General features: G+C 64.5%; 63 protein-coding genes. 26 read left to right on the forward strand and 37 right to left on the reverse strand.

Translation table 11 applies throughout. From position 1 onward, the window contains the following. Positions 1–65 precede the first annotated feature (65 nt). The 11 genes from AC1Q5P_RS17840 to AC1Q5P_RS17890 form a co-directional block, all read right to left on the reverse strand. On the reverse strand, positions 66–425 hold the full coding sequence (locus tag AC1Q5P_RS17840) for a hypothetical protein (protein ID WP_492519651.1): 360 nt from the start codon (positions 423–425) through the stop codon (positions 66–68). Positions 426–469: 44 nt separating this feature from the next. Continuing rightward, positions 470–1,384, reverse strand: a complete 915-nt coding sequence (locus AC1Q5P_RS17845; RefSeq protein ID WP_052241949.1) for a class II glutamine amidotransferase — start codon at positions 1,382–1,384, stop codon at positions 470–472. Continuing rightward, complete coding sequence (locus AC1Q5P_RS17850) at positions 1,384–2,346, reverse strand: cyclic nucleotide-binding domain-containing protein (protein ID WP_492519652.1); 963 nt, start codon at positions 2,344–2,346, stop codon at positions 1,384–1,386. Before AC1Q5P_RS17850 ends, AC1Q5P_RS17845 begins: the two co-directional genes overlap by 1 nt. Positions 2,347–2,377: 31 nt before the next feature. Further along, complete coding sequence (locus AC1Q5P_RS17855) at positions 2,378–2,818, reverse strand: SRPBCC family protein (RefSeq protein ID WP_492519653.1); 441 nt, start codon at positions 2,816–2,818, stop codon at positions 2,378–2,380. 17 nt (positions 2,819–2,835) lie between these two features. After that, on the reverse strand, positions 2,836–3,492 hold the full coding sequence (locus tag AC1Q5P_RS17860) for a glutathione S-transferase family protein (RefSeq protein ID WP_492519654.1): 657 nt from the start codon (positions 3,490–3,492) through the stop codon (positions 2,836–2,838). Further along, positions 3,492–3,980 (reverse strand): VOC family protein, encoded by a 489-nt coding sequence (locus AC1Q5P_RS17865; RefSeq protein WP_492519655.1) that lies wholly within the window; start codon positions 3,978–3,980, stop codon positions 3,492–3,494. The genes AC1Q5P_RS17860 and AC1Q5P_RS17865 overlap by 1 nt, the downstream gene beginning before the upstream one ends. Next, a complete protein-coding gene (locus AC1Q5P_RS17870; protein ID WP_193827182.1) occupies positions 3,977–4,606 on the reverse strand; it encodes a glutathione S-transferase family protein in 630 nt (209 codons plus the stop codon). Before AC1Q5P_RS17870 ends, AC1Q5P_RS17865 begins: the two co-directional genes overlap by 4 nt. A 2-nt stretch (positions 4,607–4,608) precedes the next feature. Beyond that, on the reverse strand, positions 4,609–5,397 hold the full coding sequence (locus AC1Q5P_RS17875) for a VOC family protein (RefSeq protein WP_492519656.1): 789 nt from the start codon (positions 5,395–5,397) through the stop codon (positions 4,609–4,611). Next, a complete protein-coding gene (locus AC1Q5P_RS17880) occupies positions 5,394–5,759 on the reverse strand; it encodes a DUF1428 domain-containing protein (RefSeq protein ID WP_039331600.1) in 366 nt (121 codons plus the stop codon). The genes AC1Q5P_RS17875 and AC1Q5P_RS17880 overlap by 4 nt, the downstream gene beginning before the upstream one ends. Before the next feature lie 6 nt (positions 5,760–5,765). Then, complete coding sequence (locus AC1Q5P_RS17885) at positions 5,766–6,371, reverse strand: TetR/AcrR family transcriptional regulator (RefSeq protein ID WP_039331599.1); 606 nt, start codon at positions 6,369–6,371, stop codon at positions 5,766–5,768. A gap of 126 nt (positions 6,372–6,497) precedes the next feature. Next, positions 6,498–7,145 (reverse strand): glutathione S-transferase family protein, encoded by a 648-nt coding sequence (locus AC1Q5P_RS17890; RefSeq protein ID WP_492519657.1) that lies wholly within the window; start codon positions 7,143–7,145, stop codon positions 6,498–6,500. 79 nt (positions 7,146–7,224) lie between these two features. On the opposite strand from AC1Q5P_RS17890, the gene AC1Q5P_RS17895 reads away from it, so the two are divergent. After that, entirely contained in the window at positions 7,225–8,205 is a 981-nt protein-coding gene (locus tag AC1Q5P_RS17895; protein WP_039331597.1) for an AAA family ATPase, read from the forward strand. A 23-nt stretch (positions 8,206–8,228) separates the two neighbouring features. On the opposite strand, the gene AC1Q5P_RS17900 is transcribed toward AC1Q5P_RS17895, so the two are convergent. The 4 genes from AC1Q5P_RS17900 to fmt all read right to left on the reverse strand — a co-directional run bounded on the left by AC1Q5P_RS17900 (position 8,229) and on the right by fmt (position 13,485). After that, positions 8,229–10,601: a putative bifunctional diguanylate cyclase/phosphodiesterase gene (locus AC1Q5P_RS17900; protein WP_492519658.1), complete on the reverse strand. Its 2,373-nt coding sequence runs from the start codon at positions 10,599–10,601 to the stop codon at positions 8,229–8,231. 116 nt (positions 10,602–10,717) lie between these two features. Further along, positions 10,718–11,827, reverse strand: coding sequence for a zinc-binding dehydrogenase (locus AC1Q5P_RS17905; protein ID WP_492519659.1), 1,110 nt, complete (start codon positions 11,825–11,827; stop codon positions 10,718–10,720). 3 nt (positions 11,828–11,830) lie between these two features. Continuing rightward, positions 11,831–12,583 (reverse strand): tRNA pseudouridine(38-40) synthase TruA, encoded by a 753-nt coding sequence (truA, locus tag AC1Q5P_RS17910; protein ID WP_062346585.1) that lies wholly within the window; start codon positions 12,581–12,583, stop codon positions 11,831–11,833. Then, positions 12,580–13,485, reverse strand: coding sequence for a methionyl-tRNA formyltransferase (gene fmt / locus AC1Q5P_RS17915; RefSeq protein ID WP_062346584.1), 906 nt, complete (start codon positions 13,483–13,485; stop codon positions 12,580–12,582). The genes truA and fmt overlap by 4 nt, the downstream gene beginning before the upstream one ends. Before the next feature lie 52 nt (positions 13,486–13,537). Between fmt and recR the strand changes: the two genes are divergently transcribed. Next, the gene (recR, locus tag AC1Q5P_RS17920; RefSeq protein WP_062346581.1) at positions 13,538–14,134 is read left to right on the forward strand and encodes a recombination mediator RecR; all 597 of its coding nucleotides are present in this window, start codon (positions 13,538–13,540) and stop codon (positions 14,132–14,134) included. Positions 14,135–14,199: 65 nt separating this feature from the next. Beyond that, positions 14,200–14,766, forward strand: coding sequence for a peptide deformylase (gene def / locus AC1Q5P_RS17925; protein ID WP_062346579.1), 567 nt, complete (start codon positions 14,200–14,202; stop codon positions 14,764–14,766). Positions 14,767–14,781: 15 nt separating this feature from the next. On the opposite strand, the gene AC1Q5P_RS17930 is transcribed toward def, so the two are convergent. Beyond that, complete coding sequence (locus tag AC1Q5P_RS17930; protein ID WP_039331588.1) at positions 14,782–15,192, reverse strand: four-helix bundle copper-binding protein; 411 nt, start codon at positions 15,190–15,192, stop codon at positions 14,782–14,784. A 148-nt stretch (positions 15,193–15,340) separates the two neighbouring features. Between AC1Q5P_RS17930 and AC1Q5P_RS17935 the strand changes: the two genes are divergently transcribed. Beyond that, a complete protein-coding gene (locus AC1Q5P_RS17935) occupies positions 15,341–16,855 on the forward strand; it encodes a DNA recombination protein RmuC (protein ID WP_492519660.1) in 1,515 nt (504 codons plus the stop codon). Further along, the gene (locus tag AC1Q5P_RS17940) at positions 16,852–17,625 is read left to right on the forward strand and encodes a hypothetical protein (RefSeq protein ID WP_156135698.1); all 774 of its coding nucleotides are present in this window, start codon (positions 16,852–16,854) and stop codon (positions 17,623–17,625) included. Before AC1Q5P_RS17935 ends, AC1Q5P_RS17940 begins: the two co-directional genes overlap by 4 nt. On the opposite strand, the gene AC1Q5P_RS17945 is transcribed toward AC1Q5P_RS17940, so the two are convergent. The 8 genes from AC1Q5P_RS17945 to AC1Q5P_RS17980 all read right to left on the reverse strand — a co-directional run bounded on the left by AC1Q5P_RS17945 (position 17,626) and on the right by AC1Q5P_RS17980 (position 23,531). Further along, a complete protein-coding gene (locus tag AC1Q5P_RS17945; protein WP_062346571.1) occupies positions 17,626–18,030 on the reverse strand; it encodes an META domain-containing protein in 405 nt (134 codons plus the stop codon). Positions 18,031–18,085: 55 nt separating this feature from the next. Beyond that, positions 18,086–18,889 carry a TrmH family RNA methyltransferase gene (locus AC1Q5P_RS17950; RefSeq protein ID WP_492519661.1) on the reverse strand — a complete coding sequence of 268 codons (804 nt, stop codon included), beginning with the start codon at positions 18,887–18,889 and terminating at the stop codon, positions 18,086–18,088. 38 nt (positions 18,890–18,927) lie between these two features. Further along, positions 18,928–19,224 (reverse strand): HPr family phosphocarrier protein, encoded by a 297-nt coding sequence (locus AC1Q5P_RS17955; protein WP_039331581.1) that lies wholly within the window; start codon positions 19,222–19,224, stop codon positions 18,928–18,930. 1 nt (position 19,225) lies between these two features. Then, positions 19,226–19,630, reverse strand: a complete 405-nt coding sequence (locus AC1Q5P_RS17960) for a PTS sugar transporter subunit IIA (RefSeq protein ID WP_039331580.1) — start codon at positions 19,628–19,630, stop codon at positions 19,226–19,228. A 151-nt stretch (positions 19,631–19,781) separates the two neighbouring features. Then, on the reverse strand, positions 19,782–20,714 hold the full coding sequence (gene rapZ / locus AC1Q5P_RS17965; RefSeq protein ID WP_492519662.1) for an RNase adapter RapZ: 933 nt from the start codon (positions 20,712–20,714) through the stop codon (positions 19,782–19,784). Positions 20,715–20,777: 63 nt separating this feature from the next. Then, on the reverse strand, positions 20,778–21,203 hold the full coding sequence (locus tag AC1Q5P_RS17970) for an HPr kinase/phosphorylase (protein ID WP_492519663.1): 426 nt from the start codon (positions 21,201–21,203) through the stop codon (positions 20,778–20,780). Continuing rightward, a complete protein-coding gene (locus AC1Q5P_RS17975) occupies positions 21,200–22,789 on the reverse strand; it encodes a stimulus-sensing domain-containing protein (protein ID WP_492476922.1) in 1,590 nt (529 codons plus the stop codon). Before AC1Q5P_RS17975 ends, AC1Q5P_RS17970 begins: the two co-directional genes overlap by 4 nt. Beyond that, positions 22,776–23,531, reverse strand: a complete 756-nt coding sequence (locus AC1Q5P_RS17980) for a response regulator transcription factor (RefSeq protein ID WP_193827198.1) — start codon at positions 23,529–23,531, stop codon at positions 22,776–22,778. Before AC1Q5P_RS17980 ends, AC1Q5P_RS17975 begins: the two co-directional genes overlap by 14 nt. Before the next feature lie 242 nt (positions 23,532–23,773). On the opposite strand from AC1Q5P_RS17980, the gene AC1Q5P_RS17985 reads away from it, so the two are divergent. Next, positions 23,774–25,378 (forward strand): phosphoenolpyruvate carboxykinase, encoded by a 1,605-nt coding sequence (locus tag AC1Q5P_RS17985; protein WP_492519664.1) that lies wholly within the window; start codon positions 23,774–23,776, stop codon positions 25,376–25,378. An 81-nt stretch (positions 25,379–25,459) separates the two neighbouring features. On the opposite strand, the gene AC1Q5P_RS17990 is transcribed toward AC1Q5P_RS17985, so the two are convergent. Together AC1Q5P_RS17990 and AC1Q5P_RS17995 are read right to left on the reverse strand one after the other, a co-directional pair. Further along, positions 25,460–26,302 carry an N-acetylmuramoyl-L-alanine amidase gene (locus AC1Q5P_RS17990; RefSeq protein ID WP_492519665.1) on the reverse strand — a complete coding sequence of 281 codons (843 nt, stop codon included), beginning with the start codon at positions 26,300–26,302 and terminating at the stop codon, positions 25,460–25,462. Between the two features lie 110 nt (positions 26,303–26,412). Then, positions 26,413–27,003, reverse strand: a complete 591-nt coding sequence (locus AC1Q5P_RS17995; protein WP_062343718.1) for a J domain-containing protein — start codon at positions 27,001–27,003, stop codon at positions 26,413–26,415. Between the two features lie 40 nt (positions 27,004–27,043). Here AC1Q5P_RS17995 and AC1Q5P_RS18000 point away from each other — a divergent pair, with 40 nt between their 5' ends. From AC1Q5P_RS18000 to AC1Q5P_RS18010, 3 genes are read left to right on the forward strand one after another with little or no spacing between them, the layout of a single operon-like run. Further along, positions 27,044–27,316, forward strand: a complete 273-nt coding sequence (locus tag AC1Q5P_RS18000; protein WP_156135697.1) for a BolA family protein — start codon at positions 27,044–27,046, stop codon at positions 27,314–27,316. Beyond that, the gene (locus AC1Q5P_RS18005; RefSeq protein WP_039331567.1) at positions 27,309–27,761 is read left to right on the forward strand and encodes an NUDIX hydrolase; all 453 of its coding nucleotides are present in this window, start codon (positions 27,309–27,311) and stop codon (positions 27,759–27,761) included. Before AC1Q5P_RS18000 ends, AC1Q5P_RS18005 begins: the two co-directional genes overlap by 8 nt. After that, complete coding sequence (locus tag AC1Q5P_RS18010; RefSeq protein ID WP_492519666.1) at positions 27,758–28,648, forward strand: pirin family protein; 891 nt, start codon at positions 27,758–27,760, stop codon at positions 28,646–28,648. Before AC1Q5P_RS18005 ends, AC1Q5P_RS18010 begins: the two co-directional genes overlap by 4 nt. A gap of 3 nt (positions 28,649–28,651) precedes the next feature. On the opposite strand, the gene AC1Q5P_RS18015 is transcribed toward AC1Q5P_RS18010, so the two are convergent. Next, on the reverse strand, positions 28,652–29,479 hold the full coding sequence (locus AC1Q5P_RS18015; protein ID WP_492519667.1) for a 23S rRNA (adenine(2030)-N(6))-methyltransferase RlmJ: 828 nt from the start codon (positions 29,477–29,479) through the stop codon (positions 28,652–28,654). Between the two features lie 241 nt (positions 29,480–29,720). Between AC1Q5P_RS18015 and AC1Q5P_RS18020 the strand changes: the two genes are divergently transcribed. From AC1Q5P_RS18020 to AC1Q5P_RS18035, 4 genes are all read left to right on the forward strand, one after another. Further along, the gene (locus AC1Q5P_RS18020; RefSeq protein ID WP_193827203.1) at positions 29,721–30,041 is read left to right on the forward strand and encodes a hypothetical protein; all 321 of its coding nucleotides are present in this window, start codon (positions 29,721–29,723) and stop codon (positions 30,039–30,041) included. Positions 30,042–30,047: 6 nt separating this feature from the next. After that, positions 30,048–31,586, forward strand: a complete 1,539-nt coding sequence (locus AC1Q5P_RS18025) for a methyl-accepting chemotaxis protein (protein WP_193827204.1) — start codon at positions 30,048–30,050, stop codon at positions 31,584–31,586. Between the two features lie 105 nt (positions 31,587–31,691). Further along, positions 31,692–32,510, forward strand: coding sequence for an SDR family NAD(P)-dependent oxidoreductase (locus AC1Q5P_RS18030; RefSeq protein WP_492519668.1), 819 nt, complete (start codon positions 31,692–31,694; stop codon positions 32,508–32,510). Beyond that, positions 32,507–33,412, forward strand: a complete 906-nt coding sequence (locus tag AC1Q5P_RS18035; protein ID WP_492519669.1) for an alpha/beta fold hydrolase — start codon at positions 32,507–32,509, stop codon at positions 33,410–33,412. The genes AC1Q5P_RS18030 and AC1Q5P_RS18035 overlap by 4 nt, the downstream gene beginning before the upstream one ends. A 3-nt stretch (positions 33,413–33,415) precedes the next feature. Here the strand turns inward: AC1Q5P_RS18035 and AC1Q5P_RS18040 are convergent, their stop codons facing one another. Further along, the gene (locus AC1Q5P_RS18040; RefSeq protein WP_492519670.1) at positions 33,416–34,135 is read right to left on the reverse strand and encodes an extensin-like domain-containing protein; all 720 of its coding nucleotides are present in this window, start codon (positions 34,133–34,135) and stop codon (positions 33,416–33,418) included. 45 nt (positions 34,136–34,180) lie between these two features. Then, entirely contained in the window at positions 34,181–35,236 is a 1,056-nt protein-coding gene (locus tag AC1Q5P_RS18045; RefSeq protein WP_492519671.1) for a DUF2332 domain-containing protein, read from the reverse strand. Positions 35,237–35,278: 42 nt separating this feature from the next. On the opposite strand from AC1Q5P_RS18045, the gene hisG reads away from it, so the two are divergent. The 3 genes from hisG to nusB are packed head-to-tail and all read left to right on the forward strand — an operon-like array spanning position 35,279 to position 37,682. After that, on the forward strand, positions 35,279–35,950 hold the full coding sequence (hisG, locus tag AC1Q5P_RS18050; protein ID WP_039331545.1) for an ATP phosphoribosyltransferase: 672 nt from the start codon (positions 35,279–35,281) through the stop codon (positions 35,948–35,950). Beyond that, positions 35,950–37,239, forward strand: a complete 1,290-nt coding sequence (hisD, locus tag AC1Q5P_RS18055) for a histidinol dehydrogenase (RefSeq protein ID WP_492476931.1) — start codon at positions 35,950–35,952, stop codon at positions 37,237–37,239. Before hisG ends, hisD begins: the two co-directional genes overlap by 1 nt. Then, positions 37,236–37,682 carry a transcription antitermination factor NusB gene (nusB, locus tag AC1Q5P_RS18060; protein ID WP_039331541.1) on the forward strand — a complete coding sequence of 149 codons (447 nt, stop codon included), beginning with the start codon at positions 37,236–37,238 and terminating at the stop codon, positions 37,680–37,682. The genes hisD and nusB overlap by 4 nt, the downstream gene beginning before the upstream one ends. A 52-nt stretch (positions 37,683–37,734) precedes the next feature. On the opposite strand, the gene fghA is transcribed toward nusB, so the two are convergent. The 4 genes from fghA to copC form a co-directional block, all read right to left on the reverse strand. After that, positions 37,735–38,580 (reverse strand): S-formylglutathione hydrolase, encoded by an 846-nt coding sequence (gene fghA / locus AC1Q5P_RS18065; protein WP_039331539.1) that lies wholly within the window; start codon positions 38,578–38,580, stop codon positions 37,735–37,737. Continuing rightward, the gene (locus tag AC1Q5P_RS18070; protein WP_118073045.1) at positions 38,580–38,951 is read right to left on the reverse strand and encodes a VOC family protein; all 372 of its coding nucleotides are present in this window, start codon (positions 38,949–38,951) and stop codon (positions 38,580–38,582) included. The genes fghA and AC1Q5P_RS18070 overlap by 1 nt, the downstream gene beginning before the upstream one ends. Before the next feature lie 98 nt (positions 38,952–39,049). Next, complete coding sequence (copD, locus tag AC1Q5P_RS18075; RefSeq protein WP_492519672.1) at positions 39,050–39,895, reverse strand: copper homeostasis membrane protein CopD; 846 nt, start codon at positions 39,893–39,895, stop codon at positions 39,050–39,052. A gap of 14 nt (positions 39,896–39,909) precedes the next feature. Further along, on the reverse strand, positions 39,910–40,287 hold the full coding sequence (gene copC / locus AC1Q5P_RS18080; protein WP_062343729.1) for a copper homeostasis periplasmic binding protein CopC: 378 nt from the start codon (positions 40,285–40,287) through the stop codon (positions 39,910–39,912). A 143-nt stretch (positions 40,288–40,430) separates the two neighbouring features. Here copC and AC1Q5P_RS18085 point away from each other — a divergent pair, with 143 nt between their 5' ends. The 6 genes from AC1Q5P_RS18085 to AC1Q5P_RS18110 all read left to right on the forward strand — a co-directional run bounded on the left by AC1Q5P_RS18085 (position 40,431) and on the right by AC1Q5P_RS18110 (position 45,081). After that, a complete protein-coding gene (locus tag AC1Q5P_RS18085; RefSeq protein WP_492519673.1) occupies positions 40,431–40,688 on the forward strand; it encodes a hypothetical protein in 258 nt (85 codons plus the stop codon). Beyond that, entirely contained in the window at positions 40,688–41,140 is a 453-nt protein-coding gene (locus tag AC1Q5P_RS18090; protein WP_052241936.1) for a Spy/CpxP family protein refolding chaperone, read from the forward strand. Before AC1Q5P_RS18085 ends, AC1Q5P_RS18090 begins: the two co-directional genes overlap by 1 nt. Positions 41,141–41,144: 4 nt before the next feature. After that, positions 41,145–41,711: an RNA polymerase sigma factor gene (locus tag AC1Q5P_RS18095; protein ID WP_052241933.1), complete on the forward strand. Its 567-nt coding sequence runs from the start codon at positions 41,145–41,147 to the stop codon at positions 41,709–41,711. Positions 41,712–41,737: 26 nt separating this feature from the next. Further along, positions 41,738–43,507: a copper resistance system multicopper oxidase gene (locus tag AC1Q5P_RS18100; RefSeq protein ID WP_492519674.1), complete on the forward strand. Its 1,770-nt coding sequence runs from the start codon at positions 41,738–41,740 to the stop codon at positions 43,505–43,507. Next, the gene (locus AC1Q5P_RS18105; RefSeq protein ID WP_492519675.1) at positions 43,504–44,526 is read left to right on the forward strand and encodes a copper resistance protein B; all 1,023 of its coding nucleotides are present in this window, start codon (positions 43,504–43,506) and stop codon (positions 44,524–44,526) included. The genes AC1Q5P_RS18100 and AC1Q5P_RS18105 overlap by 4 nt, the downstream gene beginning before the upstream one ends. An 81-nt stretch (positions 44,527–44,607) precedes the next feature. Further along, on the forward strand, positions 44,608–45,081 hold the full coding sequence (locus AC1Q5P_RS18110) for a DUF2721 domain-containing protein (RefSeq protein ID WP_197423594.1): 474 nt from the start codon (positions 44,608–44,610) through the stop codon (positions 45,079–45,081). Between the two features lie 264 nt (positions 45,082–45,345). On the opposite strand, the gene AC1Q5P_RS18115 is transcribed toward AC1Q5P_RS18110, so the two are convergent. From AC1Q5P_RS18115 to secB, 4 genes are all read right to left on the reverse strand, one after another. Further along, positions 45,346–46,077 (reverse strand): DUF4136 domain-containing protein, encoded by a 732-nt coding sequence (locus AC1Q5P_RS18115; protein WP_052241932.1) that lies wholly within the window; start codon positions 46,075–46,077, stop codon positions 45,346–45,348. A 155-nt stretch (positions 46,078–46,232) separates the two neighbouring features. After that, positions 46,233–47,252: a tryptophan--tRNA ligase gene (gene trpS / locus AC1Q5P_RS18120; RefSeq protein ID WP_492519676.1), complete on the reverse strand. Its 1,020-nt coding sequence runs from the start codon at positions 47,250–47,252 to the stop codon at positions 46,233–46,235. Positions 47,253–47,262: 10 nt separating this feature from the next. After that, positions 47,263–48,834 (reverse strand): murein biosynthesis integral membrane protein MurJ, encoded by a 1,572-nt coding sequence (murJ, locus tag AC1Q5P_RS18125; protein ID WP_492519677.1) that lies wholly within the window; start codon positions 48,832–48,834, stop codon positions 47,263–47,265. A 50-nt stretch (positions 48,835–48,884) separates the two neighbouring features. Then, a complete protein-coding gene (gene secB, locus AC1Q5P_RS18130) occupies positions 48,885–49,403 on the reverse strand; it encodes a protein-export chaperone SecB (protein ID WP_062347274.1) in 519 nt (172 codons plus the stop codon). Between the two features lie 247 nt (positions 49,404–49,650). Between secB and AC1Q5P_RS18135 the strand changes: the two genes are divergently transcribed. The 4 genes from AC1Q5P_RS18135 to AC1Q5P_RS18150 all read left to right on the forward strand — a co-directional run bounded on the left by AC1Q5P_RS18135 (position 49,651) and on the right by AC1Q5P_RS18150 (position 53,001). Further along, positions 49,651–50,328: a Tim44/TimA family putative adaptor protein gene (locus AC1Q5P_RS18135; RefSeq protein ID WP_156452174.1), complete on the forward strand. Its 678-nt coding sequence runs from the start codon at positions 49,651–49,653 to the stop codon at positions 50,326–50,328. 8 nt (positions 50,329–50,336) lie between these two features. After that, positions 50,337–51,554, forward strand: a complete 1,218-nt coding sequence (mltA, locus tag AC1Q5P_RS18140; protein ID WP_492519678.1) for a murein transglycosylase A — start codon at positions 50,337–50,339, stop codon at positions 51,552–51,554. A gap of 155 nt (positions 51,555–51,709) precedes the next feature. Then, positions 51,710–52,126 (forward strand): Smr/MutS family protein, encoded by a 417-nt coding sequence (locus tag AC1Q5P_RS18145; RefSeq protein ID WP_492519680.1) that lies wholly within the window; start codon positions 51,710–51,712, stop codon positions 52,124–52,126. A gap of 35 nt (positions 52,127–52,161) precedes the next feature. Then, on the forward strand, positions 52,162–53,001 hold the full coding sequence (locus AC1Q5P_RS18150) for a hypothetical protein (protein WP_492519679.1): 840 nt from the start codon (positions 52,162–52,164) through the stop codon (positions 52,999–53,001). Positions 53,002–53,211: the final 210 nt, after the last annotated feature.

Consider the following 53,211-nt stretch of genomic DNA (forward strand, 5'->3'; position numbering starts at 1 on the left):
CCCATAGGATACACTGTCGGGTGGTCGGGCCGGGGGAGCGGGCCGGTGCCGCCAATCAGAATGCGTTAGCGACTGAACAGGCCCTTGGCCATACCGGCAAGATCGTCGAGCGGAGTGCCGTCGCCGTCCCTGTCGAGGAAGGCGGAAACCTTGCTCAACGCATCGGGATTCTGGCCAAGCGCCGAAGCAAAACTGGCCAGTGCGCCCTCGCCGCCGATGTGGCCTACGATCTCCTGCAGTTTCGAGGCGTCGAGGCCGGAGTTGGCCGCCGCCGTCTCGATCGTGTCGCCCTTCGACTGGTGCCCCGCAGCCAGCGCCGCAATCGCGTTCTCGGCTGTGTCGGGATCGATGCCGACCTTTGCCGCAAGGTTCTTCACATCGACATTGCCGGCCACCTGGCCAAGGATCGAATCGAACAGGCTCATGACGTTTCCCCTTCACTGCTGAGCACAAGCCTATCAGGTGCCGATCAGACTTCCAGAGCGTGAATCTCCGCCCGCCGCCTTGCCCCATCGCGCCGCACCAGCAGCGCCGAATACTCCGGCACTTCGATCCATGTCGCGAAGTCCCGGGTGAGCGGCTCTGAAGCCACGATCACGCTGTCGGCATCGATGGCTCCGCCGATCAGCTTCCACTCGCCTTCGTGAAGGCCATAGTCCCGTCCGCACGTGTACCACATCGAGAGATACTCCGAACTGCCCTGCAGCGCGCCCGCATCAAAGTGTCCGAAGTCAAAAGTAAAGCGGACAGCGGCAAGATTGGTGCCATCGCAGAACATCAGGTTAGTCGAACTTGACCGCGTGATCCCATGCCGCGCCCTGGCCTCACGCAGCACGCTCAAGGCATGGCGGATCGCGGCGAGGATGGCGTCAGGCTCGTTGATCCCGCCCGGATCAGGCAGGGCCGAGACGACCAGCGCATAGATCCATTCGCTGTCGGTGGAGCCCTGGATCTGCTTGGCAAACTCCGGCCGGATGTGCGGAGCAAGATCGAAGCGCATGTCCCGGAAACCTGCCAGATCGCCGTTGTGCGCCATGGACAGCGGCACGCCATCGAAGCGGAAGGGATGGCAGTTCTGCTCGTTGATCTGGACCGTGGAGTTATAGGGCACGCCGCGAATGTGCGCGAGCAGCGCGGATGAACGCAGCTTGCCGGCAAGCGCCTTGAGATTGCGATCGAACAGCGCGACCTGCGTCGTACGATAACGAAACGGCACGTTCGGTGCGTGGCTTGCTTCGTCCCACGCCGCCATGCCGAAACCTGCCAGGTTAAGCATCTGCAGCATCTGCGCGCCGATCGTCTGATTGAGCAGCGAGGAATCGGGCGCGTAGAGCAGGTCATCGAGCAGGACCGGCGTGCCGAGATAGCTCAGGATGCGGCACATCAGCCCAGTTCTCCGGCATGGTTGAAACGCGCCAAGGACAACGAGCGGCCGAGGTGGCGGTTGGCCTTGCGCTGGTCCTGCACCAGTTGCCGCCCGAATGCTGCGTGGAGCACGGGCAACCACGGCGGCGCATCGGCTTCCAGCACGGCAAGCGTCACGGCAGGAAGATGGACAAGCTGTGCCTGTTCCGCCGCCGTCACCAGCAGTGGCTGCGGCCCGCCATCGCTGTGACCGGTCAGGCCGACGAAGCAGCCGGGCCCGAACACGAAGACCTGCTCTGCCATCGCGCCCCGCGGCACCGCTGCGCGCACTGCCCCGCGCAGGACGAGAAAGAGACCGTCCTGTCTGTCCCCTGGAGCAGCCACCGTAGCGCCCCGCCGCGCTTCCAGCAGTGCCCCCGCCTGCACGATATCCCCGATGCCTTTAAGACGCGCAAGGCCATGCGCCAGCACAGCCGCATCGGAGCGCGACGGGCTGGGCCCCGGCCCGGAATGCAACTGCCGCAGCGCGTGCGGATCGAAATGCCCTTCGGCCACGATCCGCTCGAGCGTCTGCCGGGTGCGCGCGGCCACGAGGCGGCGCAAGGCGTGTCCGAGCTGCATGGCCCAGCCCGAGCCATCGGCCAGCAGCGCCCGGAAGCGGCGACCGGATACCACCAGCCCGCGGGTGTCCTCCACTGCCCTGACCCGGGCCGAGCGGGGGCCATCGTCAAGCAGGGCAAACTCACCCACGACCTCGCCGGGCCGTATTGCCGAGATCACCGCATTGTCGTCACCCGGAATGCGCGCGGCGATCTCCAGCAGGCCCGCTTCGACAAGGTAGAGTGCATCGGCATGATCGCCTTGCCGAAACAGCACTTCACCTGCGCCAACGGCGAACGGCAAGGCATTGCCCAGCAGTGCTTCCCAAGCCTCGCGATCGAGCCCGGCAAGCTGCGCCGGTGCCTGCGCTCTCTCTCCCATCCACAGAGATTGCGCCTGCCCCGCCTTTACGTCAATCGGCCTCGGCAAGCGCCTGCAATTGGTCGGCACAGGCATTCCAACCCGCTTCGAACCCCATCTCGGCGTGGCTCTGCATCGCCTCCTCGGTCCAGTGCCGGGCGCTGGCAGTGTAGCGCGTGCCATCACCTTCCGGCGCCACTTCCCAGATACCGATCATGAAAGGTCCGGAGGGTTCGAAGTCAGACGTAACCGCATCGGTCGTGATGAATCGCCGGCCTTCTTCCCAGGCAAGGAAAATCCCCTCCTGCGGCATCTCCTCACCATCCGGGCCATGCATGACCATCGCAGACCGACCACCGGGCCGACGTTCCTGCGCGACCATGGTGATGCGCCAAGGTTTGGGACACCACCATTCCTCCTGCCGGTTGGCCAGGACGTCCCAGACTTCGACCGGGCTGGCCGCGATATAGCGGTTGATCGAAAGCTCGTGCATGTCTGTCTCCTTGCCGCTCAATCGCGATCGGGCGCGCCGAGGGGGAAGTAATGCCGGAATCGACGCGCGTCCTCGACGCAGCGCGCCACCGGCGGCAATGCCAGAAGGTGCGCGCGCCAGATCCGGAGGCGTGCGCAGTTATCGGGGATGGGTACCACCCAATCGGCATAAAACAGCGCGGGCGCAGCAGCGCATTCGATCAGGCTGATGGTTGCAGACATCGCATAGCCCGCCAGCCACGCATCGATCCAGCGATAGGCGCGCGTCACTCGCTCTTCGACGCGCCCCTGCACTTCGGCCGAGACGGTTCCGTGCCGGATCGCATCGTCGACACTGTCCTGCATCGCGTTCATCACGTAATTGTCGAACACCCGGTCGATCATGCGCGTCCAGACCGCCTCGTCTGCGTCGGCAGGGAGAAGCGGCGCGGGACCGGGATGGTGAAGCGCAAGATACTCGATGATCGAAGTCGCTTCGAACACCTCGCGCGATCCATCCACCAGCAGCGGAAACTTGCCCATCGGGCTGGCCTGCTGGACCCGGTCATGGGCAGCTGCCTGATCGGGGTTCTCGCCATCGAGACTGTGGAACGTAAACGGCGTGCCATTGGCATAGAGCGCGATCAGCGCCTTCCATGTGTAGGACGAGAAGGGATGGCCGTAGAGCGCGAGCATCAGGCATCACCTCGCGCCGCGGCCTCGATCGTGGCATGATCGATCTTGTGCATGGTCATCATTGCAGAGAAGACCCGCGCCCGAACATCCGGGTCGGAATGAGCCATTCCCTCGGTCAGGACCCGCGGGGTAATCTGCCAGCTCAGGCCCCACTTGTCCTTGCACCAGCCGCAGGCACTTTCCGCACCACCATTGCCGACGATGGCGTTCCAGTAGCGATCGGTCTGCTCCTGCGAATCTGTAGCCACCTGGAACGAGAACGCCTCGCTATGCGGGAACTGCGGCCCGCCATTCAGCCCCATGCAGGGCGTGCCGAGAACAGTGAACTCGACCGTGAGCACGGTGCCGGCGGAGCCGCCGGGGAAGTCGGTCGGCGCGCGATTGACCGACCCGACCTCGCTGTCGGGGAAAGTTGCGGCATAGAAGTTTGCTGCCTCTTCGGCATCGCCATCGTACCACAGGCACAGGGTAAGCGGAGGGACTGTCACGACTGCATCTCGGCGATCAGTGCGCTATCAATCGCCTTCGCCTCGCCATAGGCCGGCCGCGCTCGCACCCGATCGAGATAGGCCAGGAACTCCGGCCGCTCGGGCAGAGACTTGAAGCCGACGCCCCAATCCACGTGGCTGCCAACATAGACGTCCGCCATCGTGAACCGGTCGCCACAGACATAGGCGTTCTGAGCCAGGTGCCGCGCAAGCGAATCGACCGTGCGATCATAGCTGCCAAAGCCGGCCATGCCTTGCTGCCGTGGGTCCTTTGGATCGAAGCCGAGGCTGCGCGCCGTGACCGCCTGCTCCACTGGCCCAGCCGCAAAGAATGTCCAGCGCAGATAGGCCGCACGTTCGTGATCCTGCGGCCCCAGACCGGCCTCCGGGAAGACCTCCGCCAGGTACAGGCAGATCGCGGCGCATTCGGTGACTACGTGATCGCCTTCGTCGGCGTGGTGCACGATCGTCGGCACCTTGCCCATCGGGTTGGCAGCAAGGAAGCCCTCCGGCTTGGCCTGCCAGTCGACCAGCACGGTGTCATAAGTCGCGCCAACTTCGTGCAGTGCCCAGCGTGCGATCTGGCCGCGCGACATCGGGTTCGTGTAGAACGTGAACTTGCTCATCCTCATTCTCCCCTGGGACCGACCACGCCAAACTGCGCACCCTGCGGGTCCTGCGCGATGACGACCCAATCGCCGCCAGGCACTTGATGCGGCTCGGTCAGGATCGTGCCGCCGGCCCGGACAATGGCGTCGCGGGCCTGCAGGGCAGACGGAACGCCGAAGTAGACCTGCCAGCCCGGCGTGCGCCCGCCAACAAGCGGCATGATGCCACCCAGCGCCTGGGCGCCAAAGTCGATGAAGGCGTATTCGCCCAGTTCACCCATCGGCATCACGTTGTTGAACTCGAAGCCGAAATGCCGGCCGTAGAAAGCCTTGGCGCCAGCGGGATCGGGCGTGGCCAGATCGTGCCAGCGCACATGCTGCACGCCATCGGCCTTGAACGCGTCGCTTTGGGCGCCCGGTTGGTTTGCGGGCGGGCGCGGCTGCATCAGGTAGAACGGCACGCCTTGCGGGTCGGTGACTATGGCAAAGCTGCCCTCGTCAATATCGGTCCGGGGCATCAGCGCACGGCCGCCATCGGCCTCGATCGCCGATAGCGCTGTGTCGATATCGGCGACGGCAAGATAGGGCACCCACGCCGGATGCGCTCCGCCCTGTCGCATGGCCTCGTTCAATTGCAGCACCCCGCCATTGCCGCCCCCATCGCTGCGCAGGATCATGCGATAGTCGATCAGCGATTGCGGATCGGGCGCGCTGAAGCTCCAGCCCACCACAGCGCCATAGAACTCCGCCGCGCCATCGGCATCGCCGGTCATCAGTTCGTACCAGCAGAACGGAACGGGGCGGCTCACGCCCGCCCTCCCAAATCGAGCAGCGTGGCGAAGCCACCGGTAATCATCCGCGCCCCGTCGAACGGCATGTCCATCGGCTCGCCGCTTTCGGACATGAGCTTCTCCATCGCGGCGTGGGCCGCATCACGGGTTTGCCGGTCAGGCCATTCCGCCCAGCTGAACACGATTGTCTCGTCGTTCGTGGCTTCGGTGGCGCGGTGGAAATCAGTGCGCTTGCCGTGGGGCACGTCATCTCCCCACGCCTCGACCACCCGCAAGGCTCCGTGCTCGACCAGCATGGCGTCGAACTTGCGGGCGACTGCCTCGTATCTTTCCCTATTGGCGGTCGGTACCGCCAGCACGAACCCGTCTACATAGGACATGGGCCTTTACTCCTCTCCGGTATCCCTCCCGAACAACATCGCGAAGTAGCGTCTCAGGTGCGCCAGTTGCTCTCGCGCCAATTCCGCGGCAGCGTCTTCCGGCTGCGTCTTGGCCAGGACGAACGCGCCCTGGATCACTGCCTGGACATGCCGCGCAAGGCTCGCCCCTGTCGTGCCTGTTACGCCGCACTGTGCCACCGCTGCGTCAAGATCCGCCTCGAGCGCCCTTGCATTTGCCATGATGCTGGCTTCGGCCGCGACGCGAATTGCCGCGCTCGACCGAAACGCCTCCTGCACCAAGGTCCCGGCCACGCACGAGAAGGCCTCGGGCGGCCCGCCAATCAACGCGATCCGCAGATCGATGTAGCCCAGCACCCGATCGACCGGGTCGGGCAGAGCGTGAAAGGGCGCCTCGGCGAAAAACCCGCCAGTGCTCGCCGACCAGTACTCCGCTGCCGCCACCCCAAGCGCTTCCTTGGACGCGAAATGGTGAAAGAACGCACCCTTCGTCACCCCGGCCTCGGCGCAAAGCTGATCGACCGAGGTGCCAGCAAAGCCGTTCGATCGGATCAGCTTCACCGCCGCTTCGAGCAGCTTGTCCTTCGCGGTCACTGCCGGAGGTCGAAAGGGTCGATTCGGGATCACCCAAGAAGACATACCAACCAGTTGGTATGCCGCAAGCGCAAAGCGATGAAGCGTTTCCGGGAGGACGCAGCACGCCCTCCCGGACCCTTGATGTCACATGGCCATGATGCGCTGCGCTATCGGCTCTTCCTGCGCCGCCACGGCGGCCCACGCCGGACGCGCAGCGACACGGGCATACCACGCCGCCGTCTTGGGCCGCGCGGCTGCGTCGACACCGTGGCCGACATAGGCCAGCGTGCGGAACATCGAGGCGACGGCAATGTCGCCTAGGCTGAAGCTCTCGCCCAGCAGCCAGCCCTCATCAGGCACAGCCGTTTCCAGCCAATCCAGCCAGCGCGGCAGTTCCGCCTCGCCTTGCAGGGCAATTGCCTCGTCGCCACCGGTCTTGATCAGCTTCGGGCCGACGAGACGGTTGAACAGGATCTTCAGGCCGGACGCGCCCAGCACGGTGTCGGCGAACTCGTCCCAGAACACTGCCTTGCCCCGCAGCTTGGCTTCATCCGGGATCAGCCGCGGCTCGGGATACTGCGCATCAAGATACACCGCGATCGCGGTCGAATCGGCGAGTTGAAAGCCGTCGTCGTCGATCGCCGGGATCTTGCCCAAGGGGCTGCAGGCAAGGAACTCAGGATCGCTGCTGCCCGGCCCGCCCCGAGCGAGTTCGAAGGAAATGCCCTTTTCCGTAAGGACAACCGCCACCTTTCGCACGAACGGCGAAAGCATCGCGCCGTAGAGCTTCATCGAAATTCTCCCATTCTAACGGACAGGTTCCGTGAAACCTTATTGCAGCGCCGCCCCCGCCCGTATAGGCGAGGCAGCGATGAGCGAACTTCCGAACAGCCACGCGACGACGCTGCTCGCCGCGCCCGACACCGAAATCGATGTCCGCGAGACCTTCGGCATCGACATCGACATGAAGGTCCCCGCGTTCAGCCGCGCCGATGAGCGCGTGCCCGATCGCGATGAAACCTACGTGTTCGATCCGGACACCACGCTGGCGATCCTTGCGGGCTTTGCCTACAACCGCCGCGTGATGGTGCAGGGCTATCACGGCACCGGCAAGTCGACTCACATCGAACAGGTTGCAGCCCGCCTCAACTGGCCGTGCATCCGCATCAACCTCGATGCGCACATCAGCCGCATCGACCTCGTCGGCCGCGATGCCATCGTGCTGCGTGATGGCCTTCAGGTCACCGAATTTCGAGAAGGCCTGCTGCCTTGGGCGCTGCAGACACCCACCGCGCTTGTCTTCGACGAGTATGACGCCGGCCGGCCGGACGTGATGTTCGTGATCCAGCGCGTACTCGAAACCGAAGGCAAGCTCACGCTGCTCGATCAGAACCGCGTGATCCGCCCGAACAAGCATTTCCGCCTGTTTGCTACGGCCAACACGGTGGGCCTTGGCGACACTTCGGGTCTATATCACGGTACGCAGGCGATCAACCAGGGGCAGATGGACCGCTGGAACCTCGTCGTCGCGCTGAACTATCTGCCCGATGCGACCGAGGTGGAGATCGTCAGCAAGAAGGTGCCCGATCTCAATCCGCAGGTCGTGGCCGACATGGTGCGCGTTGCGAACCTGACCCGTCAGGGCTTCATCAACGGCGATATCTCGACCGTGATGAGCCCGCGCACGGTGATCAGCTGGGCGCAGAACAGCCAGATCTTCAACGATGTCGGCTTTTCGTTCCGCCTCTCGTTCCTCAACAAGTGCGACGAGACCGAGCGCGTGCTGGTGGCCGAATACTACCAGCGCGTTTTCGGCAAGGACCTCCCCGAAAGCGTTGCCCACCGCGGCTGAAGCGGGTGACGGCTGCGGCGGGCTCAGGCCCGCCGGGCCTCCTGCTCCACCCGGTAATCCTCAAGCTTCAGCTCCGGCAGCCTCGGCATCGCGTCAGCGGCCTCAAGCTTTTGCCGAGCAAACTGGCGGCTGATGGGCAGGTCTTCCGCGGGTATCGCCTTGCTGATCAGATAGCCTTGCACTTGCTCGCACCCCAGCGCCCGCAGGCTCGCAAGCTGCTCCTCGGATTCCACACCCTCAGCAATGGTCTGCATGTTCAGCTTGCTGGCCAGATCCAGCACTGCCTCGATGATCGCACTGCTTTCACTGCCTGCGTTGAGTTCACTGATGAAACAGCGGTCAATCTTGATCTTGTCGAACGGGAAACTGCGCAAATAGTTCAGCGATGAATAGCCCGTCCCGAAGTCATCGAGCGCGATGCGCACGCCGAGTGCGTGCAGACGTTCCAGTTGCTGCAGATGATCGTCACACTCCTGCATCAGCATCGTTTCGGTAATCTCGAGCTCCAGTCGGTGCGGATCAAAGCCGCTCGCCGAAAGTGCAGCGATCACCTGTTTGAGCAGAGTGAAGTCCGCCATCTGTGCGGGTGAAACGTTGACCGCCACGGTCATGTCCGAAGGCCAGGTGGCCGCCTCTGCCAGCGCCTCGCGCAGAACCCATTCGCCAAGGGCCACGATGAGGCCGGTGTGCTCGGCAATGGGTATGAACACGTCTGGCGGGATCAAGCCCCGTTCAGGGTGCCGCCAGCGCAGCAGTGCTTCGAACCCGGCAATGCGGTCGCTCGCGAGCTCATGCAAAGGCTGGTAGTGAAGCTCGAACTCGCCATTGGCCAATGCGCTGCGCAAATCCAGCTCAAGCCGGCCGCGCTCCTGCTTCAGCTCCTCCATCGCCGGGTCGTACACGATAGCTGACCCTCGGCCACGTGACTTGGCCTCGTAAAGCGCTAGGTCCGCGCTGCGCAGCAAAGTCTCGGACGTGGCCCCGTGTTCGGGCGCAATCGCGATGCCGATGCTCGCACCGATGCGGACCGTCCGGCGTTCGATCTCCATAGGCTGGCTGATCGCTTCGACTATCGCGCGGCCGACCTCCCGCAGATCGTCCACAGTATCGAAATCGTCGACGATGCAGGCGAACTCGTCCCCGCCCAAGCGGGCAACGAAGCCTTGTCCTCCCAGCGCCGACTTGATCCGCCATGCCGCCTCGACGAGCACGCTGTCGCCAAACTGATGGCCGAGCGTATCGTTGACCGCCTTGAAGTGATCGAGATCGACGTAAAATACGGCGAAAGGATTGTTTGCAACGGCGCCGTCAAGCGCCGCCTCCAGCCTCGCCTGGAAGTTATGCCGGTTGGGCAGGACGGTCAGGCTGTCATGGTCCGCGAGGAACCTCACCTGGCTTTCGGCAGTGTAGCGATCAGTCACATCCCGAACGAACAAACGGAAGCCGCTATGACGAAGCTCCTCGTAAAGCGGATTGCCCGTAACCGACCACCAATGCAGGTCCCCCTCGATAACGATCGGGACTACCATGTCATGGAACGGCTTCAGCTTACGTGCCGCCTCACGCAATGCCTCGGTCTCCGGTCCTGCAACAAGCAGGTTGACCAGCTTCACGCCTTCCAGATCGGCTGCATCGCGCCCCAGGGCCGTGCACAATCGTTCGGACGGCAGCGCGACATTCCCGCTGGCGTCGGTCTCAAGCATCCAGTCGCTGGCATGGGTCTCGTACGCAGTGAGCAGGCCCTGTATCGTCTCGCCCGCTGCCTTCAGCCGGCGCGTCCGCAGGATACGCGTAGCGAACATGTAGTGCAGGTTGAAAAGCATCACGTGCAGGGCGATCAGCTGCAGGCCCATGACAGGCACGATCAGTTCCCCGCGCAAGTCGGACCGGAATAGCAGCGCAAAGGTCATCAGTCCCAGCGAGATCGTCTGGGAGATGATCCCCGCCACCGGGATCGTGAACTGCAACAGCAGTTCAAGTTGGGCCAGCACCAGAACGTAGATGATCAGCGCCCCGATCCGCTCGCTCGGCACGGCGATGATGCAGCAGGCGGTAAACGCGGCAAGGAATATGGCCCTCAGCCAGATGCCCTTGGCCCATATCTCGACCATCTCCGATGGCTTGTACTGCCCGCTGCTTTCCTTTCGGCGCAGTTCGGTCAGGCCGACGCGCATCTGGGCCAGCAGCAGCACGGCACCGACATAGAAATGCCAGGTCAGGCCGGGCGCGCATATCGCCAGCATCAGCGCCATGCGCAACGCCTCGAACAGGTTGCCGCTCAGGGAATTGATGTATTCGAGCTTGCGTCGGGCGAACCACTCCACCTCGCCCGGTTCAATATCATAGTGCAACAGATGCAGCAGCGAGCCTGGCCGCTCGAGCAGCCAGAGCTTCAACCTTTCCAGCCTTCCACTGCTCGCGGTCCCGTCCATCCCTGCCGGATAGGACAACACGTGTTCAGGATTGCTGGTGCACCAGTTATGTAGGCTTACGCAGTCGGACGTTTACCGCGTCACGGCGTGATCAGGTATTTCTCGCCAGTGCGCCGCGCATTGTATTCCAGCGCGGCCTCCTTCGTCAGCGCCTGATCCAGCGTGACGCGCGCCTTGTAGCTGCTCGCAAATGTCGTGGTAAGTTCCGCCATCACGCGGCTGCGCATCTTTTCGACGACTTCGGCACCCAGCTTGCCCATCCATGGCGTCAGCAGCCAGCCGGAGACATCCCAGCTGAAACCGAAGTTGCGGGTCAGCACCGTCGGCGAAAGATCGAGCGCGCCGTAGATGAAAGCGTGCTTGGGGCTGTTCGAGCCATAACGGCTGTAAGCCGCGCCCGAATTGGCCACCTGCTCCATCACCGTCAGAATCTGGCTGACCAGCTTGCCACCGCCGATTGCATCGAATGCCATCGTCGCCTTGGTCGCGCCGATCGCAACAGCGAGGTCGTCAAGGAACGTTGCCTTCGAACTGTCGACGACATGCTCGGCACCGATCCCTTTCAGGATCGCCACCTGCGCATCGTTGCGCACGATGTTGACCAGTGGAATGCCGTCAGCCTGGCAGATCTTCACCAGCATCTGCCCCAGGTTCGAAGCTGCGGCCGTATGCACCAGAGCGTTGTGCCCAAGGTGGCGCATCGTCTCGGTGAAGCTCAAGGCGGTCAGCGGATTGACGAAGGCCGAAGCGCCCTGCTCCGCCGTCACGCCCTCAGGAAGTTCAAGGCACATCGCCGCATCGGCCACGGCCAGCGTCGCATACATGCCGCCGGGGAAGCAGGTCACGCGCTTGCCGAGCAGTGCTTGCGCTTCCGGAGCATCGCCGGCTGCGACGACCGTCCCCGCACCTTCGTTGCCCACAGGCATGGCTGCGCCGTGGCGCGCGGCCATCGCGCGCACAGCAGGATCGGGCATCTTCGCCACAATCCTGCCGGGCGAGAACTCCGCCTTTTCGATATCTGCCGGGCCGAACAGCAGACCAAGGTCCGAGGGATTGATCGGCGTCGCTTCCACGCGGATCACCACCTGCCGCCCCTCGGGCGCAGGCAGGGTAAAGTCTTCAAGGCTGACGGTCAGGGTGCCGTCGGGATCGAGCTGCGAGACGATGCGCTGGCCTTGAAGATCGGTCATTTTTCACTCTCCGGGATATGTTGCGGAGACGAAGTATAGACCTTCGGCAGGCGCGTTAAGTCCTAATTTGCTACGGTCTTTTGCTGCCAGCGCTTCGGCCACCTGGCCGACCGGCCACTGCCCCTGCCCCACCAGCGCAAGGCACCCCACCATCGAGCGCACCTGATGGTGCAGGAAGCTGCGCGCCGCTGCCTCGATGATCACCCGGTCGCCCTCGCGCCGCACGTCCAGCCGGTCGAGCGTCTTCAACGGGCTGGCCGACTGGCAGTGCACCGAACGGAACGTGGTGAAATCGTGATGGCCCACCAGCGCCTGCGCCGCGGCGTGCATCGCCGCAGCGTCAAGCGGCTTGGCGATACGCCAGGCCCGCCCCAGTTCCAGCGTCAGCGGCGCGCGGCGATTGATGATGCGATATTCGTACGACCTGCCGATGCAAGAGAAGCGCGCATGCCAGTCGTCGGCCACGTGGCTGCAATCGAGCACCGCGATCGGATGCTCCGCCAGGCGCAGCCGCGCATTGAGTGCTTCCATCATGCGAAACGGATCGAACGCGCGCGAAAGATCGAAATGCGCTCGCATCCCCAGCGCATGAACCCCGGTATCTGTCCGCCCTGCGGCGTTGAGCACCACGGCCTCGCCCGTGACGGATTCGACCGCCTCTTCCACCGCCTGCTGCACGCTCGGCCCGTGCGACTGGCGCTGGAAGCCCATATAGGGCCCGCCGTTCCATTCGAGAGTCAGCGCAAACCGCATCAGCCGAGCCGGGTCCCCGCCGCAATCGCCCGCCCGCGCAGAAGCGATGCCGCATCCATGGCCGGACGCCCCGCCCTCTGGATCAGCACAGGCCGGATCGCGCCCGAACCGCAGGCGATGGTGAGCCTGTCATCAAGCGTCACGCCAGCCTCACCCTGCGCATCAGCGACTTCAGCCGCCAGTATGCGATACCGCTCGCCCTCAAGCTCGAAGAACGCTCCGGGCACCGGCGCAAACGCCCGTACCTGCCGTTCCACCTCCACCGCATCGCGCGTGAAATCCAGCCGGCTCTCCGCCTTGTCGATCTTGTGGGCGTAAGTCACACCCGCCTCGGGCTGCACCACAGCCGGATAGGCAGCCAGATCAGTGAGCACCTGCACCATCAGCGCGGCGCCCTTCGCGGCCAGCTCCGCAGTCAGTTCGCCCGCCGTCTTGCCATCGACCTGCGTCTTAACCTCGGCCAGCATCGGCCCGGTATCCAGTCCGCGCTCCATCTGCATGATGGTCACGCCGGTCATATCGTCACCTGCAAGGATCGCCCGCTGCACAGGCGCCGCCCCCCGCCAGCGCGGCAGGATCGAGCCGTGGACGTTGAGGCAGCCCAGGCGCGGCGCGTCCAGCACCGCCTGCGGCAGGATCAGGCCATAGGCCGCCACGACCGCGACATCGGCCCCCAGCGCGGCAAGCGCCGTCTGCTCTTCGGCCCCTTTCAATGAAGCCGGCGTGCGCACCTCGATCCCATGCGCCTCCGCCGCCAGATGCACCGGCGACGGCTGGAGCTTCTTGCCCCGCCCCGCCGGACGCGGCGGCTGGCTGTAGACGGCAACCACCTCGTGCCCAGCAGCGACCAGCGCTTCCAGCGTCGGCACCGCGAAATCGGGCGTGCCCATGAAGATGATGCGCATAAGCTGTCTGCAAGGCCTTCCGTTTGTCGGCTCCGGCCCTATCTGTGCTGCCATGGCATCGCAAGAGATCGAGGCACTTTCCGGCGCATTGGCGCGCCTCCCCGGGCTCGGCCCCCGCTCGGCCCGCCGCGCCGTGCTGTGGCTGATCAAACGGCGCGAAACCGCGCTGCCCCAGTTGCTCAACGCGCTGACCCAGGTGCAGGAACTGCTGGTCGAATGCGAGGTCTGCGGCAATGTCGATACCGCCAACCCCTGCGGCATCTGCACCGATCCCCGCCGTGACCAGCGCTCCATTTGCGTGGTCGAGGAAGTCGCCGACCTCTGGGCGCTGGACCGCGCCCGCCTGTTCACCGGCAAGTACCACGTGCTCGGCGGCAGGCTATCGGCCTTGGAAGGCGTGCGCCCCGAAGACCTGACCATCGGCCAGCTGCTCGACCGCGTGGGCCACGGCGGCATCGACGAAGTCGTCCTCGCCATGAACGCCACGCTCGAAGGCCAGACCACCGCCCATTACATCGCCGAGCGGCTCGAAGACGCCCCCGTGCGCGTCACGCAACTGGCGCACGGCCTGCCGGTCGGCGGCGAGCTTGACTACCTCGACGAAGGTACCTTGGCGCAAGCGTTGCGGGCAAGGCGCCCGGTGGCCTGATCGCCGATCACACTGATCGAAACGCTGTTCTTGCGACTCCCGCCCACATTCCTTATCTGCCCCCCATGGCCATCCGTGAAATCATCGAAGTCCCCGACCCGCGCCTCAAGCAGGTCTCCGTCCCCGTCGAAAAGTTCGACGACGAGCTCAAGACGCTGGTCGAAGACATGTTCGAGACGATGTACGATGCCCCCGGCATCGGCCTCGCCGCGATCCAGGTGGGCGTGCCACTGCGCGTGCTGGTCATCGACCTTCAACCCGATGATCCCGATGCCGAACCCGTCGCCTGCGACCACGATGGCCACCATCATCACCACCAGCCGACCAAGAAGGAACCGCGGGTCTTCATCAACCCCGAGATCCTCGACCCATCTGAAGAGCACAGCCTCTATCAGGAAGGCTGCCTCTCCGTGCCCGAGATCTACGCCGAGGTCGAGCGCCCCGCCCGCATCCGCGCGCGCTGGCAGGACCTGGACGGAAACACGCACGAGGAGGAAATGGACGGCCTGATGGCTACCTGCCTCCAGCACGAGATGGATCATCTCGAAGGCGTGCTGTTCATAGACCACCTTTCGCGCCTCAAGCGCAACATGGCGTTGAAAAAGCTGGAAAAGCTGCGCAAGGCGGCGTGACCTGATGAGGCCGCGTTACGCGGCCTCATGCACCTCACGATCCAGATCTTCGAGTGCCCGGCGGCAATCGTCGGCGCATTCACGGCACATCTGCGCGCAGCGGCGGCAATGGGCGTGGTCATGCTTCGCGCACTCCGCCTCGCAAATCTCGCAGGCCTTGATGCACACGGCAAGCTGCGCCCGGATCAACTCGCGGTTGGATCCCGTGCGGCGCGTGGCAATGCGGCTCGTCGCGGCGCAGACATCAGAGCAATCCAGGCAGGTGCGGATGCACTGATCCATGTCCATCGCCTCGGCGAGACAGGCATCTGCGCACGAATTGCAGATCGCGGAGCAATACATCGCATGCTTCACTGCCATCCCCAGCGAGGCGTTGTAGTTGTCACCCACCTGCGGGTGTTCCGAAATCATCTTCTCGATCGACATGAGCGCTCTCCTTCGTTCGCAAGGGCTTAGCGGGTCGCGCTCCTTTCCGTTCCGCGCCCTGTCCTGCCTGTGGAACACGCCGGCTGAATCGGTTGCGCCAATTTGCCCGTCACGGTAGGTTCCCATTTCGTTCCTTCTGGAGAATTTCGTGGAATCTGCCCTTTTCGTCATCGTAGCGCTTGTGATCGGGCTTGGTATCGGCTGGTTTTTCGGCTCCCGCCCTGCTGCCGAGTGGCGCGCCCGCCATGACAGCCGCGATGCCGAGGCCAAGGCCCACGAAGGCACGGTCAAGGCAATGACGGTCGACCTAGCTGCCACGGTGGAGCGCGCCAAGGCACTGGAAGCCGGCCTTTCCGAACTGCAGGATGTTCGCCGCCAGCGCGATGAACTGGCCCCTGCTCTCGCCGCCGCCCGCCAGCGCGCTGCCGATGCAGATCAGGTCCGCGCCGAACTTGCTCAGGTCCGGGCCGAGCGCGAAGCCTTGCGCGCCGAGCTTGAGCGCATGAAGGCCGATGCCGAGAACTTCGCCGAACAGAAACGCCTGCTGATCGAGGCGCAGGAGGCCCTGCGCAAGGAGTTCGAGAATGCTGGCAACAAGGTGCTGGAAAAGGCGCAGGAAGCCTTTCTCAACCGTGCTCATGCCCGTTTCGAGGAAAGCGAGAAGACCAGCGCCGAACGCCTCAAGTCCCTGCTCGCCCCTGTAGACCAGCGGCTCCGCAGTTATGAGGAACAGGTGCAGAGCCTCGAAAAGCAGCGCGTGGACTCGTTTGGCCAGCTGACCGGTCTGATCCAGTCGATGCGCGATGGGCAGGAAGCAGTGCGTGCCGCAGCCGCCCAACTCGGCAACTCGCTGCGCAATGGCCCGAAAACTCGCGGGCGCTGGGGCGAACTGCAGTTGCGCAACGTGCTGGAACAATGCGGCCTGTCCGAACACACCGATTTCATCACGGAACATTCGGTCGATACCGACGAAGGCCGCCTGCGCCCGGATGCCATCGTCCGCGTTCCCGGAAACAAGCTGCTGGTGATCGACGCCAAGGTTTCGCTCAATGCCTATCAGGATGCCTTCGAGGCGGAGGACGACGATACGCGGAAGATCGCGTTGAACGCCCACGTCCAGTCGATGCGCAACCACATCCAGACACTGGGCGCCAAGTCCTATCAGTCGCAGTTCGAAGAGGCGCCGGACTACGTGCTGATGTTCGTCCCCGGCGAACACTTCATTGCCGCCGCGCTGGAGCGTGACCCCTCGCTATGGGATTTCGCCTTCGAACGGCGCGTTCTGCTGGCCAGCCCGACCAACCTCGTCGCCATTGCCCGCACCGTGGCCCAAGTCTGGCGGCAGGACGGCCTGGCCCGCGAAGCGCGCGAGATCGGTAAGATGGGCGGCGAGCTTTACGATCGCCTTGCCGTCGCCGCCGAACACCTCAAGCGCGTCGGCAACGGGCTGGACAGTGCAGTGAGCAACTACAACAAGTTCGTCGGCAGCTTCGAACGCAACGTGCTGTCGGCTGGTCGCCGCCTGAAGGACAAGCACATCGAGATCGGCAAGCGCGAGCTTGAGGAAGTGCCTCTTGTCGAAGCCGCCCCGCGCTATGCCGAGGCAGAACCGGTGCCGCTCGCAGCGATTGCCAACGACGATGGAGACGTCGCTGCGGAATGACACAGAGGCTCGCCCGGCTCCTTTTCGCCACTGCCGCACTGGCGGCTCTGGCCGGGTGCGGGAGCGGGAGCGAGCCTCAAGCGTCGCCAAGCGCTAGTGAACCCTATCAGGCCCCGCCAGCGCCCCCGCCGGCCTCCGAGCCAGTGGTGGAGCCCGAACCTGAAGCAAGCCAGTCTGCCACCCCAGCGCCTGCTACGGTGCAGGAAGCCCGCTACGCGCCGCGGGACGAATGCCTGAAGCAGCCAGGCTGGCCCGCGTTTCACAAGGCCTTGGTGGCCGCGATCCTGAAACGGGACGCGCAAGCGATGTCCAAGCTCGCGGCACCCGATATCGCGCTGGACTATGGGGGCGGCAACGGGCCTGCCGAACTGGTCAAGCGTCTCAACGATCCCGATACGAAGCTGTGGCTTGAACTCGAAGCGATGTTGCCGCTGGGCTGCGCCGTGCAGGGCGGGCTGGCCGCGATGCCATGGGTCTTCTGGAACGTGCCAGAAGACATCGACAGCTACAGCGCGATGCTGGTGCTCGGCGACGACACGCCCATGCGGGATAAACCGGGCGGCAAACCCTTGGCGCCAGCAGGCTGGAGCATTGTCGGCATAGATCCGATGGACTTCGACAGTGAAGCCAGAGCGATCCGCGTTACCACGCATGACGGAACCAAAGGCTACATCGAAACGGCCAAGCTGCGCAGCCTGCTCGACTATCGCCTGATTGCCGAACCCAAGCAGGGTCAGTGGCAGATCACCGCCTTCATCGCCGGGGATTGATCAGCCGGTCGTCAGCTCCAGGTCGAGCGCATGTCCGCCGGACACCAACCGCATCGTCCGTCCGCGGCGCTCGATCTCGGGTGCGGCAGATAGCAATGCGTTGACCGCCTCCTCCTGTTGCCACACCGGACCCTCGCAGAACATCCGCGTCGCCATGAGCGGGCCAGCGACCAACCTCTGCCCATCGACGCGATAGTCGCCGCCGATGCCGTTGCAGCCGACGCTTGCGCTCAGCCGCCCGTCCTCGAACTTCAAGGTGGCCTTCTCGGGCGCAACCGGCGCGGCCCCATCCACGCGCAGAATCGTCCAAGCCGTACCGGCCAGCCCCGCACTACCCGAAGGCGCAGTGGCGCAACCCGCCAGGAGCGAGGCCGAAACCGCGAGAAAGGCGAGAGTCGAGCGCATGAGGCTACCCATGCTCCCGCGCGACTGAGCGTGCGATTAACCGGTTGGTACGTGGTTATTCAGGCAGGCTGGCAAGCACTTCGTAGGCCAGCACAGCCCCTGCCACCGCCGCGTTCAGGCTGTCCGCGCGCCCCTTCATCGGCATGGTCACGCGCAAGTCGCAGGCCATCTCGTAATCTTCAGGCAGCCCACGCGATTCGTTGCCGACCATCACGAAGCATGGGCTGGCATAGGCCGCACCGCGATAAGGCACCGCCTCGCGCAAGGATGCCGCAACAAGCTGACCTTCTCCTTGCCGCAACCAGACGATGAACTCCTCCCACCGGGCCTGCGCCAGCCGCTCGGTAAAGATTGCGCCCATGCTTGCCCGCACGGCTTCGACCGAGAACGGATCCACGCAATCGTCGATCAGGATCAGCCCGCCTGCCCCCACCGCGTCCGCCGTGCGCAGCATCGTGCCAAGATTGCCGGGATCTCGCATGGCGTGCGCAACCAGCCAGATCGGCGCGGCATTGCGATCGATCAGATCGATCGAAGTGTCCCACTCGGCAAACACCCCCGCAACTGCCTGCGGATTTTCCTTGCCGGTCACCTTGGCCAGGATGTCCAGCGGCAGCTCGATCACATCGCCGCCGGCGCGGGCGACATCCGCCTCAAGCTCGTCAAGCAGAGGGTGCCCTTCGCGCCCTTGCGCCATGAGCAGGATTTCCGGCAGTCGCCCCCCCTCACGCGCATCGGTCAGCAGGCGCAGCCCCTCGGCCAGGAACTTGCGCTCGCGCCGCCGGTGCTTCTTCTCGCGCAGGGAGCGGACGAACTTTACCGTGGGGTTGGAATAGCCGGTGATGATCTTGCGCGTCATGGCATCCCAATGCGCGACTGAGCGGGTCGCAGCAACCGTTAGTCTTCGCCGAAGCCGTCCTTGATCAGGCCGGTCAGCTTCATCAGGATCGCGTCTGCCTCGCCTTCAGGGCCGGCTACGCTCACGTCCACCGTATCGCCCTTCGCCGCGCCCAGCATCATCAACCCCAGGATGGAAGCCCCGGCGGCATCGGTGCCATCCTTGGCCACGGTCACCTCGAACCCGGCGGGCAGCTTGGCCACCGCGTTGACGAACTTGGCGCTGGCCCGTGCATGGAGGCCGCGCTGGTTGACGATCGTTACTGTCTCCCGGGTGACGTAACCCTGTTCAGCCATCTCATGCATCCTGCCCTAAGAATTCCGAAGCGATCGTTATGTAATTCCGCCCCGCATCGCGCGCGGCGGCTGTCGCTTCCTTTACACCCATGCAATTGCGCGCCTTTGCGAGGCGGATCAGCATGGGCAGGTTGATCCCGGCAATCACTTCGACGCGCCCCGCCTGCATCAGCGAGATCGCAAGATTCGAGGGCGTTCCACCGAACAGATCGGTCAGGATGATCACGCCTTCGCCGCTATCGACGCGCCGAATCGCGTCGGCGATCTCCTTGCGGCGCTTCTCCATGTCATCGTTGGGACCGATGCACACGCCGATCACGTCGCTTTGCCGGCCGACGACATGCTCCATCGCATGGATGAACTCGTCGGCGAGAGCGCCGTGGGTAACCAGAATAAGACCGATCATGAAAGGGGCAGGCTCCGAAGTGCGGCCGGGCAATCTGCACTGCTGGCGATGAACGCGAGCTTGGCAGGATTGCAGGGCGCGCAAGACGACTGGGAATCAAAACGCATGGCTTCCAGTGCTGCCCCGCCCATCCTTGTTATCCCCCGCTGTCTCAAGCTTTCCGACCTTCAAGCAGATCGGCCGCGCGCGACGCGAGGTTGCGATGCAGCAATGTGGGTGAAAATCCTTCCGCGCGCAAGGCTGAAGCGATCTGCTCGGCCATGAACACCGAGCGGTGCTTGCCGCCGGTACAGCCAAATGCCACGTGGACATATGCCTTGCCCTGTTGGCGATAGCGCGGAAGCAGCAGCAGCAGCAGATCGCGAATCCGTTGGAAAGCCTCGGCAAAAGCAGGGTCCTGCCGGATATAGTCCCCCACCGCCGGGTCCTGCCCGGTCTGCGGCCGCAGTTCGTCCACCCAGTGCGGGTTGGCAAGAAACCGCATGTCGAACACCAGATCAGCGAGCGGCGGCGTGCCCCGCGAAAAGCCGAAGCTGCTGATCGTCAGCGTCGGTGCAGAGGCGGTCACATCGCCGAACTGGTCGCGAATCGCCTGCTGCAGGTCGTTCGAGGTGAAGCTGGTGGTCGAGATCACCACATCGGCCCAGCGTCGCAGCGGCTCGAGCAGTTCGCGCTCGGCCGTGATCCCGGTCGAGGCCGGCTTGTCCTCGCTCATCGGGTGGCGGCGGCGGGTTTCGTTGTAGCGCCGCTCGAGTTCAGCCCCGCCACAATCGAGGAACAGGGTGGTGACTTCGATGTCCTTGCGCTGCGAGAGCTTCTTGACCAGTTGGATCGTCCTGGCCGGATCGAACCCCCGCGTGCGGGTATCGAAGCCGATCGCCATGGGCGCGCCCGATTCCATCCGCGCCGATCCCGGTTCGGTTTCGAGCAGGCGATCGAGCAGGCGGATCGGGAAGTTGTCGATCGCCTCCCAGCCCAGATCCTCCAGCGTGCGCAGCGCGGTCGTCTTCCCCGCGCCGAGCAAGCCGGTGACGAGGAGAATGCGCTGAGGGCCGGAGCCTGGAGAGCTTGAGTCTTGCGCCATCGGAAGCCCGCTTTGCGCCTTTGCCGCACGCTTGGAAAGTCCGCAAAATGGACCTGTCCCCAATCAGGAAAACGTCAACCCATAGCGGGCAAGCGCCAGCTCCGCGCGCAGCGGCAGCACCGGCGACTCCGGCCAGAGTGCCACGCAAGGAATTCTTATCCCTTCCATTTCATACGCTTGCGCCTGCTCGATAAACCGCGGTGCGGTGCTGTCCAGTTGCACGAGCAATGCAGCGGGGACCGGCGCCGAGACGGGAAAATCAAGAATGCCAAGGTTGCGCACTTCCAGCTTGCCGACCGTATTGGGATGTGCGGCAACGATCAGGTGCCCCTCCTTAGCTTCCACCATCACCCCATCGTCGCCGACCAGCACTGCCCCGCGATCGATCAGCGCCAGTGCGAGACTCGACTTGCCCGTCCCCGGCGCTCCAGCGATCAGCAGGCCCCTCCCGCCAATCGCCACGCAGGTCAGTTGCATTGCCCGGCTCACTCCGCTTCCTCCTCGACCGCGAGGGGAATGCTCAGCAGGAAGTAGGCCCCGGCCTTGCCATCGGGCCGATCATGGATCGTCAGCGTGCCGTCATGGGCCTCGGCAATCGTCCGTGCGATGGCAAGGCCAAGGCCGCTGTGCGCGCCGAACGCCTCTTCGGCCGGCCGCACCGAATGGAACCGTTCGAACACCTTGTCCCGTTCCGCCATGGGCACGCCCGGGCCCTGATCGCTTACCGCAATATGCGCCCAGTCCCCGTCGCCCCAGACCTTGACGTCGACGCAGCCACCCGTCGGCGAGAACGAGACCGCGTTGTCGAGCAGGTTCTCCAGCACGCGCTCCAGCCGCGCGGCGTCGCCCGGCACGGTCGTCTCGCCGTCCAGCCGCACCATCCTGATCGGCACGGTGGCGCTGGCCCGCACATCGCGCGCACCCACCACCTGAGAGGCCAGCAAGGCGAGGTCCACCGCGACAAAGGTCGCGCGGCTCAGCTCCGCATCGATCCGGCTCGCGTCCGCGATCTCGGTAATCAGGCGGTCAATCCGCTGCACATCATGCGCGGCAATGTCCGAAAGCTGGCGGCGCAGTGCCGGTTCCTCAACCCGCTCCATCGTCTCGAGCGCGCTGGAAAGCGAGGCGAGCGGGTTCTTGAGCTCGTGTGCAACGTCGGCGGCAAAGCTTTCCACGGCGTCGATCCGCTGGCGCAAGGCCGTGGTCATGTCCGAAACCGCGCGCGCCAGAAGGCCGATCTCGTCGCCACGATCGGGCAGGCGCGGCACCACCACCTCGCGCTCGCGCCCGAGCCGCACGCGCACGGCCGCTCGCACCAGCGCCCGCAATGGCTGGACGATGGTGCGTGCGAGAAACAGCGAGAGCTGGACCGACAGCAGCAGCGCGATGCCGATGATGATCACCAGCGTCTGGCGGGCATCACGCACCGATTGCGTCACGTCGAGCGCATTGCGCAAGGTCAGCAGCACCTCGCCCTTGTCACCCACCGGGGTCGCCGCCGTGATCACCGGCGTGCGGTCGGGGGCATAGCGCAGGTACACTTCCGTCCGCCCCGACTGCCGCGCCGCCTGGATCTCGGGCCAGCTCCCGGCCGGCCGCTCGGAGGTATCGCTGTAACGCTCCACCGTCGGGGCGTTGACGATGAAATCCACGCCCCGGTCCAGCAGTCGCGCCGCCTTCTGGTACCAGGGCTCGGTCTCGGGATTGATCAGCGCGAAGGATGGGGGCGCCAGAGCGAAGCTGTCGGCCAGCAACTGGCTTTCAGGATCGTAGAGCCGCAAGCGCAACACCTGATCCGTGCCGATCCGCGCCAGCAATTCCTTGCGCTGCGCCATCTTCGCCCCGTCCAGAGCATCGGCGGCGATCTCCGCCTCGGCCCGGGCCAGCTTGAACCGCTCCTCGATCAGCTGGGTCCGATAGCTGTCGAGATAGAAGAACCCGCCCGCAAGCAGCGCCAGGGCAATGACGTTGACGAACAGGATACGGGTGGTCAGCGAGACGCCGCGGATGCGCCACAGCGTCCGCAGGCGCCGCCGACGCAAACCCGGCTGAACATTGCCGTCAGTCTTCGGCAAAACTGTAACCGGCGCCGTAGAGCGTCTCGATCGCCCCGAACTCGCCGTCCACCGCGCGGAACTTGCGCCTCAGGCGCTTGATATGGCTGTCGATCGTGCGGTCGTCGACGAACACGTCATCGTGATAGGCCGCATCCATCAGCTGGTTGCGCGTCTTCACCACGCCCGGCCTGATTGCCAGCGCTTCAAGGATCAGGAACTCGGTCACCGTAAGCGAAACGGGCTCACCCTCCCAGGTCACCGCATGGCGCGCCGGATCCATGACCAGTCGCCCGCGACGGATCGGCTCGGGCAAGGGTTCGCTGTCCGCCTCCTGTTCGGCCGCCTCGCGCCGCACGATTTCGCTGCGCCGCAAAATCGCTTTAATCCGGGCTACGAGCAATCGCTGGCTGAACGGTTTTGCGATATAATCGTCGGCCCCCATCGACAGGCCGAGCGCTTCGTCGGCCTCGTCGTCCTTGCTTGTCAGGAAGATGACAGGCAGATCGCTCTTCTCGCGAAGCCGGCGCAGCAACTCCAGCCCGTCCATGCGTGGCATCTTGATGTCGCACACCGCCAGATCCGGCGGATTGTCGAGCAGCGCCTTCAAGGCCGCGTCACCATCATTGTAGAGCCGCGTGGCGAAGCCCTCGGTCTGCAGTGCGATCGAAACAGTCGTCAGGATATTGCGGTCGTCGTCCACAAGCGCGATCGTGCGCGGCAGGTCTGCACTTTCGGCGCGAGGCGGTTGCGGCGTGGGCATGGTTTCGAGCGATACCGGGCGTAAGCAAAGCTTGCAACTTCAAGCGCAAATGCCGCTGCACTGCAGCATTCCCAGTTGCATGGAACGCAACCTGATGCGCAAAAAAACTTCGTTGCCGCGTGTCATTTGACGCAGCAAACGCAGGTGACTATGCGCAGGTCGAGAATCAGCGCATTCGTATTCGCAATCCGTGCGCAAGCGGGCAAATCTCTGTCCAAAGCGCCACCAACGGGAGGCCCCAAGTGTCCGATACCAGCCTGAACGTGTCCCTCGCCAGCCAGGGCTATCCCGAACCGGCAGAGCTGTTCGCCAACCTCGGCACCGCGCCTCTGGTCGAACACGCCGTCCGCAACGGTGAAGGCCTGCTCTGCGTCGATGGTCCGCTCGTGGTCGAGACCGGCAAGCACACCGGCCGATCCGCCAAGGACAAGTTCATCGTCCGCGACGCCGAGACCGAGAACACCGTGTGGTGGGGCAAGACCAACGTGCCCATGACGCCGGAGCACTTCGCCGCGCTCAAGGCCGATTTCATCAAGGCCCTGGGTGAAAAGGACCGCCTCTACGTGGCCGATCTGTTCGGCGGCTCGCAGCCCGAACACCGCGTCAACGTCCGCGTCATCAACGAATTCGCCTGGCACAACCTTTTCATCCGCACCCTGCTGGTCCGCCCGACCACTGACGAGCTGGCCTCGTTCGTGCCGGAATACACCATCATCGACCTGCCGAGCTTCCGTGCTGATCCGGAACGCCATGGCAGCCGCAGCGAAACCGTGATCGCGGTCAACTTCACCGAGAAGCTGATCCTGATCGGCGGCACCGCCTATGCGGGTGAAATGAAGAAGTCGGTGTTCGGCATCCTCAATTACCTGCTGCCGACCAAGGGCGTCATGCCGATGCACTGCTCGGCCAACGTCGGTCCTGATGGCAAGACTGCCGTGTTCTTCGGCCTGTCCGGCACCGGCAAGACCACGCTGTCGGCCGATGCTTCGCGCACGCTCATCGGCGATGACGAGCATGGCTGGTCCGACACCGCCGTGTTCAACTTCGAAGGCGGCTGCTACGCCAAGATGATCCGCCTCTCGGCCGAAGCCGAACCGGAAATCTTCGCCACCACCAAGCGCTTCGGCACCGTGCTCGAAAACGTCGTGATCGATCCCGTCACCCGCACGATCGACCTCGACGACAATCGCCTCGCCGAAAACAGCCGCGGTTCCTACCCGATCGACTTCATCCCGAACTGCTCGGAGAAGAACCTCGGCCCGGTTCCGGCCAACCTGATCTTCCTCACCGCCGATGCCTATGGCGTCCTGCCTCCGATCGCGCGCCTCACGCCCGATCAGGCGATGTATCACTTCCTCTCGGGCTACACCGCCCGCGTCGCCGGCACCGAGATCGGCGTGACCGAGCCGGAAGCCACCTTCAGCACCTGCTTCGGCGCGCCGTTCATGCCGCGCCACCCGTCGGTCTATGGCAACCTGCTCAAGGAACGCATTGCCAAGGGCGGCGTGAAGTGCTGGCTGGTCAACACCGGCTGGTCGGGCGGCAAGGCCACGCAGGAAGGCATCAAGCGCATGCCGATCAAGGCCACCCGCGCCCTGCTCAACGCCGCGCTCGATGGCAGCCTGAACAACGCCACCTTCAAGAAGGACCCGAACTTCGGCTTCGAAGTGCCGGTCGAGGTTCCGGGCGTCGACACGAAGCTGCTCGATCCGCGCGGGGCATGGGCCGATGCCGAGGAATACGACAAGACCGCGCAGGAACTCGTGCGCAAGTTCGTCGACAACTTCCAGCAGTTCGCCGAACACGTTGACCAGTCGGTCCGCGATGCGGCGCCGGTAACCGCCTGATCGCAGGTACCACTGCTGAAAACGCTGCGGGGCTCCTTCGGGAGCCCCGTTTCGTTTCAGGCGCCCGCTTCCTTTCTGGCCTCAGTCCAGATCAAGATAGTGGCTGTGCACCCAACCGGTCTTGCTGGGCTTGCCCGCCGCATCGAGAGTGGTGACCTCGATCCACGATCCGTTCACGCCCATCGGCATGACCTTGCTGCCGTCAGCCAGCAACTGGACCACGGCGAAGTTCGTGCCCGGACCGCTGCGCAGGTTGAGCCCGCCGGGCGAGCGGACCACGCCCACGTTCGCGCCGTCCTGGTCGCGCCCGCCCAATGCCCGCTGGCGGAAGCGGACCATGTCGAACGCCGGGCCGGGATCGGACTTGCGCACCGGGGCGATATCGTCATGCCCGACGATCTCCGCAATCGGATAGACTTCGCGCAGCGCCCGCACGAGGGCGACCACGGCCTCGAACTGCGCTGCCGGATAGGCCTCCCAGCCGATCGGCGTGCGCGATCCATCGGGATTGCCGTTGCGATGGACCGCCATCACCACATTGTCGACCTTCTGCCCGGCCGCGTTGTACCAGCCATTGGCGCCGCCCCGCAGCGCCCCCCAGTTGGCGATCTCTATGCCGATGGAATGCTTGTTCAGCCCGGCGAGACCGCGCCAGCTCGACTTGCCCGCATGCCACGCCACGTCGTTGAAGTTGACGCATTGGATGATCGAGCCATCCCGGTCGACGACCACGTGTGCCGATGAATTTGTGTTTTCCCGCGAAGCGAACCAGTTGGCCGACGAGGCGGCAGATCCGCCTGCGGTAAAGTGCATTACCACGATTCCGGGCGGTGCCGGAAAGGCGCCGCCGGTGTTGCGCGATCTGATCTGTCTTACGGGATTGGAGTTGTCGTTGAGGATTCCGTTCTTGATGACGTAAGCCATGTCCGTGCCTCCATGTGCTGTTGGCATGGAGCGCATAGGAAATTTCCTATGAAAAGTCTGTGCGAGACGTCACCACACTGGCGCGAGAAATGTCATGCAGCGCCCGGAAATCAGGCGAACAGCGCACTGCCTTTGAGCAGGTTGTAGGCCTCGACCACTTCCTGCAGCCGCCCTTCGAAGGTCCGGTCGCCGCCGTTGCGGTCCGGGTGATACTTGCGCACCAGCTCGGAATAGCTCTGCCGCAACTGCCGCCGATCGGCGTCATAGGCCAGATGCAGCGCGTCATAGGCCTTGCGCTCGTCCGGACTGATCCCGCGCCGCGCCGCATCGGCCGCCTTCTGGTGATCGGCCCGCCGCGCCTTGGCGCGCTGGGCAATGGCCTCGAGCGGATCGGCAAAGTCCGCCCAGCGCGGCGCCTGGTCGATCCCGGCGTCGGGCCGGAACGCCCGGGTCTCGCGCTCCCAACCGGCCAGCGGCGATTGCGCCTTCAGGATTTCCTCCGGCGTCATTCCGGCAAAGAAATCATATCCCGAATTGAACTGCCGCACGTGTTCGAGGCAGAACCAGCGATAATCGCCCGGTCCGTCGAACCCGGATGAGCGCACGCCCGGCGCGCGGAACTCGCCCGGCTCGTCGCAGCCGGGGGCATTGCAGATACGCCCCGTACCCTGGACGCGACCGTGGAACTTGTCATTTCGCATGTGCTGTCCACATGGCGATGAAGACGCTAGAAGAAAAGCCATGACCGGACCAATCGCACAGGAAATCGAACGGCTTCTGACCGAAGCCCTCTCCCCCACCCATCTCGCTGTCATCAACGACAGTGCCAGCCACTCGGGCCACATGGGCGATGATGGCACCGGCGAATCGCACTTCACGGTAGAGATCGAAAGCGCCGCCTTTACCGGCCAGTCGCGCCTCAGCCGCCAGCGCATGGTCAACAAGGCACTGGGCGACTTGCCCGGCCAGCGCGTCCATGCTCTCGCCATCAAGGCCAAGGCTCCCGGTGAGTGAAACTCCGCGCCGCATCCGCCGCGCTGCCCGCATCCTCCTGCTCGACGAGCAAGACCGCCTGCTCCTCATCCGCTTCGCCCCGGCAGACCGCCGCCCGTTCTGGTGTGGCGTCGGGGGCGAATGCGATCCGGGCGAGGACTTCGCCATTGCGGCGGTGCGCGAGCTTTACGAGGAAACCGGCCTCGTCGTTGACCACTGCGGCCCCGAAGTCGCCGCCCGCGCCGACGATTACCTCACACTCGAAGGCGAACCGATCACTTCGGACGAACGCTTCTTCCGCGTCCGCACGCAAGGCTTCACCCCGGACACCTCGGGCCACACCGCCATTGAGCGCGAACTAATCAAGGAATTTCGCTGGTTTACCCGCGAAGAACTGGCAAACTGGCATGAACCGGTGTTCCCGGTGAATCTGCTCGAACTGCTTGACCTCGAGGCGGACGCATGACTGATCCGATCATCCAGACCATCACCCCCGTCGCCCATGATCTCGGCGCGTTCGAAGTCCGCCGCGCCATTCCTTCGCGCCAACGGACCATGGTGGGTCCGTTCATCTTCGTCGACCAGTTCGGCCCCGCCCACCTGCCTGCCGGCACCGCGATGGACGTGCGCCCCCACCCGCACATCAACCTCGCCACCGTCACCTGGCTGTTTGAAGGCGCAATCGACCATCGTGACAGCCTCGGCTCCTTCGCCACGATCCGCCCGGGGCAAGTCAACCTGATGACCGCCGGCACCGGCATCGTTCATTCCGAGCGTTCGCCGGAGACAGAGCGCCCCGGCGGCCCGCACCTTTATGGCATGCAGACCTGGCTCGCCCTGCCCGATGGCAAGGAAGAGATCGCCCCCGCCTTCGAACAGGTCACCGCCCTGCCGCTCGTCGAGGACGTCTGCGTCAGCGCCCGCGTGATCATGGGCACGCTCTGGGGCCAGACCGCGCCGACCACCCAGCACGCCGCCACGATCTACGCCGAAATCCTGCTGGCGCCGGGCGGCGCCCTGCCGATCGACGCCGAGGCCGACGAACGCGCCGTCATGCTCGTTGGCGGCGAAGCGCAGGTCGACGGCTTGCCGCTGGCCCTCTACGACCTCGTCGTCCTCGCACCCGGCGCCGTGCTCAGACTGCAGTCCGAAACCGGCGGCCGCGTCATGCTGATGGGCGGCGAAGCCTTTGCCACCAAACGCCACGTCTGGTGGAACTTCGTCAGCTCCAGCCGCGAGCGCATCAACCAGGCCAAGGCCGACTGGCAGGACGGCCGCTTCCCCAAGGTTCCGGGCGACGAGGAAGAATTCATACCCCTGCCCAAGGTGGCGACGACGGTGAGCTATCCGTAGTCGTCAGCTCAACCACTCCGCGCCCAGCGTGCCCCGATGCCCCTCCGGCGCCAGCGCGGCGCGAAGGGCTTCCAGCATCGGCGCCAGGCCTTGCGTAAAGGCATAGGGCGGATTCACGATGAACAGCCCTGCGCCGTTATAGATGCCGGGCTGGTCGGCATCGTAAAGCCAGTGCTCCACGTTCAGCAGCTTCGGGATGCCCAGCCTGCGCAGCTTTTCCTTCCAGTGCACGTGCGCAGACCGGTCCTTCAGCGGATACCAGATTACCGTCACGCCATGAGCCCACTTGCGGTGCGCGGCAGCGAGGGTCTTGGTGATCCGTGCGCGTTCGTCGGTCTGCTCGTAGGGCGGGTCGACCACCACCAGCCCTCGCGGGGTCCGGGTCGGCAGCATCGCCAGCCAGAACTCGTAGGCATCGCGCTCATGCACGGCAGCATGCGTGCCGCGCATTGCCCCGCGCAGGGCATAGGCGTCCTCGGGATGCTTTTCGTTGATGATCAACAGGTCTTGCGGACGGAGAAGCTGCGCCAGAATCCGCGGCGAGCCGGGATAGAGCAGCGGCTCAGGCCCGGCATTCACCGCCCGCACCGCGGCGCGGTAGTCGTCTAGCAGAGGGTTCGCGCCGGCAAAGACACGCTCCACGCCCTGCGCGGCCTCCCCGGTGCGCTGCGCATGATCCCCACGAAGGTCATACAACCCGCAACCGGCATGGGTATCGATCAGCGTCAACGCGCCCGGCTTTTGCTGGAGGGCACGGACCAAGGCAATCAGCAGGCTGTGCTTCACCACGTCGGCGCTGTTGCCCGCATGAAAGGAATGGCGATAGTTCACTGTGCTTCGATATCCCGACGACCGGCCCGGTACACGCCAGAGCGCCCCAAGGTGATCAGCCTCGTAAGCTCCAGCCGCCGCCACATCAACCGGGCAGAGATTCGATCACCCGTGAAGACATAGCCCAAGCGCGCGAAGCCCTCCGTTCTATCAATCCGTTCATAAATCCTGCGTCCGACCCACGCATTTTCCCGGAGCACGTCCTAGGCAACCAGAAATAATCTTTCGTTATCGCAAGCTTATGAGGACAGAGGCGCATCCGCGAGAAACCAGCCAGTCCGGCAGCCTTGCGCTGCTGGGATTTGCAGGCGTCCTTCTCCTCGCCACCGCACTTGCACCAAGGCAGGGTTCGGCGCTTGCCGTGCTTTCACTCCTGCCATCCGGGTCGGCGTCCTACGTTAAATGGGCGACGGAGCGGGGAGGCCGGATCGTCGGCACGACACCGCTTGGCGGGTTGATCATCGATCATGCTCCCGACGGAGCGTTCTACGCAGCATTGCGACACGGCACGATCGCCATTGCGGTCCCACTGGGGCTGTGCAGTCCCACACCAGGAAGTTGAACGGCCATGGAACAATTGCAGGCACTTCGCGCAAACGGTCTGCGGGCACTCGCCTTCACATCGATGATCGGCGCCCTGATCATATGCGTTGGAGCGATCTGGGCTGGATCGGGCATAATCCCCCCGATTGTCGCGGCCGTCGCGGCAGGCCTCACCACTTTCGTCGCCAGAAGCCCGGACGGCGATGCCACACAGCGCTGTGCTGTCGCCGCGGGCATAATGACTTTCCCGATGATCCTGCTCTACCAGTGGGCCGGATCGGCCTGGATGGTCGACCTGCACATGGTCTTCTTCGCCTGCCTTGCGATCATCGTCGTTCTCGCAGACTGGCGTCCCATCGTCACCGGTGCGGCATTGACGGCAGTCCACCACCTGCTTGGCAATCTTGTCGCGCCTGAACTGGTCTACAACAATGGCGGCGACATTCTGCGGGTAATCCTGCACGCGGTCGTCGTCGTTGCCGAAACTGCCGCGCTGGTGTTCCTGAGCGTTCAATTGCAGCGCCTGATCATTGCCCAGGCAGAAGCCGAGGCGCACAAGCTTGCCATGGAGGCGGCTGCCGCCGCCGAGCGGCAGCGTATCGCCGACGAACAGAGACTGGTAATCGCAGCCGTCGAGCAGCGGCTCGAAGAGCTGGCCGGCGGCGATCTCAGCACCAAGATCGAAGTCGATTTTCCGCCAGCCTACATCAAGCTCAAGAACAGCTTCAACGCCGCGACGAGCGATCTGGACCGGCTGGTCGGCGCCGTATCGTCCACCACCAACCACATTGCCCGTGGCTCTTCCGAGATCCGCGGGGCGTCGGACGACCTCGCGCGCCGGACCGAGCAACAGGCGAGCGCCCTCGAACAGAACACCTCGGTCACGCGCGAACTCGTAGCCGAGATCGATCAGACCGCCAGAAACGCAGGCAACACCCGGGAAGCCATTGGCGAAGCCCAGCAGTTTGCCGAAACGGGCGGCGCGGTCGTATCGAGTGCGGTTGCCGCGATGAACGAGATCGAACGGTCCTCCAATGAAATCGGACAGATCATCTCCCTGATCGATGGCATCGCCTTCCAGACGAACCTGCTCGCCCTCAACGCCGGTGTCGAAGCAGCGCGCGCTGGCGATGCCGGCAAGGGTTTCGCAGTAGTCGCGACAGAAGTCCGCGCGCTGGCGCAGCGCTCCGCCGAAGCGGCGAGCAGCATCCGCAATCTGATCCAGACGTCGAGCGAACAGGTCGCCCAAGGCGTCAGCCTTGTCGGCCGGACCGGAACGGTGCTCGACGATATCGTCAGCCGCGTCTCGCAGGTCAGCGGCTCGGTTTCGGAAATTGCCGATTCTGCGGTACGCCAATCGGCAGAGCTCGCGCGCGTCACCGGTTCCTTTGCGAACCTCGACACCCTTACGCAGCAGAACGCTGCAATGGTCGAGGAAAGCAACGCAGCGGCCCACCAGCTCGCAAGAGCGGCAGAGGAACTGCGCCAGCTGGTCAGCAGGTTCCGCACCAGCCAATTCGATACCACCGCAGATCGCATGGCCCCGATGCTGCGGGTGGCTTGAAAACGACGCACGGCCGGAAGGAATTCACCCCCTTCCCTCCTTTGCAAAAGCCTGACACGATGCCTTTAACGGGTCGATTAAGGCCCGACGAAGGAGAGCAGGCCGATGGCATTCGCAGGGCAGGTCACGTGGATTACCGGGGCGTCGTCCGGCATTGGCGCAGCATTGTCACGGGCCCTTGCTGCGCAAGGCGCGCATCTGATCCTGTCCGGCCGGAATGAAGCCGCGCTTGGCGAAGTCGCAGAACAGTGCGGCAGCGCCCTCGTCCTGCCATTCGAAGCGACTGACTATGCCGCCGCTGCCCGCGCGGCCGATCAGGCATGGGGCTGGAAGGGCCGCGTCGACATGCTGGTCAACAATGCCGGCATCTCGCAGCGCTCACTGGCTATAGACACTGCCTTCCCCGTCTATGAACGCATTGTCGCGGTTGATCTGCTTGCGCCCATCGCGTTGACGCAGGCCCTCCTGCCGCGCATGGCTGAGCGCAAGTCCGGGCGGATCGTCATGGTCTCGAGCATTGCCGGCAAGGTCGGCTCGCCGCTGCGCACCGGTTACAGCGCGGCCAAGTTCGGCCTGTTCGGCTATTCCGATGCGCTGCGCGCCGAGGTCGCCGGACTTGGCATCAAGGTCCATGTGATCGCGCCCGGCTCGATCCGCACCGACGTTTCGCGCAACGCCATGACTGCCGACGGATCGCGACGCGGGGTCAGCGATGCGGTCATTGAGCGCGGGCTCGACCCGGATGTAGCTGCAGGAATGATGCTCGATGCCATTGCTGCGGACGAGCGTGAGATCATCATGGGCGAAGGCATGGAAAAGGAAATCGGCGAACTGCGCCGCACACCTGATGCGCTGCACGACCGCATGGCCGCAGTCGTCGCAGCAGGCTATGCGCAAAAGATGGACGAAGGAGCGCCGGAATGACTGCACTTGCCCCTGCAACGCCACTTCAGCGCGTGAAACTTGCCAGCGGGATCGAACTCGATGTGCTGGATGTGGGTCCCCGCGATGCACCGGCCCTGATCTTTCTCCACGGCTTCCCCGAAAGCCACCGCACCTGGCGCCACCAGATCGCCCACCTCTCCTCCCGCTTCCGCTGCATCGCGCCCGACCAGCGGGGCTATCGCGGCTCGTCCAAGCCCGAGGGCGTGGAGAACTACACCCCGGACAAGCTGATCGGAGACGTGTTCCAGCTTGCCGATGCATTGGGCGTGCAGCAGTTCACGATCCTCGGCCATGATTGGGGCGGCGCGATCGCCTGGGGCGTTGCGCTGCTCGGCCAGGGGACACGCGTCACCCGCGCGGTCATCGCCAATGCCCCGCATCCGGTGATCTTCCCGCGCCTGCTCTGGACCGACCGCCAGCAGCGCGAGGCCAGCCAGTACATGCGCGCCTTCCGTGATACTGCAAACGATGCCATGGTGCGCGAACATGGCCTCGGGGCGCTGTTGATGAAGGCGCTCAACTGGAACCGCTCACCGGTAATGGAAGAGGAAGAGCGCGCCGCCCTGTTCAAGGACTGGTCGAACCCTGATGCCGCAATCGCCATGCTCAACTGGTATCGCGCCAGCCAAATGGCCGTCCCCCCGATGGACGCTCCGTTCGGACTGCCTGAAGGCTATCAGGACACTCCCGTCCCGCCGCTGCAGATACCAACGCTGGTGATCTGGGCGATGGACGACATGGCCCTGCCGCCGTGCAACCTGGATGGCATGGACAAGCTCGTCACCAATCTCACCGTAGAGCCGGTGCACGATTGCGGGCATTTCGTGCCATGGGAAGCACCGGAAACGGTGAACGCCGCGCTCGACAGGTTTCTTGGCTGAAGCCTAACGGCAAGCCGCCCAGCCGCCAGCGCGCTGCGCCTGGTCGAGGTGCAGGTGGTCGGCATGGGCGGCGTTGTAATCGGGGGACAGCACGGTAGAGAAGCTGAGGCACGCCGCATCGCGCACGGCCCGGAGGAACGCCGCTTTCTCGTCGCCCGCTCCCCAGTCCTTGAGCACTGAAACGCGGCGTCCGTCCTCCAGCACGAACGCGCTCACATCGATGGCGTTGCCGGTCGCGTGCTCGCTCCACGTCCCTTGCTGCCCGCCACCAATCCTACGGCAGTTGCTGGTGCCGAAATGCTCGACCGATGCAACAGCGCTGCCAAGCAGCCGCTGCGCCGCGGGCTGGATGCCATGCTGCAGCCACAGGGCCAGCCCCGCATCGATCGCGCAGGTTGCCTGCGCTCCGCCCGGTGCCAGCTTCACTTTCGCCTGTGCCAGACCTTGCAGAACCTGCCGGTCATGCCGCAGGCATTGCCCTTCGCCAGCAGGCGGCAGGGCCTCGGCCATGATTCCGCTGCTGTCCAGAAACCTGCTGCACACCGCTCGGTCACTCCGCAACGTCTGCAGCTTCATCGCTGTCGCCCAGCCCGGTGGATCGGCCAATGCCAGCGGCGCCCATGGGTTATGCTCGGGATGCCGTTGCACCCATTCACGCCCCGCCAGCCCCGCCGAACCGATGATCAACAGGACGACGACAGTGCGGAGAAAAGAGCGGCGCATCCTCGCTCAACCCTTGCGCGCAGCGATCGTTTCGCGACGTAGACCTTAGGGCAGCCACTCCACCCAGGCGCCATGGGCATGGGCGGTGCCGAGCAAGGCAGGCTCCTCTCCGCCGGGCCAATGGCGCACGGTCAATTCATGCCGGAAGGTCTGGCGGTTGGTTTCCAGCATGACCCATGCCAGCCGCCGCGAGGCATCGGCGTTCGCGCCCGCCTGCGCCATCAGCGCCTCGATCCGCGCCCGGGTTTCGGCCGGCAGATATTGCCAGACGATGGAATGGAAGATCACGCGCGTGGTGTCTTCCTCCTGCGGTGCCGCCAGCCGCTCGGCCACGAAGTCGCCCGCATCCATCTGCACCACGTCCGGCGCCCGCTGGGCCGCAAGCGCAATCGCCGCATCGATCCGCCCTATCCGCTCGGTCACCTCAGCCCAGACATAGGACTTCAGCCGCAGCGCCTGTTCCGGATCGGCCAGGTTCATCGGCGCGCGATCGCATCCCCTGATGCCGACGATCTCGACCCCGGCCCGCGGCGGCGGGGCCCCCCGCCATTCCGGCACGATCCGCATCGGCGAATCCGCGGGGCCAGTGGTCATCCCGCCAAGGTCGAAGAAGAAGCGCTCCATCATCGTGTTGACGCCAGCGCTTGCGCCCAGCTCGTTCAGCTCGAAGCGCGGGCCAATGCGGACCGAAAGCCACAGCAGCGCCGCCATGATCGAGGCCGACCGCCCAGCCTCATTGGTCTGCGGGGGTCCATCCAGCCACGGCAAAAGCTCCGCATCATGCTCCCGGGTCACCGCCACCACCAGCGCATCGACTTGCCCCTGATCGGTCACCTCGCCGCGATAGACCGGCGCCAGCCGCATGTCCTTGCCGGTCAGCACCAGATTGTGATGTCCGCCAGCCAGCCGCAATGGCAGCGCATCTTCCAGCGGCTTTCCCGGCCACGCAGCGATTCGCCTGCCCACCTCGGTTTCGCGATCCAGCAGCCGCAATTGCGCCCGCACCACGCGGCCAGTGCAGGGTGCACCATTGTTCGTGGCGTGGTCTGCCTGCCATTCTATGGCCTTTGCGACCTGTTCGATCTCCATGATCGGGTTCATTCGGTTGCCCTTTGCGCCGTGCTGCCATAAGGGCGGCGGGTTATGTCCACCGCCGCACCGCTCGTTTTCGCCCTGCCCAAGGGTCGCATCCTCGACGAGGCCCTGCCTCTGCTCGAGAAGGCCGGGATCGTGCCCGAGGCCGATTTCTTTAACAAGGCCTCGCGCGCACTCTCCTTCGCCACGAACCGCGACGACGTGAAGATCATTCGCGTCCGCGCTTTCGACGTGGCGACCTTCGTCGCGCATGGCGCGGCGCATGCCGGCGTGGTGGGATCCGATGTGATCGACGAGTTCGACTATGCCGATCTCTATGCGCCGGTTGATCTCGACATCGGGCACTGCCGCCTTTCGGTGGCCGAGCCGGTCAGCATGGTGGAATCGGGCGCGAACGCGCGCGAAAGCCACGCCCGCGTGGCGACCAAGTACCCCAACCTGACGCGGCGGCATTTCGAAAAGCTTGGCGTTCAGGCCGAAGTCGTCAAGCTCAACGGCGCCATGGAGCTGGCCCCCTCGCTGGGCCTCGCCAGCCGCATTGTCGACCTGGTGTCGACCGGTCGGACGCTCAAGGAGAATGGCTTGGTCGAAACCAGCCAGATCCTGCCCGTCTCGGCCCGCCTGATCGTCAACCGGGCCGCGCTCAAGACTGACAGCGCCCGCCTCGGCGCACTGGTCGATGCTTTCCGCGAGATGGTCGCCACAAGGAAGGCCGCCTGATGCTGCGCCTCAAGTCCAGCGATTCCGGCTTCGCCAAGGCCTTCGCCCGCCTCGTCAAGGACCGCCGCGAGAGCGACGAGAACGTCGCGCGCGACGTGCAGACGATCATCGATGACGTGCGCATTCGCGGCGACGAAGCGCTCGCCGAATACACCGCCAAGTTCGATGGCCACGCTCCGGCAGATGACGACTGGCGCATTTCGCCCGAAGCCTGCCGCGAAGCCTTCGACGCGCTGAAGCCCGATCTTCGCGCCGCGCTCGAACTCGCCGCACAGCGCATCCGCGACTATCACCGCGCCCAGTTGCCGGAGAATCGCGACTATACCGACGCCAGCGGCATGCGCCTCGGCGCACGGTGGAGCGCTGTAGATGGCGCCGGGCTTTATGTCCCCGGCGGCCGCGCAGCCTATCCCTCGTCGCTGCTGATGAACGCCATTCCGGCCAAGGTCGCTGGCGTCGAGCGGCTCGTCGTCGTCACGCCGACGCCCAAGGGGGAGGCCAACCCGCTGGTTCTGGCCGCAGCCCACCTTGCCGGTGCCGACGAGGTCTGGCGCGTGGGCGGGGCCCAGGCCGTGGCCGCGCTCGCCTATGGCACCGGCCGGATCAAACCTGTCGATGTCATCACCGGACCCGGCAACGCCTGGGTAGCCGAAGCCAAGCGCCAGCTGTTCGGCGTGGTCGGTATCGACATGGTCGCAGGGCCATCCGAAATCCTTGTGATTGCCGACGCGAAGAACGATCCGCAGTGGATCGCCGCCGACCTGCTCAGCCAGGCGGAGCACGACCCGGTGGCGCAGTCGATCCTCATTACCGACGATGCCGCCTTTGCCGATCAGGTGGCGGACATGGTCGGCGTCGAGATCGCCATGCTGCCAACGGCCAAGGTCGCCAAGGCCAGCTGGGACGATTACGGCGTCATCATCGTCGTGGACTCGCTTGACGAAGCTCCCGCGCTCGCCAACGCCCTTGCCGCCGAACACGTCGAGATCGCGACCGACGATCCGCAAGCCCTGTTCGACAAGATCCGTCATGCCGGCTCGGTCTTCCTTGGCCGCATGACCCCCGAAGCCGTCGGCGATTACGTCGCCGGGCCGAACCACGTCCTGCCCACCGGGCGCCGCGCGCGCTTTTCCTCGGGCCTTTCCGTTCTGGATTTCATGAAACGCACCAGCTTTATCGAGGCGACTGACGCCGCGCTTGCCGCCGTTGGCCCCGCCGCCATCGCCCTTGCCGAAGCCGAGGGCCTTGCCGCCCACGCCCGTTCGATCGAAGTGAGGCTGGGCCTGTGAACGCGATCTCGGGCAAGGCCCGCGCCGCCTCGCGTCTTGCCGCGGTGCAGGCGCTCTACCAGGTCGACATGGAGAAGACCGCGCTGCACCTGCTGCTGGACGAGTTCCACCAGCACCGGCTGGGCGCGGAGATCGAGGACGTCGAATACCTCAAGGCCGACGTCGCCTTCTTCGATGATGTGGTGAAAGGCGTCGACGCCCGCCGCAACGAGATCGACCTGCTGCTCTCGTCCAAGCTGGCGAAGGGCTGGTCGCTCGCCCGGCTCGACAAGACCATGCTGCAGATCCTGCGCGCCGGCTCCTATGAACTGCTCGCCCGCAAGGACGTGCCGGTGGCAACGGTCATCACCGAATACGTCGATGTCGCCCACGCCTTCTTTGAAGAGCGTGAGGCGAAATTCGTCAACGGCGTGCTCGATGCCGTGGCCAAGGACGTGCGGTAAGAGAAAGCTCCTCCCCGTTTTCCCGAAGGACAAAGGGGGGGATTTCCAAACGCTACAACCGCTCGGCATGCCAGCGGATGTGGTCTTCCATGAACGTGGAAATGAAGTTGTAGCTGTGGTCGTACCCCGGCTGCAGCCGCAGCGTCAGGTCAACGCCAGCCGCCTTGCACGCCGCGTCCAGCAGTTCGGGCCGTAGCTGCTCCACAAGAAACCCGTCGGCATCGCCCTGATCGACCAGCACCGCGCCTGCGGGCCGCTTGCCATCCTCGATCAGCGCCACGGCATCATGGCTGCGCCATGCCGCACGGTCATCGCCCAGATAGCCGCCCAGTGCCTTGTGGCCCCACGGCACCTGCCCCGGCGCGACGATGGGCGCGAAGGCCGAAAGCGACTTGAACTTCTCCGGGTAGGTCAGCCCCAGCGTCAACGCGCCGTGCCCACCCATGGAATGGCCGGTGATGCCCATCCGATCCAGATCGACCGGGAAGTTCGCGCCCAGCAGGGCGGGCAGTTCCTCGGCGATGTAGTCCCACATGCGGTAGTGCTGTGCGAACGGCTCCTGCGTGGCATTCACATAGAACCCCGCGCCAAGGCCGAAATCGTAGGCCCCATCCGCATCGTCGGCCACGCCTTCGCCACGCGGCGAGGTATCGGGCGCGACAAAAACGATGCCGAGTTCGGCGCACGCCTTGCGGTATTCGCCCTTGTCGGTGACGTTGGCGTGGGTGCAAGTCAGCCCCGAGAGGTAGACCAGCACCGGAAGCTTCGCTCCGTCCACCGCCTGTGGGGGCAGGAAGACCGAAAAGGTCATCCCCGTCCCCGTCGAGGCGGACTCATGCTTGTAGACACCCAGCGTTCCGCCGTGCGCCTTCGATGTCGAGACCGTTTCGAGTGTCATCAGGCGATGATGTCCAGCGCGCACAGCTTGTTGCCGGCGGGATCACGCAGATAGGCAAGGTAATAGGGCGAGCCTTCACGCGGTCCCGGCGGGTCTTCGCAAGCCGTGCCACCTGCCGCGACGCCAGCGGCGTGCCAGGCGTTGGCCTGTTCCGGATTCATGCGGAAACCGATGGTTCCACCGTTGGCGCCGCAGGCCGGCTCGCCATTGATCGGCTTGGTCACGATGAAAAGGCCGCCGTTGTGCTGGTAGATCAGGCGTCCCTTGGGGTCCGTGATCGCCTCTGGCCCACCGAACGCGGCGAAGGTGGCATCGTAGAACTTCTTGGCAGCGTCGATATCGTCGGCGCCGACCATGACATGGCTGAACATAGGCTCTCTCCCGTTGACAGGTTGCAGCGGCAAGAGAGCTAAGCCACTGGCTTGTACGGTCAAGCGTCCCTGCGGGAATTCTTTGTTGCCATTTGGCCTCAAGCCAGAGGGTCAAGCACGCCAAGCAAGGCGACTGCGCCGACAACGCCAAGACCCGCCGCAAATTCCAGCACAAGGGAACGGCGCAGGCGCGCAGTGGCGCCAGACTCGCCTCGTTCGAGCGCCGGGACGATCCGCCAGCGGTTGCCTGCAGCCAGCGCCAGCATGACGGCGAACAGCGCAAGCTTCACCGCAAGTATGCTGAACCAGCGCGCCTCGAACATCATCGGCCATCCGGCAATCGCCAGCGTGTTGAGCAGGCCGGTCAGGATGAGGACCGCCACCACCACGCTCCCGGTGCGGGCAAATCGTGCGAGTGCGCCAGTATCTGCCCCCTCGCGCGACAAAGCCGAAGTGACGAACACGGCCAGAGCGCCGATCCATGTCGCTGCGGCAAGGACGTGCGCCACGTCCGATACCCGGTGAAGCGCCATTTCGCTGGCGCCAGCGTGGCCGGTCCACGCCACCGAGCCGAGCGCAACGCTCCCCGCCAGCGCCAGGATCGGCAGGCGCAACACGCACAACGGCACGAAGCAGGCGAGGAACACTGCGGCGAGCGCGGTCAGCCGCCACTCCATGACCTTGCCCAGCGGCGTCTGCGCCAGCACGACCTCTGCCGTCGCCTGATCGAGTTCGGCCAGAGTGATGCCGGCCATGGCGGCAACGCTTTCAAGCGCCCACCATGCAGAGGCAAAGGCCGCGACGATGGCCAGCAGGGCCAGCACGAGGCGGGCGCGGAAAGCCAGCACCTGCCCCGCTGCCAGCGCATGCAGGGGCACGCCCGCCACAAGCAGCAACGCAAGATACGCCGCTGCGCGTGCGGCCAGAAGGCCAGTCGTTTCCACGCCCCCGGGCCCTGTCAGCGAACCGTGAAGGCGTACTGGCCCTCGATGCGGTGCTGGTCACCGGCAACGGCATGCCACTTGAGGTTGTAGGTGCCGGCAGGCAGCGCACGCGGCAGGGTAACGGTCAGGACCTTGCCCGATGCAACGCTCTTGAAGCCCTTGATCGGCATCGGCGCGTGGTTGGCCATGCCGGGCATGCCGGTCATCACCAGTTCGATGCCCGAGAGCGGGCCGACCAGCTCTTCGGAGAACGTCAGGGTCAGCTTGGTCGGCTTGGCCACGGCGGTGTTCGGCGCCGGGTTCGACGAAAGGAGCTTGGGATGGGCAAAGGCTGCGCCGGGCAGGGCCAGCATGGCAAGGGCGGGAGCAGCAAGGAGCGCAAGACGGCGCATGGAAAGTCCTTTCGGGTTGGGATCTGCAGTGTGATACGCAGAGCGTGGGACCATCCCTCAAGCCATAGCGCAAATTTTGTCTTGAGGGATTTGGCCCGGGCGCGCGTAATGGGAATCGCGTGGAAAAAGGAAACCAGCCAGCAATGGCCGATATCGACGAACTCTTGGGCGCTCTTGCCGCCAAAGCGACACCGCCTTCGCTCTCCATCATCGATGACGAAGTGATGCGCGGACTCACCCGGAGGCGCGAGAGCGCCACGGCACGGCGCGGCATGGTGATGGCCGTGGCGATTGCCGCTGTCGTCGGGATCGTCGGCTCCGTCGCGCCCGCGGCTCCGGCACAGGCAGAACCCCTGTTCGGCATACCCTCGGGCGCGCCCTCGCACCTGCTGGCGGACTGATGGGCGCGGCCATGCGCTATGTCGTGGTTGCGGTGGTCTCGGCCGCCGTCGCCCTTGCCGCCAGCCACTTTGCGCGTGGCTTCATGCCGATGCAGCACGGCAGCGAACTCCACCAGCTGATGCACGAGCGACTCGATCTCTCCGCGCAGCAGAACCAGGAGATCGACCGGCTCGAGGCGGAATTCGCGAACACGCGTCGCACGCTGGACGATCGCCTGCGCGCCTCGAACGCGGACCTTGCCCGCGCGATCGAGAGCGAACACCAGATCGGCCCGAAGGTGACCGGCGCAGTCGATGCCTCGCACATGGCGATGGGCGAGCTGCAGAAGGCGACACTGGCCCATGTCTTTGCCATGCGTGCAGTGCTCAAGCCCGATCAGCAGGCGATCTTCGACCGCGAGATCGCCCGCGCCCTGACTTCGCCCGACCGTCCTTCCCCCGACCGCCGCTGAACAAGTGGCGGGGGGCGACGCTCCAGGGGAAAGCGACCCACAACTGGTCGCAAGCGCGCTTGCGGGCCGGCAGAGCGCCTATGCAACGCTGCTCGCACGCCATCGCGAAGCCGTGTTCCGGCTCGCCCGTCACCACGCCGGCGACGAGGGCGAGGCACTCGACATAACGCAGGAAGCCTTCATCGCCGCCTTTGCCTCGCTGGCGAAGTTCGACGCCGCACGCCCGTTTCGGGCCTGGCTGATGCGCATTGCCGTCAACAAGTGCCGCGACTGGGCGCGGCGTCGTGCGGTGCGACGGCTTTTCCGCATGGCGCGGCCCCTGGAAGATGCCTTCGATGTTGCCGATCAGAACCTCGATCCCGAGGCGCAAGCGATCTCGCAGGCCGAACTGGCGCGCGTCTCGGCTGCCATCGCTGCACTTCCAGCCAATCTCAAGGACCCGCTGATCCTGTGCCGCCTCGAAGGGATGAGCATGGCCGAAGCTGCCGACGTGCTCGGCCTGACCGAGAAGGCCGTCGAGACGCGGATCTACCGGGCGCGGCAGAAATTGTCGGAACTGCTTGAGGGATAACCCGTCTTCCTGCGTAATCGCAGGTAATGACCGACATGCTCCATCTCAACCGCCGCAACCTGCTTCTCGGAGCCGGTGCCCTCGCCGCAACGCCGCTTGTCCCTGCCTGGGCGCAATCGGGCCACGGTGGTCATTCTCGTGAAGGCGGCGCCATGGCCGGGCGCAACACCGGCGGCGTCCTCTCGGGCGAGAGCATCGCCCTGTCGATCGGCGCGGCCAGATTCGCGGTGGGGGACCGTTCCGCCCCGGCCATCGCGGTCAACGGCTCGATCCCCGCCCCGCTCATCCGCCTGCGCGAGGGGCAGAAGGTGCGCATCGCCGTCAGCAACGCGCTGGCCGAACAGAGCTCGATCCACTGGCACGGGCTGCTCGTGCCGTTCCAGATGGATGGCGTGCCCGGCCTGTCGTTCCCCGGAATCGATCCGGGCGAGACTTTCACCTACGAGTTCCCGATCGTGCATTCGGGCACCTTCTGGTATCATTCGCACTCGGGAATGCAGGAGGCCGAAGGGCTCTATGGCCCGATCGTTATCGACCCGGCCGAGCCTGACACCGCCGCCCCGTTCGACCGCGAATACGTGCTGATGCTGGCGGACTGGAGCCCGATGAACCCGCACGAGCAGCTCCGCAAATTGAAGGCCATGGGCGGCTATTTCAACTGGCAGCGGCAGACCGTCGGCGGCTTGCTGAAAGGCAAGGACCAGAGCCTGAAGGAGCGGCTCGAATGGGCAAAGATGCGCATGGATGCGACCGACATCTCGGACGTCACCGGCGCGACCTACGCCTTCGTCATCAACGGGCACGATACCGCCGCCAACTGGACCGCGCTGTTCCGCCCCGGCGAACGGGTCAAGCTGCGCATCATCAACGCCTCGTCGATGACCAACTTCAACTTCCGCATCCCCGGCCTGCCGATGACTGTCGTCGCGGCCGACGGCTGCAACGTCCAGCCGGTCGAGACGGATGAGTTCCAGATCGCGATTGCCGAAACCTACGACGTCATCGTCCAGCCGACCGACTCCGCCCCCTTCGGCATCATTGCCGAGGCGATCGACCGCTCCGGGCTGGTGCGCGCCACGCTTGCGCCGCAGATCGGCATGGCCGGTCCCATCCCTGCCCGCCGCGCCCGCCCGGTGCTCACCATGCGCGACATGGGCATGGACATGAGCGGAATGGACATGGGGACGGGTGGCGAGATCGACCTGTCACAGCCCGCCAACGAAAGCATGGCCGGCCATTCGATGAAGATGCGCGATCTATCGCTCGCGCCGGGCGTCAAGCCGGGGCCGGGCGTCGCCACGATCTCGCCGATGCCCGCAGACCGCCTGGCCGACAAGCCGACCGGCCTCGAAGATGTCGACCATCGCGTGCTGACCTATGCCGATCTGCGCTCGCGCGATGCCAATCCTGACCGGCGCACGCCCTCGCGCCAGATCGACGTGAACCTGACGGCCAACATGGAACGCTACATGTGGTCCATCGACGGCGAGACTATCTCCGATGGCGCCAAGCCGATCCCGTTCCGCACGGGCGAGCGGGTTCGCGTCAATCTCATCAACCACACGATGATGCCGCACCCGATCCACCTGCACGGCCACTTCTTCGAACTGGTCACGGGCGAACCGGGCAACCGTCCGCGCAAGCACACCGTCAACGTCCTGCCCGGCGGCAAGGCCAGCTTCGACCTGACGGCCGATGCCGAGGGCGACTGGGCCTTCCATTGCCACATGCTGCTGCACATGCATGCCGGGATGATGCGCGTCGTCACGGTACGCGCTGCGGGAGACGCAGCATGAAGCGCCTTCTGCTCGCCGGTGCAGCCCTGATCGCCACGCCATCGCTCGCGCAGGAAGCGCAGGACCCTCACGCCGGCCACGACATGAGCCAGATGCAGGGCATGGACCATTCCGGGCACGACATGGGCGCCATGAACGACCAGCCTGCTGACGGGGCGGCAATGCAGGGCATGGATCACTCCATGCACCAGCAAACCGCGCCCGATGCGCCTCAAGCGGGCACGCCGATGGATCATTCGGCCCACATGGGCCACACCATGCCAACGGTATCCGACAGCGAAGTCGGCAACGCGCCCCCGCCGCCCGTCCCGACCGACCATCCCGCCGATGCCTTCTGGGACAAGCAGCGCATGGCCCAGGCCCGCGCCGATCTCTCGAAGGAAGGCCGCTTCTTCGGCAACGCGCTGATCCTCGACCGCTTCGAATACCGCCCCCGCAATGGCACGGACGGCTACGCCTGGCAGGCCATGGGCTGGATCGGCGGCGATATCGACCGGCTGGCCGTGGAAACCGAAGGCGAAGGGGGGTTCGGCGAACCCCTCGAGACCGGCGAAGTCCGCGCCGCCTGGCGCCGCGCCCTCGATCCGTGGTGGAACTTCGAACTCGGCGTGCGGCAGGATTTCGGTGCCGGACCGGACCGGACCTACGGCGTGGTCGGCTTCGAAGGCCTTGCCCCCTACTGGTTCGAGGTCGGCGCCCACGCCTTCGTCTCGAACAAGGGCGACGTGCATTTCCGGCTTGAAGCGGAACACGACATGCGCCTGACCCAGCGCCTCATTCTGCAACCTTCAATCGAGATCGACGCCTCCGCGCAGGACGTGCCCGAACTCGGCATCGGCGCGGGGATCGAGAAGATCGAACTGGGCACCCGTCTGCGCTACGAGTTCGCCCGCGAATTCGCCCCCTATGTCGGCGTCCATTGGGAGCGCAAACTGGGCGAAACGGCCCGGCTGGCACGGCTCGAAGGCGAAAGTCCATCGCAGGTCAGCGCCGTCGTCGGCGTGAGGATGTGGTTCTAGCGCAAACCCGGCCGAATTCGTATCCGGCTTGCCCGCCCGCGGCGCAACGTGCGACAAGGCGGTGATGCAGCGAGACTTTTCATGAATCCGGGTCATAGCGGCGTGATCGCCCAGACCATACAGCTGGCACTGGCCCCGGTGTTCGTCCTCGTGGCGATCGGGAACATCATGAACATCCTGACGACGCGGCTGGGCCGCATCGTCGACCGCTCACGCGCGCTGCAAAGCCAGCACGCCGAGACCACGGGCCGGGAGCACGATCTTGTCGTGATCGAGATCCGTTACGTCGATCGCCGCATCCACCTCATCGGCAGGGCGCTGTTGCTGCTGGTGGTGTCGGGACTCGCCATCGGCGTTACCGTGGGATCGCTGTTCATCGGCGAAATGGCCGGCCTCGAACTGCGCAACCTCACCGGCATCACCTTCTTCGGCGCCATTGCCCTGCTGATGATCGCGCTGGTCTACCTTCTGCTGGAAACGCGCATTGCGGCACGTTCCCTGCGCCTGCCGCAGGGGCTGCTCGAGCTCGAACGCGACATCCCGCACCAGCAGTAAATTGCCGGGCGATTGGCGCTGCAAAATGATCGAAATGGTAAAGCCCGACGCGGCGCGAACGTTGTCGCATCCTCTCCCAAGGCCGCGTCGGGCAACGTTTACCCGGGCTGAATAGCGCATCCCCAAAGGGCTGTCACAAACAATCCGCGATCGTCCGCAGCATGGCGCAAACCTGATGCAAACGCACAACACCCTGCCTGCCGCACAAGCAGAAAGGCCCCGCATCGCTGCGAGGCCTTTTTGCATTCGGTCCGTCGGGAAAGGTCAGTTGACCTTCTTCACCGTCTTCTTTTCCGGCGCGATCGAGATCCTCACCGTTTCCCCGTTGTTGCCGGGGAAGTCGGTAAACATCGCCTCGACGAGGTTCGGTACGACATAGGACAGGCGATTCGAGGACGAAGCTGCTTCAGCCTTGCCTTCAAACAGGCGCTGGCCATCGGCGCGGCGATCGATCTTGAGGTCCATGCCCGAGGTGTAGACGGTCACGACATCGACGCTGTTACCCCAGCCGGGACCGCCGAAGAAGAACGGATCGTTCCACCCCCAGCCCCAGCCACGGCCGTAGAAGCCTGCGCGGCCCCAGCCTCGACCATAACCCGGGCCCCAGCCGCCCCAGCCACCCCAACCGCCCCAGAACGGGTCGGCAAAGCCGGTGGAGCGCACGCGATCACGCCCGCCATCGATGCCGTAGTCGAACTTGACCAGCAGGTCGGCATTTTCAGGAGCGGCGGGCTGATAGCCCAGCTTCTCCATCTGCTTGCCCACCAGCGATGCATACTGCGCGAACTCGAGCCCGCCTGCATCCCTGGGATCGTCGGCGACGACCGCGAAGGTCTGGCCAGCGGGTGCCGGCAACTGCGCCTGGAAGCGCTTGACGTCGGCCTTGAACGGCGTGGCGCACCCGGCGAGCGAGACGAGCATCAGCGAAACTGCCGAAAGCCCCAGAAGCCGGCGCTTGCCGGAAGAAGAGGGCTTCACTTGCGAAACGGAATTCATCCTTGCGACTCCTGTTATGCGTCCGCCGCCCCTTGCCAGACACACGCACTGCATAGCATGCCGCCTTTTTGGACGGGAAGTGCTGAATGCACGTTGAATGGTGCCTGCAACATATGTTGCAGGCACGTAATGTTTTGCAACGAACTGACGGAAAATCAGCCTCTTACAAGGCCCAATGCCTGATAGGTCCGGGCGAGGGTCGGCGCAGCAAGGTCACGAGCCTTCAGCGCGCCCTTGGCAAGGATCGCGTCCAGCGCCTCGCCGTCCTGGCGCAGCTGGCGATAACGTGCCGCCATCGGCGACAGCGTCTCGACCAGCAGTTCGCCCAGTGCAGGCTTGAACTGGCCGAAGCCCTTGCCTTCGAACTGCGTCAGAACCTCGGCAGGCGAAGTGCCAGCCATGGCCGCATAAATGCCGACAAGGTTGTTCGCTTCCGGACGCCCGGCCAGCCCTTCGACCGTGCCCGGCAGCGGTTCGGGATCAGTCTTGGCCTTCTTTACCTTCTGCATGATCGCATCGGCATCGTCGGTCAGGTTGATCCGGCTCATGTCCGAAGGATCGGACTTGCTCATCTTCGCGCTGCCATCGCGCAAGCTCATGATGCGCGCAGCCTCGGGCGGGATGATCGGATCGGGCAGCGTGAACAGCGGCGCATCTTCGGCACAGAAATCGTTGTTGAACTTCTGCGCGATGTCGCGCGCCAGCTCCAGATGCTGCTTCTGGTCCTCGCCCACCGGCACGTGCGTTGCCTGATAGAGCAGCACGTCGGCCGCCTGCAGCACCGGATAGGTGAACAGCGCCACGCTCGCGCCCTCGCGGTTCTTGCCCGCCTTGTCCTTCCATTGCGTCATGCGGTTCAGCCAGCCCATCCGCGCCGTGCCGTTGAGCAGCCATTGCAGTTCGGCATGGGCGGGCACCTGCGCCTGGTTGAACAGGATCGACTTGTCGGGATCGATCCCGCACGAAACCAGCGCCGCCACCATTTCGCGCGTGTTTGCCGCCAGTTCCGCCGGGCTATGCGGCATCGAGATCGCGTGAAGATCGGCAAGGAAATAGAGGCACTGCCCGCCCTTGGCCGACCACTCGTCCTGCATGCGCACCCAATTCCGGATCGCACCGAGGTAATTGCCGAGGTGGAGATTGCCGGTTGGCTGGATGCCGGAAACGATACGCATTTCGGTGCCTTCAGTTGGAGCGGCGACGCCGCAGGAGAAGCTTGAGGTCGTCCACCCGGAAGGCCCCGGTCAGGACGGCGGCAAGGCCATAGACGACGACACCGGACGTGACCAGTGCAGCCATGGCCGCCACGCGAATGGTCCACGTGCCATGGACATAGGGCATCACCAGCCCCTGCCCTGCCCACAGCACCGCGCCCATTGCCAGCGCCGCCAGCGCCAGCCGAAGGGTGCGCCGCTTGAGACGTGCATCGGCGGCAAAGTGCCCGCGCTTGACCAGCGTGTGATAGAGCAGCCAGACGTTGACGGTCGAGGCAATTGCCGTCGCCAGCGGCGGCCCCATGTGCCTCAGCGGCACGATCAGTGCCAGATTGCCGACGAGGTTCACCACCATCGAAATCGTGGCATAGCGCACCGGAGTCTTCGTATCCTGTCGCGCGTAGTATCCCGGCGTCAGGACCTTCACCAGAATGTAGCTCGGCAGCCCGACAGAGAACGCGGCCAGCGCCTGCGCGGTGAAATGCGTATCCATCGCGTCGAACTTGCCATAGCCGAACAGCGCTGCCGCAATCGGCTCGCCGCACAATACCAGCGCCACCGTTGCGGGCAGCGTCAGCAGCAGCGCCAGCTCCATGCCCCGGTTCTGCGTTTCCATCGCTGCCACTTCCTCACCACCGCCCAACTGACGCGAGATCGTCGGCAGCAGCACCGTGCCAAGGCCGATGCCGATCAGCCCCAGCGGCAACTGGTTCAGCCGGTCGGCCATGTAGATGTAGGTGACCGAACCGTGATCGAGCAGCGATGCGGCCAGCGCGGTCGAGATTACCAGGTTGATCTGCACCGCGCCTGCCCCTGCCGCCGCCGGCAGGATCAGCTTGAGCAGCTGCTTCACTTCAGGTGAAAGCCGCGGGCGGCGCAGCCGCACCCGCACACCATTCCGGCGGCAGGCCCAGGCCAGCCACAGCAGCTGCAGCGCGCCCGAGACCGAAACGGCAATCGCCTGGTTGCGTGCGGTGACCAGCGGATCGTCCGAATGGAAGCCCAGCAGCGCCACGATCAGCGTCAGGTTCAGCAGGATCGGCGCCGCCGCGTTGACCCAGAACTTGCCCAGCGAATTGAGGATGCCGCCAAACAGTGAGACGATGCTGATCAGCATCAGGTAGGGGATCGTCCAGCGCGACAGCTCGACCGCATAGGCGAACTGGTCCGCACTCACCCCGTTGAACTTGCCCGACAGAAGCAGCGTCACCGGCCAGGCGAAAACTTCCAGCACCACCGTCATGAACAGCAGCACCGGCAGCAGCACGGCAAGCGCGGCTTCCGCAAAGTCCAGCCCGTCACGCAGGCCCTTACCCTCGGGATCGGCGACCTTCTTGTTGAACATCGGGATGAAGGCGCTGGCAAACGCGCCTTCGGCGAACAAGGCGCGGAACATGTTGGGCAGCCGGAACGCGACAAGGAATGCGTCCGAGGCAAACGCCGCGCCGACGAAGCGCGCGAACAGGCTGTCGCGCACCAGTCCCAGAATGCGGCTGAGCAGGGTCAGTCCGCCAATCGATCCGGTGGCCTTCAGGAGGTTCATGGCAAGAGGTCCACTGTTGCCTCCGTCCGGCCACCGGATCAGGTGTCAGATCAGGCCTGGCCAGCCGGAGTCGCTTCCGCGGTCGCCTGTGCCTGCGCGAGCTGCTGCATGTACAGGCCGTTGAAGTCGATCGGCTCGAGCATCAGCGGCGGGTAACCGGCATCGCGCACGGCATCGGCGACGATGCGGCGGGCAAACGGGAACAGGATGCGCGGACCTTCGGCGAACAGGAACGGGTGGGCCTGGTCGTCGGGCACGTTGCGCATGCCGATGAGGCCGCAATAGGCCAGTTCCACGATGAACGCGGTGCCCTGCGTGCCCTTCGACGTCACGTTGATCTTCAGCTCGATCTCGTGGATTTCCGGCTGGATCACGCGGGCCGAGATGTTGAAGTCCACGGCGATGTCGGGCGCTTCGCTCCACTGGTAGGATTCGGGCGCGTTGGGATTTTCGACCGAAAGGTCCTTCACGTACTGCGAGATCAGGCCGATCGCGGGCGAAGTGTCTTCCCCGTTCGGAACGGGGCCATCGACATTGAGATTCGAAATGATGTTGCCTTCGTCGGCCATGTCAGACGTGCTTTCTGTGTGGGTTTCCCTTGGCCGCGCGCCTAGCATCATGCCCCAAAGGCCGCAATCCGCCTTTGTCTGGCGCAACGAGGCCACAACCTGACGAGATTCTTTGCCAAGGGATGAGCCCAAAGGGTCATGCACGCGTTGTTCATTTGTAATCCGTACCTATTTGAGGCACGTTGGAATGACGCCGTGAGCTCAGGTCTTCCGATCCGGGGCCATGGACAGTTCGGGAATCTTGCGCGTGATTGTTCAAATTGTGATCCTGGCGATGATTGCGGCCTTTCTGGGCCTGCGCCTCTACTCCGTCCTTGGCCGCCGGCCCGAGCATGACGAGGAGCCGATGCGCCGCCGGATCGAACAGCCCGATCCCTCGGCCAAATCGCAGCAGCAGCCGGTCCAGCAGCAGGGCGGTTCCGCCGCTCCGCGCCCGCGCGAACTTGCCGCACCTGCCCCCAGCACGTTTGACAACAGCGCCGAAGCCGGCGTCCGGGCAATTATCTCGGCCGATCGCCGCTTCGATGTCGCGCAGTTCCTGGCAGGGTCGAAGGGCGCCTATACCATGATCCTCGAAGCCTTCTGGCGCGGGGACAAGAACGATCTGCTCCAGCTCTGCGACGCCGACGTCTACGAAGGCTTCAGCTCGGCCATCGATGCCCGCGCTCAAGCCGGCGAGACGATCGACGCCCGCGTGATTCGCATCGAGGAAGCGCGCATCGTCGCGGCCTCGATCGAAGGACAGACCGCGCGCATCACCGTCCGCTTCCTCGCAGATATTGCCTCGGTTACCCGGAACGCAGAAGGCACCGTCATTGCCGGCTCGCTCGACGATGCGATTGAAGCGCGCGATCTGTGGACTTTCCGCCGCGATCTCACCTCGCGCGATCCCGACTGGCTGCTCGACGAAACCGACGAGGCCTGAGGCTTCAAGTGAGGGGCATTCAAGGGTTCTGCAAAACGAAGAGCGCTGCGATCATCGCGGCGCTCTTTCTGCTTGGCGGCTGCGTGCGCCTTGTGCCCGAAGGCAGTGCTCCGCGCCCGGTCACGCCGCCAACCCCGCCTGCGGTAAAACCCGCCACCGCCGCGCTCACCGGCGTCATGCGCGGCCCCGTCGTCGCAGGCCTCGGCTTCAAGCCTGATAACACCGCCGCCGCGCTGCAGGCCTTTGCCACATCCTGCCCCCGGCTGACAAAGCGCACCGACAATTCCGGCCTCACCCGCCCAGAGGACTGGGCTCCCGCCTGCGCCGCCGCCGCCACCTGGCCCGCGGGCGAATCCGCGCGCTTCTTCACCACCTATTTCGAAACCGCCGAAGTCGGCGATGGCGCGGCCTTCGTCACCGGCTATTTCGAACCCGAGATAGCCGGATCCCGCACCCGCCAGCCGGGCTTCGACGTGCCGGTCTATGCCCTGCCGAAGGACCTCGTCCGCGCCAAATCCGGCGACGCGCAGCCCCTGCCCGACGGCAAGATGCCATTGGGCCGCTACGACGATGCCGGCGTCTTCACCGCCTATCACGATCGCGGCCAGATCGAGGATGGCGCCCTGCAAGGCAAGGGCCTCGAACTGGCATGGGCGGCCGATCCGGTCGAATTCTTCTTCCTGCAGATTCAGGGCTCGGGCCGTCTGCGCGCGCCTGATGGCAGCGTGATCCGCTTGGGCTTTGCCGGGCAGAACGGCCATGCCTACACCGGCATAGGCTCGCTGATGCGCGAGCGCGGGTTGATCGGTTCCTCGCCGGGGCAGTATTCCGGCTCGATGCAGGGCATCCAGCAGTACCTGCGCGATTTCCCCGACGCCGGACGGCAGTTGATGCGCCAGAACCGCAGCTATGTCTTCTTCCGCGAATTGACCGGCCCCGGCCCGGTCGGAGCGCTCAACGTCCCCATCGCCGGGCGCAGCACCGTCGCCGCCGATCCCGCCTTCGTGCCGCTGGGCGCGCCGGTCTGGCTGCAGGTGGACCGCAAGGAAGCGAGCGGGCTGTGGGTGGCGCAGGACACCGGCGGCGCGATCCAGGGTGCCAATCGCTTTGACAGCTTCTGGGGCGCAGGCCCCGAAGCCCGCCAGATCGCCGGCGGCATGAGCGCACGGGGCCGCGCCCTCATCCTCCTGCCCAAGGGGACGCTGTCGCGTCTCGGCCAGCAGTGAGGAAGGCTCCGAGAGGCCTCTCCCCCGAAGAGGCCGACCTGTGGAACAAGGTCGCCGCCACGATCACCCCGCTCCACCCGCCAAGGCCCAAGGCCCCAAAGGCGGTTGAAGTCACACCCGCCATCCCGCTCCCGCCGCCGCCACCGGCAAAGCGCGTGAAAGGCCGCGTCCCTCCCCCGCAGCCCACGCCCGCGCCAACTCCCGTCGCCCGCCCTCTGCAAAACCACGGCCTAGATTCCAGCTGGGACCGCAAACTGTCACGAGGGCCAATTACCCCCGACGTCACCATAGACCTCCACGGCCTCACCCTAGACGCCGCCCACGCCCGCCTCACCGGCAGCATCGCCCAAGCCATCGCCATGGGCGCCCGCGTCATGCTCCTCATCGCCGGCAAACCCCGCCCCCACGACGAACACGACCAACGCGGCAACCGCAGAGGCGTCATCCGCGCCAAACTGCTCGACTGGCTGGCGCATAGCCCGCATGCGGGGCAAATCGCGGCGGTAAGGCCCGCGCAGCCGAGGCATGGGGGTGCAGGCGCGGTTTACATTGTGCTGCGGAAGGGGCGGTAGGCGAATGTTCAGTAAGGAGAAATTGAGTTGTTTTAATGGACACCCTTACGGTAACAATGTCTTATCGGGCACTTGAGATGTCACGCAAAAATAGAACTCGCCTATCAGTAATATCGGGAGGTATTTTGAGTGAAATAGTGTCTATTCGAGAGAATAGATCGGGAGATATCATTATAATATTTAAACGCCCAAATTATGTTTGGTCAGATGATTTCTCCAATGTTTCTGTTAAGGAACTACGCATTTCTCTCCACGCCTTAAAAGAGTGGGGCGGACACACTTTTGTAAGACATCTGAAAACAGCGGATGATTATTATCGGCGCTGGTATTCAAATATCGAGCGCGTAAATGGCAATCTGGTATGGCCATTGGTATCAACCGTGTCACAAGATCTTCGACACGAAAATTATTGGATATCTGAAAATTCCAGAGATAAAATAGTTACCATAGATTCGTATGACCCCGAAAACAGCACCATGTATCTTGGAATTATTGCCACTTCTAAAGAATGCAGATTAGAACATCCCTTAGGCCTTAACGAGCTGAACTTAAGTTTCTCACATTTTGATATAAGAGTAATCTGGCATTTTTCGCATTTACCAAGTTGCAACAAGGGTTATGCTTTTTTCCCGAATATAGCGTCTTGGGTACAAAACGGAAAATTAGATTTAAAAACGAGATCGAAAGATAAAACTTTATCGATGGATATTTATGGAGTTTATGATTTTTTTGGGGCAGCTTTTGGGCGGCTTTCAAAAATACACTACCATCATTTGATTGAAGATTGGGAATTTCCACAGGATCTCGAGTTCCCATCTTTATCTATTGCGGCGAGAAGTTTTTTTAAACGTCCTCTGGACGACGGTGAACCATAAAATTTTCAACTTTATTGCCCGCATTTTGCGAGCTTCTCAACAAAGGAAGCGGATCGCAGATTGCACCAAGTTGAGAATGAAAGGTTGAGCCGGCAAACTTGACAAAAATAACCATATAGGTTACATGCCCCGTCCACAGGTCAGGAGAGGGCACAAGGCCAACCCGCTCCTCTCCCTTCGGAGCTTACGCCCAGAATTATACTTGGGCGG

The organism is Novosphingobium sp. GW835-FHT14H07 (assembly GCF_058793515.1).

Coding starts and splice junctions, on each gene's coding strand:
- AC1Q5P_RS18045 (WP_492519671.1), bottom strand. CDS start 35,236: ATGAACCCGATCATGGAGATCGAACAGGTCGCAAAGGCCATAGAATGG.
- hisD (WP_492476931.1), top strand. CDS start 35,950: ATGCTGCGCCTCAAGTCCAGCGATTCCGGCTTCGCCAAGGCCTTCGCC.
- AC1Q5P_RS17955 (WP_039331581.1), bottom strand. CDS start 19,224: ATGGCTGAACAGGGTTACGTCACCCGGGAGACAGTAACGATCGTCAAC.
- AC1Q5P_RS17860 (WP_492519654.1), bottom strand. CDS start 3,492: ATGCTCGCGCTCTACGGCCATCCCTTCTCGTCCTACACATGGAAGGCG.
- AC1Q5P_RS17880 (WP_039331600.1), bottom strand. CDS start 5,759: ATGTCCTATGTAGACGGGTTCGTGCTGGCGGTACCGACCGCCAATAGG.
- AC1Q5P_RS17905 (WP_492519659.1), bottom strand. CDS start 11,827: ATGACCGATCTTCAAGGCCAGCGCATCGTCTCGCAGCTCGATCCCGAC.
- def (WP_062346579.1), top strand. CDS start 14,200: ATGGCCATCCGTGAAATCATCGAAGTCCCCGACCCGCGCCTCAAGCAG.
- AC1Q5P_RS17890 (WP_492519657.1), bottom strand. CDS start 7,145: ATGAAGCTCTACGGCGCGATGCTTTCGCCGTTCGTGCGAAAGGTGGCG.
- AC1Q5P_RS18025 (WP_193827204.1), top strand. CDS start 30,048: ATGGAACAATTGCAGGCACTTCGCGCAAACGGTCTGCGGGCACTCGCC.
- fghA (WP_039331539.1), bottom strand. CDS start 38,580: ATGACACTCGAAACGGTCTCGACATCGAAGGCGCACGGCGGAACGCTG.
- AC1Q5P_RS18085 (WP_492519673.1), top strand. CDS start 40,431: ATGGCCGATATCGACGAACTCTTGGGCGCTCTTGCCGCCAAAGCGACA.
- AC1Q5P_RS17995 (WP_062343718.1), bottom strand. CDS start 27,003: ATGCGAAATGACAAGTTCCACGGTCGCGTCCAGGGTACGGGGCGTATC.
- AC1Q5P_RS17940 (WP_156135698.1), top strand. CDS start 16,852: ATGACACAGAGGCTCGCCCGGCTCCTTTTCGCCACTGCCGCACTGGCG.
- murJ (WP_492519677.1), bottom strand. CDS start 48,834: ATGAACCTCCTGAAGGCCACCGGATCGATTGGCGGACTGACCCTGCTC.
- AC1Q5P_RS18090 (WP_052241936.1), top strand. CDS start 40,688: ATGGGCGCGGCCATGCGCTATGTCGTGGTTGCGGTGGTCTCGGCCGCC.
- AC1Q5P_RS18000 (WP_156135697.1), top strand. CDS start 27,044: ATGACCGGACCAATCGCACAGGAAATCGAACGGCTTCTGACCGAAGCC.
- AC1Q5P_RS17945 (WP_062346571.1), bottom strand. CDS start 18,030: ATGCGCTCGACTCTCGCCTTTCTCGCGGTTTCGGCCTCGCTCCTGGCG.
- fmt (WP_062346584.1), bottom strand. CDS start 13,485: ATGCGCATCATCTTCATGGGCACGCCCGATTTCGCGGTGCCGACGCTG.
- AC1Q5P_RS17850 (WP_492519652.1), bottom strand. CDS start 2,346: ATGGGAGAGAGAGCGCAGGCACCGGCGCAGCTTGCCGGGCTCGATCGC.
- AC1Q5P_RS17840 (WP_492519651.1), bottom strand. CDS start 425: ATGAGCCTGTTCGATTCGATCCTTGGCCAGGTGGCCGGCAATGTCGAT.
- AC1Q5P_RS18020 (WP_193827203.1), top strand. CDS start 29,721: ATGAGGACAGAGGCGCATCCGCGAGAAACCAGCCAGTCCGGCAGCCTT.
- AC1Q5P_RS18010 (WP_492519666.1), top strand. CDS start 27,758: ATGACTGATCCGATCATCCAGACCATCACCCCCGTCGCCCATGATCTC.
- AC1Q5P_RS17960 (WP_039331580.1), bottom strand. CDS start 19,630: ATGATCGGTCTTATTCTGGTTACCCACGGCGCTCTCGCCGACGAGTTC.
- AC1Q5P_RS18115 (WP_052241932.1), bottom strand. CDS start 46,077: ATGAATTCCGTTTCGCAAGTGAAGCCCTCTTCTTCCGGCAAGCGCCGG.
- copC (WP_062343729.1), bottom strand. CDS start 40,287: ATGCGCCGTCTTGCGCTCCTTGCTGCTCCCGCCCTTGCCATGCTGGCC.
- AC1Q5P_RS18035 (WP_492519669.1), top strand. CDS start 32,507: ATGACTGCACTTGCCCCTGCAACGCCACTTCAGCGCGTGAAACTTGCC.
- AC1Q5P_RS17895 (WP_039331597.1), top strand. CDS start 7,225: ATGAGCGAACTTCCGAACAGCCACGCGACGACGCTGCTCGCCGCGCCC.
- trpS (WP_492519676.1), bottom strand. CDS start 47,252: ATGCGTATCGTTTCCGGCATCCAGCCAACCGGCAATCTCCACCTCGGC.
- AC1Q5P_RS17990 (WP_492519665.1), bottom strand. CDS start 26,302: ATGGCTTACGTCATCAAGAACGGAATCCTCAACGACAACTCCAATCCC.
- AC1Q5P_RS17845 (WP_052241949.1), bottom strand. CDS start 1,384: ATGTGCCGCATCCTGAGCTATCTCGGCACGCCGGTCCTGCTCGATGAC.
- AC1Q5P_RS17950 (WP_492519661.1), bottom strand. CDS start 18,889: ATGACGCGCAAGATCATCACCGGCTATTCCAACCCCACGGTAAAGTTC.
- secB (WP_062347274.1), bottom strand. CDS start 49,403: ATGGCCGACGAAGGCAACATCATTTCGAATCTCAATGTCGATGGCCCC.
- AC1Q5P_RS17855 (WP_492519653.1), bottom strand. CDS start 2,818: ATGCACGAGCTTTCGATCAACCGCTATATCGCGGCCAGCCCGGTCGAA.
- AC1Q5P_RS17870 (WP_193827182.1), bottom strand. CDS start 4,606: ATGAGCAAGTTCACGTTCTACACGAACCCGATGTCGCGCGGCCAGATC.
- AC1Q5P_RS18070 (WP_118073045.1), bottom strand. CDS start 38,951: ATGTTCAGCCATGTCATGGTCGGCGCCGACGATATCGACGCTGCCAAG.
- AC1Q5P_RS18100 (WP_492519674.1), top strand. CDS start 41,738: ATGACCGACATGCTCCATCTCAACCGCCGCAACCTGCTTCTCGGAGCC.
- AC1Q5P_RS18150 (WP_492519679.1), top strand. CDS start 52,162: ATGGACACCCTTACGGTAACAATGTCTTATCGGGCACTTGAGATGTCA.
- AC1Q5P_RS18030 (WP_492519668.1), top strand. CDS start 31,692: ATGGCATTCGCAGGGCAGGTCACGTGGATTACCGGGGCGTCGTCCGGC.
- AC1Q5P_RS18040 (WP_492519670.1), bottom strand. CDS start 34,135: ATGCGCCGCTCTTTTCTCCGCACTGTCGTCGTCCTGTTGATCATCGGT.
- AC1Q5P_RS18105 (WP_492519675.1), top strand. CDS start 43,504: ATGAAGCGCCTTCTGCTCGCCGGTGCAGCCCTGATCGCCACGCCATCG.
- recR (WP_062346581.1), top strand. CDS start 13,538: ATGGCATCGCAAGAGATCGAGGCACTTTCCGGCGCATTGGCGCGCCTC.
- AC1Q5P_RS17980 (WP_193827198.1), bottom strand. CDS start 23,531: ATGCCCACGCCGCAACCGCCTCGCGCCGAAAGTGCAGACCTGCCGCGC.
- rapZ (WP_492519662.1), bottom strand. CDS start 20,714: ATGGCGCAAGACTCAAGCTCTCCAGGCTCCGGCCCTCAGCGCATTCTC.
- hisG (WP_039331545.1), top strand. CDS start 35,279: ATGTCCACCGCCGCACCGCTCGTTTTCGCCCTGCCCAAGGGTCGCATC.
- AC1Q5P_RS17930 (WP_039331588.1), bottom strand. CDS start 15,192: ATGTCGATCGAGAAGATGATTTCGGAACACCCGCAGGTGGGTGACAAC.
- AC1Q5P_RS18110 (WP_197423594.1), top strand. CDS start 44,608: ATGAATCCGGGTCATAGCGGCGTGATCGCCCAGACCATACAGCTGGCA.